The following is a 46,107-nucleotide window of genomic DNA, read 5'->3' as shown; positions in this document are numbered from 1 at the left end:
CAGTTCGCTTTCCGGCGTGAAGACCCAGTTCCCTTCGGCATCGGCGGTGGTTTCACCAAGCTTGTTGCCGTTGTCGTAGATCTCGACCTTCGCGCCCGCTTCCGCCTGGCCTTTCAGGGTCGGCGTGGTGTCGTCGGTGGTGTCCCCCTTAGCAAGCGGCCCCTGTACCGGCCCCTGATCGTCAATGATTTCGCCGATACCCGGCACCTTGTCATCAGTCTCCGGCTGGTTAGGCGAGAGAGTGTCGATCACCAGTTCCCAAGGCGGGGACATCGCGGAAGCATTACCCGCCGCGTCGGTCGCACGGGTAGTCAAGCTGTGCTCGCCTTTCGCCAGTTCGCTTTCCGGCGTGAATGACCAATCGCCATTGGCATTAGCGGTAGTTTCACCGATCTTGTTACCGTTATCGTAAATCTCGACCTTCGTACCTGCTTCAGCCTTACCCGTCAACGTCGGCCGTGTATCGTCGGTCACCGCACCGGGCTCCTGAGCGCCGGTTTCGCTGCCGACATCGTCATAGACGCCGGCAATGATGGGGGCTGCCGGCGGCACAGTATCAACGACTAATTCGAAGGCATCAGACGGAGAACTCACGTTACCGTCAGCATTCTGCTCAACCATGGCAATGCTGTGGGCGCCGTCATCCAAAGGATCACCTGGGGTGAATGACCAACGGCCATCGTTACCCACCTCGGCTTCACCGATTTTTTTGCCATTGTCGTAAAGGATGATGGTATTACCAGGCGTACCGTTGCTCCCCAAAAAAGTGGGGGTATTATCATCAGTCTCAGAACCCGCAGTAATAGCCCCCTGTAGAGACCCTTTATTATCAATAACCTGACTCAGTATTGGAGGGGTGACATCTGGTGCGGGCTGTTGCTCATCAGAAGGTTGGGACGCATCATTTTTGCCGCCGCCATGCTTGTTTGGCCTGCCCTGAGCAATCATCGCACCAATCGCTCCCAGACCTAATGCCAATACGCCGAGCGCCCCCAGCATGGAATAGCTTTCACCACTGAGTTGCTCCCCCCCTAAAACCAGAGGCGAACTTTCACCATCGAGCAGCATTGCTGCAACGGCGTTGTCATCGTCACCGTCGGAAGAGATATATGGATAATAAGCACCGCTTTCAGCCATACCGATAAGTTCCGCACTATGCAGGAAGAAATCCTCAATAATGACGGTTGGCTGATCGAGTGAATCCCCTTCAAGACTGACATGCAGGTCTTTACCTACTCGTTTAACCGTGATGTTTTCAGGGGCAAAACCCGTTTCTTGATCCACCAGGATAAATTTGCCATTTGCAATGGCTTTTATCTTTTGGGGGGCTCCTGTTTTTTTAGAGCGCAAAGAGACTTCTTGCCGTACTTCTTTGCCATCAACCAATACGAGTTTTGTTGGCTGCGTTACCATATATTCTTCCTAATTAATTTCAATTTTCTAACAGTACAACCGTTACATAAACGTCTTGCTTAAAGAGGAAATGTAACAATCTAGATGGTGTGCATAATGATGCTGAATATGGGGTTTGGGAGGTTGTTACAGTTTATCTGCAGCATACCCTTTCCCTTGAATACCCTATTGAACAGATTTCTGATGAAAGAGTCTTTCTGATTGGTATGAATTTTTAACGTTTGTGAACGGTCACGTACGAAAGCACAGAAAATCATTATAAAAAGCAAAATGATACACAGAGCAACCTGAAGATTCAGGTAAAAAACTGGCTGACTCAGTCAGCATAGGATTATAAATTATAGCATTATGATCACACACTTCTTTAGCTGCAATTATTCAAGCCGTGCTCACTTAACTCCCTCAGTCTGGCGGCTATTTCAAGTCACACGCCCGTAGGGTGCATCAACTTTTTGTAATCTTCAAGCGTAAGAGGATTTACGGACGCATTTTCGAACTGGTCAGGTATTTATTTCCTTTTCCTGCCTTTATTCTATCCATCGCATTAAATCGCGACGTTCTCTAAGCAACTGCAGCATGGACACATGTTTGGGAAAACCAAAGTCTTTACTTGGTATTAATGCTGGTTGTTGTGCTAATGCTGAAAATGGCTATAGAGCAACTCATCGTTTTTGCTTGTTTTCTTAGAACCTCCCCATTAATTACCTGATGATCTTAATTTAAATGAAAAATACTACTGATAGCTCAATCCGTTTCTCAGTCATCACTGAAGACTCATTAATACAGACCGGTTATCTAGACACATCGCTGAGCGAACCAACACAATATGTCCCATACATTCCAGGTAATATTTATCTGGTACAAGAGGTTGCAACCGCATCGCTTGAGGATATATTAGCCGCAGAACGTTCAGGTGAAGATCTGATTTTAACCCTACACAGCCAGGAAAATAGCCAGCCACATCTGGCTCTAAAAGATTTTTTCACCCACAGCGGTCAACTGTACCAAATTAAGCCGGACGGCGAGTTTATCCGCAGCCTATCTGCTCAAGATAACCCTCAGCAGGGGGCGGTCATATTTGACGCCCAGTCATTGGGCCATATTGAACAGCAGCCACAGAGCCCGATGCTGAGCATGCTTCACGAAGTTTCTATCGCTGAGGCTAATGACGCGTTATCCCCGGCAAGCGAAGCTGCACCAGCCATGGCCGCAATGGCGGCGTTGATGCAGGATGAGGCGCCGACAATCACACATGCCCTTGACCAATTGGGTTCACGCCAAGGGGCTCTGAAGTCAGGTAACGTCACTGATGATCAATGGGCAGTTTTAGAAGGCAGCGGTAATCCCAGTGCTTCTCTTGAGATTCTTGACAATGGTCAGGTGATCGGTGAAGTGATCGTTGATGCCAGCGGCTTTTGGCGCTTCACTCCCGAGGATAAATTCAGTGAAAGCGGGCACGTATTGGTGGCTCGCGACAAAACCAGCGGCCAATCATCCGAGAGCTTTGCGTTAATCGTCGACTCTATTGCTCCCTCGCGCGCCGTCATCGACAGTATCAGCAGCGATAACCACGGGAACGCTCTGATCGGGAAAAATGGCTACACCAACGACAATACGCCATTGATTAAAGGCCGTGCCGAAGCGTTCAGCGTGGTGGCTATCTATAGTGGCAAATCCATGATCGGGACCGCATTTGCCGACGTGACAGGCGCCTGGGAGTTCTCTTCCATTTTCGCCTTCCCGGATGGTGAGTACACAATCACTGCCAAAGCAGTCGACTTTGCCGGTAACTCCGGGCTGGGGTCATTAGCCTACACAATGACGATCGACACCATCCCCCCTGCATTGCCGACCATCCTGCAAGCGTTTGACGATGTTGGTGCACAGCAAGGTATCCTGAACTCAGGAGATTTGACTGATGACCGCACCCCAAGGCTGTCCGGCAAGGCCGAAGCGGGTGTGACGGTATTTATCAATGACAACGGTAAACTGCTGGGCACCGCCATGGCAGATGCCAGCGGCAACTGGTCTTTCACACCAGGGGCACCACTGACGGACGGTGAACACCATTTCACCACTTCTGCCCGCGATAAGGCAGGTAACACCAGTAACGCTGAGAGCGATGCCTTTACACTGGTACTGGGGGAAGACCGCACTTCTAGCCCGACTATCGACAGCGTAGCTGACAATGTGGGCAACCTTCAGGGACTGCTGAAGCACGGTGATTATACCGACGACGCTACCCCCACCCTGCGTGGCAAAGCACAGGCTGGCGACACGATCAAAATCTTTGATAATGGTATTGTGGTCGGTGAAACCCAGGCAGATGCCGCAGGCAACTGGCTTTTTACCCCGGCTGCCGCGTTGAACGAAGGCCAACACGCTTTCCAGGTACAGGCGCTCAATACCACGCATTCTCCCAGCGAGCTTTCTCCCGTATTCGAGGTCAACCTGGATCTGACGCCGCCTGACACGTCGAACCTGCGTATTAGCGGGATCTACGATGATATTGGCACCATTACCGGCAATGTCGTCCACGGTGGCCGTACTGACGACCAAAACCCGACCCTCAGCGGCACCGGGCCCGCGGGCGAAACCGTGATCGTCTTCGTCACCAATGCCAACGGGCAGCATGAAATCGGCCGCGTCCAGGTGAGCAGCAATGGCACCTGGCTCCTTGAGGTCAATGAAACCTTAAGCCTCGGTGCTCATACTTTTACCGCTGCTGCCATCGATATGGCAGGTAACGTTACGCCACATAGCCCTGGTTACAAAGTGACCGTCACCACCAACGATACGATCGGTGGGTTTGACCTTAATGGTCATCAGACATCGGGCGGAGCGATCAACACCACGGTAGTTGGAAACCAATCGAACCCACAGGTAACCAAGCTGGCTAACGGTAATCTGGTGGTTCTCTGGCAGGGGGATAACAATAAATTTTATGATGTCTATATGCAGTTGCTGGATCCGACTGGCACACAAAAAATTGGTCGGGAACAGTTTGTCAACCAGCGCACTGTCTCAAACCAAGACAGCCCTCAGGTAGTCGCGCTGGCCGATGGCGGGTTCCTGGTGGTGTTTGAATCATATCAGGCAAGTGCTCTGGACAATAACCAAGACAGCATCTTCGCCCGTAAATACGCTGCAGATGGCACTGCCCAGACTGATGAGTTCCTGGTCAACCAGACGACGGCTGGCGCCCAGCGCAGCCCGGCAGCGCTGGCTTTGCCAGACGGCGGTTATATCATCTCCTGGTACAGCGCGCAGAGTAATAACTCGATCATGCAGCGCACCTACAATGCCGATAACCAACCGGTAGGTAATGAAGTGGTCATCAGAAGTGGCGGTGCAGACTCGTCTGGTGGCTCGGAAATGGTGCTGTTAGGCGATACAGGCTGGTATCTCACCGTCTGGGAAGGTGTAGACAGTAATAAAACCGGTATTAATGGTAAGTTACGGAAAATTGATGGTTCTGCGACAGGCCCTGACCTGATCCTGAACACCACTCAGGATGGCGTTCAGCAGTATCCGGATGTACTGATGCTGAAAAATGGTAGCTTTGTCGTTATGTGGGACTCCAGCGACAAGCAGAGCGTAGGTGGCGATATCCGTGCAGCTCATTACAGTTTTGATCCTGTCACCGGTAGCGTTGCGTTACTCGGTAACGGTGACTTTATCGTCAACGAATACCAAGCAGGCAAGCAGTATAAGCCCGTGGGTGTGGCACTGAACGATGGCGGCTACATGCTGTTCTGGGGTTCTGAAGGCGGTGACGGCGATGGTTCAGCCATTTTTGCTCAGCGTTTTGATGCCAACAGTAACAAGGTCGGCCATGAATTTCTGGTCAACCCGACCACCTGGGGTAACCAGGGTGCCGGTTGGGATAATATCGATCTGACGCATATCCTTGACGCCACGCTGATGGAGGATGGCAATATTTTCGTCACGTGGAACAGTGAGGTGATCGACCGTCACGGATACGGTATCGAAGGCGTTGTCGTTGACATTGATGCCGGTTTTTACTCGGAATTCCAAGTCAACGGTGAGATTACTAGCAATCAGACCACCCCGGTGACGACTGCACTACCCAATGGCAATGTCATGGTTGTCTGGCATTCGCAAGATGCCGGTAATTCAGATATCAAGGGGCAATTGTTTAATGAGCAGGGAATGCCCATCGGACCGGAAATACTGCTTAGCCAAGAGATGAAAGCATATCATCAGTTTGACCCAGCGATTGCTACGCTGGCTGACGGTACCTTTGTCGTTGCATGGGCAAGCGCTGATTCGGCCAACCATATCCGTATGGCGCATTACGGCTATGAATACGATGAGCATGGGCAAGTGATTGGCACCGTGCAGATTGGCAGTGAGCTGGTGGTCAACCCGAATCCGAGTGCGATTTGGACCAATATGCCATCCATCACCGCGTTGGATGATGGTGGTTATCTGGTGACTTGGCGTAAGGGAAGCTCAATCACCACGATGGTATCACGCCAGTATGATGCCAATGACCAACCGGTCACTAATGAAGTGTTAGCGGGTTCCTCGGCGATAACCTCGGGTTCGGTATCAATCACGTTAGCCGATGGCCGTGTCGCGATCACTTATACTACTCTAGGGAAAGGAGGTGATGAAGACGTCATGGTACAGATCTACAATCCAGTGACGCATACCTACAGCCCTGGCTTTATTGCCAACCAGACTCTGCCGGGGGCGCAAAGTGCCCCAAGTATCACCACATTGGCCAATGGTAATTTTGTGGTTTCATGGGATAACGGCAATACCACGGGCCCAGATCAGGATGGCAGCGTTTATGCTCGCGTTTATTCTGCTGCCGGTGAACCCTTGGGCAACGAATTTATCGTCAATACCTTCACGCTATACGCTCAACAGAAACCAATAGTCCAGGCCAACCCAAACGGCGGCTTTGTGGTGGTTTATGAGTCACAGGCCGACATAACACCTGGAGCAGGGACATTCGGTATTTATATGCAATTCTTTGACGATAACGGTAACCGTGTTGGCCAGGAAATGCAGATTAACCAGATAGTAGCGGGAACTCAATCCGAGCCCGATATTACCTTCCTGGCCGATGGCCGTCTGTTCGTCACCTGGACCGACTACCAAGTAGGTGATGGCAACGGCTCATCCATCAAGGGCCGCATTATCGACCTGGATGGCACTCTGGGCAAAGAAGTTGCCATGAATGGCAGCAACCAAAGCGCCACGACGCTTCTGGCCTTGGCTGATGATGCCACACAGGGTAGCCTGTGGATGCTGTTTGACGATGGTTCAGCCTCTGGCCTGATGTTGACCGGCGAATCATTGTCGGCGGTACGCGGCGGTGCGGGTGATGATGTCATGGGTATTACTGATACATCATTCGTTTCTCTCAACGGTGGTGCCGGTATAGATACCCTGCTGTTGGACGGTAGAAACATGGCCCTGGATCTTGACGCACTGATAGGCCATATCACCGGGATCGAGAAGATCGATCTGGGTCAAGGCAGCGCCAACAGCCTGAGCCTGAGCGCTTCTGCACTGGATGGATTAGGACAGACCGATATGGTTATAGCCGACGGCAAGAACCAGTTCGTGATTAACGGTGACAGTTCGAACACCCTCCAGCTTCTGGATACGCAATCTGAGTCGTGGATGGATGCGGGTGAAGCTGAAATCGGTGGCGTGGTTTACCACTCCTATGTTGCAGGCGCAACGGAACTGCTGGTAGAACAAAATATCCTTGTAACCGTAAGCTAAGCCTACCCGACCTGCCTGATAGAGGTAACGCTCTATCAGTGACCTTGTCAATCAAGCTCAAGGGTTACCCTCAACAGGGGTAACCCTTTCACTTATCACAATCCCGGAACGTCGCTGCCCACTCACCTGCCCAGCTCTTTATTGGCGCTCAGATAAGATAGCCAGCAGCTCATTGCCTAAACGCACAATTTCTTCACCGTGGCTCTCATCGTGGCTGGACGCTGCCAGCGTCATGATGCGGGTAACCAAAGATTCAGCGCTGACTGGCGTTGCCAATACTATTTTCTCTAATGCTTCACAAAATGCGGCGAGTAACATCTGGGCAGGCTCGATCCCCGAAGTTTTGATCAGAACTTCCAGGGCGGTAGCCTGTTCAATCAGTTGCTGCATGTCAAAAACACCAAACGCACCATTGAGGAAATGCAGCTCATGCAAAATGGCAGGTATATCTTTTGTCTCGATCGCTTCTCTCAGCGCCGCGAGCGAATTGGCGCAGGTCTGCTCAAAAAGCTGCTGAATATCCACCGGCAGCGCATTACCATCCAGCACCCCGGATGGTTGAGTCTCAACCTCGGGCTTCATTTTTGCTTCGAGATAAATCGCTTCCAGGCCACACACGACCAGTAACATCTCTTTCAATTCTTTCAATAACAACGGCTTGGTGAGAACTCGTGCCATGCCGGCCGCCTTACAAGCGGTGTACTCCTGCTGGGTTGCACTGGCCGTTACCGCCACCACTGGCATCGTTGGCCATTCCTCTCGCACTCGCCGGGCCAGCGTATAGCCATCCATCCCCGGCATGGATAAATCCGTCAGAAGAATATCAAACCGTTCCTGCTGCAATTGGGCCAGTGCCTGTTCACCTTCTGCAACCAAGCACACCGTGCAACCCAACAGCCGCAGTTGTTCCGCAATCAGATGCCGGTTGACCGGGTTATCTTCTGCGACCAGCACATGCAACGCCTGCGGTAAAGCCTGTTCCCTTTGTTCACGTATCGGCAGATCCTGTCCCTGCAGGCTATGCCGCAAAGCGCAGGCCAACCCTTTTAGCCCATACACCGACGTACTCAACACTCGCCCGGTCGCAACAGGTATCTGCGGCCCTTCATGGCTGCAATCGATCACCCAGGCCGCCTCTTCAACCAGGCGATTTTCATCATCGTGGTGCCAAGTGCTCCTGTCTCCCCAAAGTATCAACGTTTCCAGGGTGCTTAGCGCAGCGTCATCAATCTGCGCAGGGTGTTGATAGCACCGCACTTCCAGCCCCCACGCCGTCAATACCCTGGTTAGATATGACCGACACTCTGGCATTATTGCCAATACGATGACTTGCTGCCCGCTAAATAATGGGCGATCGGGCTGCGTTTTGGCCTGTGATAAAGGCAACGACAGTTGGAACACGCTACCTTTACCCAGCTCACTGGTGACGGACAGCTTCCCGCCCATGGCCTCCGCCAGCCGCTTACACAGCGCCAACCCCAACCCGCTACCACCATAGCGCCGATTAATGGTCTCATCCGCCTGGTTGAAGGCATTGAACACCTGTTGTTGCTGTAACGCCGATATGCCAATACCGGTATCTTCAACCTCTACCAGAATGAGGGAGGTAGACATATCTACGTTTATCCGCAGTATGACTTGCCCCTGCTCGGTAAATTTCAGCGCATTCGATAACAGATTGTTGATCACCTGCCCCATATAGGTTGGATCGCCCAACAGCGGCAGCGTGGTGGTTTCCCCCAGCTCACCCCGCAGCGTAAGCCCCTTTGCCTGTGCGATCGGGGCAAAGATATCCAGAACCCGAGCTGCCACCTCAAGAATGTCAAACTCGATGTGCTCCAGGTGCATCTCACCAGCCTCGATCTTGGTAAAATCCAGTACATCATTGATGGTTGACAGCAGGCTGTCTGAAGCATGACGGATCACATCAAGGCGATCGCGCTGTTCGTCCAAGGGCAAATGGGATAACAGTTCAAGATTGCCGAGGATGGCATTAAGAGGAGTGCGGATCTCATGGCTCATCACCGCCAGGAAAGAAGACTTGGCGGCACTGGCTTTGTCGGCAGACTCCTTGGCGGCGATCAGATACTGTTCCAGCTGTTTTTTGTCGGTGATATCCACAAAGGCCACGACCAGAACATCTTCTCCGCGGTAACGAGCCAAAGCCATACTGACAGACAGGTTAACCTGTTGCCCATCACGCGTATCGAAGGTAATTTCCCGGCGCACAAGCCCCTCTTGATGGAGGTTCTGTTGTTGCTGGTAACACTCAACCAGAGCGGCTGGCAGGCTGCGGGAGCCGTTTTGAAACCGCTCCTGCATTTGCACCATAACCAGGCTGCGCAGCAAAAGGGTGCCATTTCCCAACGCCAGCAACCCCAATCCGACAGGTGCAGTTTCAATAAAGGTGCGACTGAGCTGTTCGCTTTCAAAAATGCGCTCAGACTGCTGCATTGCGGGCATCAAAACGCGTCGCTTCACCAACAGCAATAACACCCAGATCACCAGGATAGTAATGCTACCAAAGATAATAGGGATGAGGAGTTGCAGCCCGATATCAGCAATGATATGCCGTAACGAGAGAGAATAAATCAGTATCCAACCGTTCCGGCCAAGCACCCAGCTATAAATAAATTGCCCATCTTGATAATAACTTCGACGAGACTTACCCAACCCCTCTTTTTGCACTAGCTGGGCCAACTTAAGCAGTCGCCCCTCGGCAAGGTTGTTGTAGGGCAACATTAGCCGTCCGCTTTGGTCCAAGAGCAGGCTGTCGCCACCAAAACTGGACTGAGGCAGTGTATCTGCAAATCGCTCAATGGGCAGCTCAAACACCAATGTGCCAAACTTTTCAGTTTTGGATTTCCACATGGTAGAGACAACCCGGAATACGGGCCTATGGCTCAACAGGCTTTCAGAAGGAGGCAGCCAATGTAAAATGGGCTGTGGCGGGCGACTTGATTCGCCGTAGGACGCAAGGCCTTGATCTACTTCATGGCTTAACTGTTCCGTCAAAACGGAGCGCGGTTGGGACAATAAACGATGTGCGATAGTCGGTTCCCAAGGTACCGCGGTGAATAGCAAGAATTTTTTATCCGTGCTGTAAATATAACCATTGAGTTCCCCACTATTACGCCCTCTGGCTTCAGAGGCATAGTGGGAAATATTTTGCGCCAGAGAGAGGTAAAACCAGGGATCATCTGCACTGGTTAATGGCTGAGTCGCCATAACCAGAATCGGCTGATCTTCGAAAGCGTTATGAAAAAGCAAACTGTCGTCATTCGCCCTAAACTGCAACAAAGTGTCCTGGTTTACCGGCCTCACCATATTCAGCGATATGGCAACATCATGAGTATTAGCGTTGGCTCTCGCCGTTGAGCGTACGATTTGATTTGATAGTTTATTGATATTTATAGAGGTTTCAATCTGAACCCTAGCCAGATATCCACGTACACTCGCCCAGATCTCCAACCCGCTGGCAAATAAAATGAGCAAAGTAATCACTATGCCGCCACCGTTTATCAACAGATAGTGATGGCGACGTAAGCGCCCTAATACTTCATCTTTATGAAAATTGCTCATAGGCAGGAGACTCTCAAGATTTTTCCAATACCTCATCGCATTACATCAATGTGGCTGATTAAATCCCTTGTCCACACAAGGGGGCCACCTGAAGCATGAGGAATAAAATAACCAAATTGGTCTGAATGATTATGGTGCAGTATCAGAGAATTGTCAGTGACACCCCTTTGCTAATTTCTTTTCCTCCTTAAACGAGGTTTTTCAAAATACTTGAGAATGGGTTATAGGTAGACGCCTGAGGAATAACTCATGCTGAAGCCCACGCAGAAAGGGTTCTAGCAGCCTTTTGATGTCTCCTCCCCCTAATTTAAGATGTGCCCCAATCTCTGCCAGCCTTTTTTCAGCATCAGGGAAATGGTATACGCTCAACGCACCGCGAAGTTTGTGCAGCTCACGCAGAATACTGGCTGTATCACCTATTGTTTGCGCCTCGCGAATCAGGTCAAAAGATGACTGACATGTATCCTCAAAAATATTCCACATATCTTCTGGCCACATTTGCCTACCCACTTGTGCGCCAGCCGGTTCCTCAACTTGCGTTGGAAGCCCATTAAGGAGCTTCTCCTGGCCGCACACGTCCAGCAAGACCTCTTTCAGCTCTTTCAATAACAGCGGCTTAATCAGCACTCGCGCTATTCCGGCCAACGCACACTTTGTATACTCCTGCAGGCTAGCATCCGCAGTCACGGCCACCACGGGCATCCTTGGATGAACTGTCCGCGCCCAGCGCGCCAGGCTATACCCATCCATACCCTGCATTGACAAGTCTGTGAGCAAAATATCAAACCGTTCCTGCTGCAAACAGGCCGATGCCTGCTCCCCCCCTTCAGCCAAGCACACCGAACAGCCCAACAACCGAAGTTGATCTTCAAGCAGGCGGCGGTTGAATGGGTTATCCTCTGCCACCAATACCCGCAGCGCATAGGGTAAGCTCTGTTCATCCTGTTCACGCGCTGGCAAATGCTGGCCCTGCAAGCTATGGCGTAATGCCATAGCCAAGCCCTTGACCCCATACATTGAGGTGCTCAATATTCGCCCGGTAACAGCCGGGATCCCCGGACCTTGGTCCTTGCATTCAATCACCCACTGGGCCTCTTCAACCAGACGATTTTCATCATCAGGATGCCAGAGCGTTTTCTCCCCCCACAGCACCAGAGTCTGCAGCGAGCCTAAAGCCACATCATCAATTTGAGCCGGGTGTTGATAGGTTGCCACTTCCAGCCCCCACGCCGTTAATACCCTTGCCAGATACGCCTGAGACTCTGGCAGCGCTGCCAGTACACTGACTCGTTCACCATTGAATAATGGCCGATCCTCCTGCCGCACCTCTTGAAATAGCGGCAACGACAGTTGAAACACACTCCCCTTACCAGATTCGCTGATGACCGACAGTTCTGCGCCCATCGCCTCCGACAGACGCTTGCACAGCGCCAACCCCAGCCCGGTTCCACCATAGCGCCGATTGATAGTTTCATCGGCCTGGCTGAACGCGCGAAATATCTGTTGCTGCTGTAATGCTGATAGGCCAATGCCCGTATCTTCGATCTCAAAGCGGATTCGTGAAGCGGGAGCATCCAGGCAAATCCGTAGCACGACTTGCCCCTGTTCGGTAAATTTCAGCGCGTTCGACAGGAGATTGTTAAGCACCTGCGCCAGGCAGGTTGGATCGCCGCGCATCGTTTGGGTGGTGGTTTCCCCTAACTCCCCCAGCAGAACCAGCCCTTTCGCCCGGGCGATCGGGGCAAAAATTTCCAACACCCGGGCGGCAACCTCCAGTACATCAAACTCGATATGTTCTAAGTGAAGCTCCCCTGCCTCAATCTTGGAAAAATCCAGCACATCGCTGATGGTGGCCAACAAGCTGTCCGACACATGGCGAATAATAGCTAGGCGATCGCGCTGTTCGTCCAAAGCTGAATGGGCTAACAGTTCAAGATTGCCAAGAATGGCATTAAGCGGGGTACGGATCTCATGGCTCATCGCAGCCAGGAACGATGACTTGGCCGCGCTGGCTTTATCGGCAGATTCTTTGGCCGCGATCAGATATTGCTCCAACTGCTTTTTGTCGGTGGTATCAATAAAGGCCACTACCAGCGCATCTTCTCCTCGGTAACGAACTGGAGCCATACTGACGGCCAGGTTGACTAACAGACCTTCGAGTGTGCTGAACGTCAATTCCTGGCGCACAGGTCCACTTTCAGGTGTCTTTGTCTGCTGCCGATAACATTTGGCAAATTCCGCTGGCAGACTGGCTTCACCCATTTGCAACTGCGCCTGAGTTTGTATCATCGCCGGGCTACGCAACAGCGGCTCACCATTTTTCAGCCTCAACAACCCCAAACCTACAGGAGCGGTTTCAATCAGGGTAAGGCTGAGTTGCTCACTTTCCAAAGCCTGTTGAGCCTGCCTGATGAGAGGGCGGAAAAGATAAAATTTAAAATAAATCAGAAAACACCACACCAGCAGCACAGCACCCAAAGTAACCAGAGCATCACCGCTGGCTTGGCCAACAATAATTGAAGCGATCTGGTGCCATGAGCAGTGAAACACCAGAAACCAGCCGGTCTCCCCTATAGCGGCAACGAAGGTGATCTCATTTTCCTGCGGTTCTGGCTGGAGTTTTTCATTATCATATATAGCGAGGTGATCAATATACTGATTACCCCGCTTGCGGATGATATTCCCCTGTTTTGACAAAAGAGTATAAGTGCCCTGTTTATCTTCAGACACCGAAGTTGGCATCAACTCAGGAAGGGCAAACTCCACCACAAGAACGGCAAACGGTATACTATCGAGCAGGATCGGCGCAGCAATGCGCAGCACTGCTTCACCGGAGTAAGGATTTATATCAGGGGACAACCAGTATGTACGGTTTGCGCTATGAGTTATCTCTCTTCGATCAGCAAAAAGTACATTCCTGTCTACATTTTTGGCCAGCAAACTCAGATTATACTTAGAGTTTGATTTAAAGTGTTCACGTATCGCCAAAGGCGGGGCAGGAATAATGCCAGCGATCTCATGCGTTATGCTGTAAAAATAACTGGATAGAATATCTTTTGGCATCATCAGGCTATCTGCAGAAATCACTTCCCCAAGGTAACGACTCAAGCTCAAAAAATGCCTGACTGCCTTTTTATCCACAGCAACAGTCGCAGTGCTGTAAACCCATTGTGAAGCCAGTGCAGATGCAGGGTTTAAAACCAACTGGTTATCATTGAGGTAGAATTGGCGCACGTAGGTATTGCTGAGCTTAACATCCTCTTTTAATAAGACTTCGGCACCAACCAACATCGTCCTGAACGTATTTTCCCGCTTGACAATTTCTTTCTCCAATCGAGTATGTTCACCAGTAAAACCCTGGCGTAACATCTCTATCTGATTAAGCACAGCGCTTCTTACCCCAATAGTAAAAACTAAAAGGAGCATAAGGGTGCTAAATAAGCCGAAACCAAAAACCAATAGACGTTGATAGCGGCGCAAGCGAATAAGTGATTCTATATAGGAAGTTAACACGACAGTATAGACATAACCAAGATGGCGTTCGGCCTCAAAAAATCATTATCATGAGGTATAAAAAGAGTATGCGAAATACTACAATGGCAAAAACGAACTAATCTTATAGTTACCTGCAAGATAACAGACAAGAACGAAATTTATACGGCAAATAATTCGATTTACCTGTAGCGAGCATGGATATTTCAACAAAAATCACACGAATATTCTCAAAACAGCCTATGCTCATCTCATCATATGTGGCATAACATTAAACCAGAACAGTTATCGCATAAAGGACATGGCTAAAACATGAAAATTCGCCTTTTGTTAGCTGACGATCATCCTGCACTGCTGGCGGGGTTAGTACACGAACTGGCTCAGCTCCCTACCTTGGAAATTGTAGGTTCGGCGTTGGATTCCGATGCGTTAGTTGAGCTATTGCACAGCACAGAGTGTGATGTGCTAGTGACCGATTACATCATGCCCGGTGGCAAATATGGCGATGGTATCGGCCTGTTATCCCATATCAGGCGTATAAAGCCACAATTGAAAATCGTCGTTTTCACGACATTGGAAAACCAGGCCCTGGCGCAAGAACTCGCTAAGATTGGCGTCAACGGCGTGCTGGGGAAAACGCAGCATACCAGCCAACTGATCTCGGCAATCCATGCCGTTTATGCTGGATCGAACTATTTCCCCACCAATGACCTGATAACCGGCCAAAGTGGCATTAAGCAGAATCCCGCTTCACACCTTGCTCTGACCAAGCGCGAAATGGAAGTGGTTCGCCTTTACGTCTCAGGCTTGTCGGTCAACGAGATTGCCTCTCAGCTACACCGTACCAAACAAACGATCAGTTCCCAGAAAGCCAGTGCCATGCGTAAGTTAGGCATATCACGCGACGCCGATCTATTCCGCTTTGCATTTGAATCAGACATGATAAATAGGAAATAATTCTATTACATTCAAATAGATAAACTCTGCCCCCTCAAGCTGTACGAATGCTGTTTGCATTACTCGGCCATTCTGGGCCTTCCCCTGCAAACAGCGTTCGCATCACTCTTTGCTCGCTCTCTAAAACTCGAACTATTTAGGGTATATCTCTTCATTTCAGCCTGATATCAGTTAATTCAAGAAACCAGTAAATAACAAGAGTAGCATTGTTTTATATATGGTTAATTTCAAGGCTTAATTTTGACCTGCCGTTTCACAACCCCAGTAAGAAAAGCAAGAACATCAGTTTAGTACTGGTCCTACCCTCTTTCATTTCAATTCGAACATACCTGACAGACACAGAAGCCGCAGGAATTTAAAGTATGTTCCATAGCAAACGTGGAGGGGATATTTATTTTCCTGATTCTCTTTCCCCCTATTTTTACAGAGATAGCAATAAAGGCTATGTCTTTTTAATAAATCTTTGCAAAAACCTGGGTCAATTAAGACACCAAAGGATTATAAACATGCCGTCAGAAAATGATCATCTGAATCAGAATGAGAATTCGTTTATTCTTCCGCCCCCTGAGCGGATCATAGACACTCTGCTTGAGTGCACACTGTGGATGTGTGAATACCAGGGCTCACCACGGAGCGTTGAAAGCCTTTGTGCTGGGTTACCTAAAGGGAATCAGCTGAACACGTCACAGGCCCTGAGTGCATTAAGTAATGCGGGTCTTACTGCCGGAACGGTTCGTCGCCGGGCACACGAGTTCTCTGCGCATCTGATGCCTATCATATTGCTACGTAAAGATCGTGGGGCGGCTATTCTGCTGGCTTCCCGTCGTGATGACGAAGGCAAACTGCGTTTCCAAATAATTTTGCCTGAAATCGGCGTTGATTCACCCGTAGAAATAGGTCACGAAGAGCTCTCAACCTGGTATTCAGAGCATGCCATTTTGGTCAAACCCAGCGCGCAGGTTGATACCCGTGCTGGTGAAGAAACACCGCATTCATCTGGTCATTGGCTGTTCAGTACCCTGTGGCGCTATCGCAGTTATTACCGCAGCGCAGCGCTTGCCGCGATCATTGTGAATATCCTGGCGCTATCCAGCATATTCTTTACGATGAATGTCTATGACCGTGTGGTGCCAAACCAGGCTTATGTCACCCTTTGGTCCTTGGCAATCGGTGTAGCTCTTGCCATGTGTTTTGAAGCGGTAACGCGCTTTGTCCGCGCAAATTTGTTGGACATGGCGGCTAAAAAAGCCGACTTGATATTGGGTTCTCAGTTATTCCGCCAGGCATTGGGCGTGCGAATGGAGCACAAGCAGTCTTCGGCCGGGGCCTTTGCCAACCAGTTGCGCGAATTTGAATCGGTACGAGACTTTTTTACCTCGGCGACCTTGGCCGCGATATCTGATTTACCTTTTGTTCTGTTGTTTGTTGGCGTGATCTTCGTTATCGGTGGCTCGTTGGGGTGGATACCACTCATGATGATACCTTGCATCATCATTATCAGCGTGTTCATTCAATGGCCACTGGCGCGAACCATGCGTGAAAACCTGCGTGAATCCTCACTCAAACAGGGTGTTCTGCTGGAATCCATTGAGGGGATAGAAACACTCAAGTCTGTTGGCGGAGAAGGCCATATGACGCGTCGTTGGGAAGCGTTCAGCGCAGCGGCTGCCAGCACCTCAATGAAATCACGTCAGCTCACCAGTAGCGCATTGAATTTAGTGAGTTTCCTGCAGCAGCTGCAGACCGTAATTATCATCGTGTTCGGTGTTTATCTGATTGGTGATGGCTCGCTTTCTCAGGGAGCGTTAATAGGAACCGTGATGTTGGCAGGCCGTGCAACGGCACCGCTGACCCAGGTGGCAGGATTGGCCGTACGCTTTCAACAGGCTAAAGCGGCAATGACGTCATTGAATCGCCTTATGGATATGCCACTTGATCGTGAAGTTGATAAGAAATATTTACCCTTGCCTTCATCACAAGGGCAATTGGAACTGAAAGGGGTAAAGTTCGCTTATCCTGCACCGCCAGATAAACCTAATCAGCCCGTACTTGAAGGCATAAATGTGTCCATCGGGCCCCATGAGCGAGTCGCGATATTGGGGAAGATTGGCAGCGGTAAGTCGACGTTACTGCGCTTGATGGCGCGTCTGTATCAACCGACCGGGGGGCAGATGATGCTCGGGGGGATCGATGTAGCGCAGATTGACCCGGCAGACTGGCGTGCAACCGTAGGATATGTTGGCCAGGAAGCGCGTCTGTTTTACGGCACGCTGCGCGAAAATATCATGATTGGCCGCCCAAATGCTTCCACTGATGAGCTTCTGAGAGTGTTGCAACTGACAGGGCTGGATCAAATCGCACAGAAGCATCCAATGGGAATCAACATGCCTATCGGCGAAATGGGCGAAGGGTTATCTGGCGGACAACGCCAACTGGTTTCCTTAGCACGCAGTTTGTTAGCTCGTCCACAAATACTGTTACTGGACGAACCTACCAGCTCTATGGATACGCAAACTGAAGCTCTTTTTATGGCAAGACTGAATAACGCGACTAAAGATCAAACGCTGATACTGGTGACTCACCGGACCTCATTATTGAATTTGGTTGACAGGATCTTGATTGTTGATGAAGGACGTATTGTCGCTGATGGACCAAAAAATGAAATTATCGCTGCTTTGACCGCAACAGGCGATCGTGAGTCAGTGACTAAAACACCTTCTAACGCTAAATAACGAGTTCAGGTTAAACGCCTGCCAGTGAAATACACCAAGGAATTGAGATATGTTTAATAAAATTCAGAGCAGCTTTAAGCGTGCCCCGAAGCCTGCTGCGTTAAAAGCTGATGATGTCGCGTTTATGAGTGACCTACGTGAATCATTACTTATTCAGTCGGCCCCAGGCTCGCGTGCCATTTTATATATCATTTGTGTCATTTTAGCGACAGGAGTTATTTGGGCTCATTACGCCAAGGTTGAGGAAATAACCCAAGGTGAAGGAAAGATTATTTCAAAAAGCCGCGAACAAGTTATAGAAAGCCTGGAAGGTGGAATTATTGAAGAGATGTTGGTTCGTGAAGGGGATATTGTAGAGAAGGGGCAACCTTTGCTAAAAATAGATCCCACTCGAGCAAGCTCTACTTATCAGGAAATGAATGCCAAGCTGATGGGGTTAAAGGCAATGATAGCGCGACTAGAAGCCGAAGCTTATCAAAAGCCGCTGAAGTTTCCAGAAGAATTACAGAAGCATCCTTTGATGATTGAGCAAGAAACTAAAGCTTATGAATCACGGAAAAAATCTCTTGAGGACAGTCTGAGCGCATTGCAACGCAGCCGTGACCTTATTTTGAAAGAAGTTTCTATGACTGCACCATTAGCCTCACGGGGTTTGATCTCCGAAGTAGAGATTCTGCGCATGAAGCGTCAGGCTAATGATCTGGAGATCCAGATCGTAGAACGTCGTAACCGCTACCAGGGTGAGGCAAACGCAGAATTAACCAAAGCCGAGCTCGAAGTTGCACAGTTGATCGAGGGCCAGGTAGGCCGTAAAGACGTGCTGGCACGCACAACTATTTACGCTCCGGTTTACGGAACGGTAAAAAACGTCAGTATCAGCACGATCGGGGGAGTTATTCAACCAGGTGCGAACATTATGGAGATTGTGCCGTTGGAAGATCAACTGATTGTGGAAGGGCAAATAAAGCCACAGGACGTCGCCTTCCTGCGCCCAGGGCTGCCGGCAACGGTTAAGGTCTCTGCTTATGACTATGGTATTTACGGGGGGCTTAAAGGCACCGTAGTCCATATCAGCCCAGATACGTTACAAGATGAAAAAAAATTGGCAGCAGGCCGACCGGACGCAATTTATTATCGGGTACAAATACTCACCGATACCAGTTGGTTGGAGTCGGCTGGCAAGAAACTACCGATTATTCCAGGTATGACTGCGACCGTAGAAATACGTACTGGTACAAAAACGATTTTAGATTATTTACTGAAGCCCGTATTTAAAGCCAGAGAAGCATTCCGCGAGAGATAATTCAGTATGAAATTAAGTAGAAGAAAAAATCGTTTCCCAAAATCTCGCGCTTTAATGTTGAATGCTTCAATGCGGTTGCTACTGTGTGTGGGTATAACGACATCATCTCTGCCGCACGCCCTGGCTGATACACAGGATGTGGTTCCAATGGCCGCGGAGGATGATCCCCACCAGGCTTCATCCTGGAGTTTATTTTCATCTACAACAAAAACAAAAGAAACCGCGCTCCGTGGCACTTTTGGGGAATATCGCCTGATTTCCGAGCAGGCAAAAAAGTTATCACCGGCCAAAAAAGTAATAGATAAGGTCACAAATAAAGAAGGCCGCAAGCAGACGGCCACGGCCTATGCTGCGCATCAAAAACCGCACTCTCGCCAAGACCGTGAGCATGCTGAGGTGGGGAGTCAGGCATTTAAAGCCATTCTGGCTGGCACTTTAAAGCAGGCTATCGAACGCAGCCCTTCGCTTAAGCAAGCCAGTGCAGAACTCGGGGCGGCAAATGCTGACGTGCGTGAAGCAGAAGGACAGCGTTGGCCACAAATTGACGTCAGAGCTAATTCTCGTTCAACGTCGTTGGGACGCGGTTCTCATTCCAGCGCTCAGGCCATCAATGTGAACATGACAACCACGGTCTACGATTGGGGGCGCACAGGGAAATCGATCGATAGCCGTAAAGAGTTGAGTACGGCGGCGGTCCAGAAATATATGACCAATGTGGAAATATTGGCTCAAGACGTGGCAAGTACCCTATTGGAGAAAGAGAAAGCCTGCCGGGTAGTTACCATCAATCAGCAATATGCAGAACGGATGGAACAGTTGGTTGATATGCTGAGGGATATAGTGGCAACAGACAATGGGCGCGCCAGCGAATTGGTACAGGCACGTGCCAGGTTACTGGAAGCCGAATCGAACCGAGATACGTGGCAAGCACGGGAGAGAGATGCTGAAATAAAACTGCATAAGTTGATTGGCAAAAACAGTGTCAAATTTCCAAAGAATATTCAATTTACCTTACCCGATATTGAGCTGAACCAACTGCTGTCCGTTGCCCAGAATCATCCGGCTTTATTACAGGCAGAAGCTGAAGCAAAAGCGTCAAAACTTCATGCTGAATCGCTGCAGGCTGCAGAAAAACCCCAGGTCAATTGGGTGGTGACAAAATCAACGGGCAAGGATGATTTTGGCCGCGAAGATCCTTGGCAGACCATGGTTACCGTTAGTTGGCCGGTCTTCAGCGGGGGGTCCGCCACTGCGGCTCGGGAAGCCGCATTGCTGAGGGCTGAAGCCGAACTCGAAAATAAAGCCAGACAGCAAATGGATCTTGAGTTTGACGTTCGCGCCGCAGCCCAGGATGCCAAAACTTTGTTAACGAGGGCAAATCTTTATGTCAGCCTGATTGCAGAAACAGAAAAAGTGAAAACTGCATTTTTTGACCAATGGCATCATCTTGGCCGTCGAACGCTGCTGGATGTTCTGGTTGCTGAAAGTGATTACAACAATAATCGTATTAATGAGGTCTCATATCGTTTTGACAGTTATCTCGCTGTATTAAAAGCCTATGGAAGCACAGGAATATTAAGCCGCTGGCTACTTGATGACCTGAATAGCGTTGAACGCTAGGCTTTGCAAAATTTTCCCAAGCCACTTGGAATTTAGGGGAAGGTAACCCAACGCCAGCATTGTTAAAGGCAACGGGAACTGTCTTTTCCACCGTTGATGTTTTGTGATGCACGTTCTCTTACCAGGATGAATGAACGGAGTATGCTTTTTGGGCATGCTCCTTTGTTCTCTACCTGCTGTTCTCGGTATTTTCACCGAGATAGATGCAATAACAGTTTATTTAAAAAAATAAATTGTCAAGGATACAATTATTAATAATTGGATGATTTATGAATATTAATATCATTATTGCGGACGATCACCCGGCAATACTTTCAGGTATCTCATATGAGTTATCGACAATTCGTACGCTCAATATTGTCGGGAAAGCCAGGAACTCGACTGAGATTCTTGATGTATTAAACCAGACTAATAGCGATGTACTTATAACGGATTATGTCATGCCTGGTGGCATTGCTGGAGATGGTATGGCAATGCTTTCGTTCTTAAGGCGCCATTACCCGGAGTTAAAGATTATTGTTTTTACAATGTTAGACAACTCGGCAATTGTTGCTGAAATACTCAAGCTCGGGGTGGGTTCGGTGTTGAATAAGGTTGAAGATCTTGGTCACCTGATCTCTGCAATACACGCTGTCTATGCTGGAGCCACCTATATTTCGCCTCATTTCAAGTCAGTGGCACAATGCTTGGCGGGTAATATGGCTTCACGCACCACGAGTCCTAAACTGACAAAACGCGAGGCCGAGGTGATCAGGCTGTATGTTTCGGGTATGTCTGTAAACGACATTGCCAGCCAGTTAAAACGAACTAAGCAGACGGTGAGTTCCCAGAAAACCAGCGCGATGCGCAAACTCCAAATATCAAGGGATGCTGACCTGTTTCGTTTCGCCTTTGAAACCGGTTTAACCGGTGTTGGTTAGGTGACCGTAACGATCATAATGCCGGGTGTTATTTAATCAGCACGAGTCAATACGATATGTCTGTACTGCTTTTAATACCCATCATCGTGTTTTGGTAAGACAGTTTCACCACAGTGTCACAATATTACAGCATGGAGATTCCATCAGATAGGCCAAACGTTGGAACTGACAACAAACCGGTATTATCCCCAGGGAATAGGCAACGCGCGGTGATTCTTCGCACCGACGATAACGGAGCTACCTTTAGCATGATGTACCCTTAATCTCGGCCCGTAATATATGCCTGTGGTTGCGTGACAATATCGTTGCTCTGCCGCAGGCTTATTTACCGTAAAGCATGTCATAAGCCCATTGCCTCAAGATTTTCACTCCCCATATACCGAGGCTGGCTGGCATTTAACCTGCGGTGAAATCAGGCGAATTTACAGGTAAGCCATTATTGCTTTCACCGCATCATCACATTGCGCATCATTGCTCACCTCCACAACGGGGCAGGTTATTTTTTCAAGCCATTTTTTATGCTTGTAGGCATTTCTGCTCACGGTTGTCGACGTTTCATAGGCTGAGGCCCACGCAATAAAACGCTGAGATTGCTCGTAATACTCGCCCCCCGGAGCAATCGCCGCACCGTATCTGGCCCATTCCCTCTTCTTGATACGGTCGATCCTGACATCATTCTTCACGTACACATACACCACCAGATCGAAATAAGGGATAACTATATCCCCCCAACCACAAAGGGAGCCGCTCAGTATCCACTGTGGGCTTGCTGCTAATGTGGCCGATAACAGTTGCTGCCTTTCCACGTATTCACGGGCAACGCTGAAGGGAGGTGTGGTGGCATGCCAGTAAATATCATCCGTATCCACGTGCTGATAATGCGTGATTTTGCTCAACCGCGCAGCAATCGAAGTGGTCCCCGAACCAGAAGCTCCCATGATGTGGATCTTATTAATTTGAGACATGAATCAGTCCTCAAAAAGGAATGCTGCCCTCACTGATTGACCTTGGGCACCAACGCGCTTCAACCCGCAAATTAACACAGGGAAAGAGGGGGCTTTCAAGCGGATTCTGCTCGTGCCGTTAAGCATGCCTACGCTGCCATGTTAGACCAATAAGGTGACAGAACAGATAAAACGGTGGGTTAACAGCACGGCAGTTGCACCATATAACATGACACCGCACAAAGTTATCACACCATTTTTACAAAGTTATTCACCTTCAGCCCGACGATAAAAATGCTTAACACCACTAATAACTTAATATTATCAAATATATAAAATCAAAACGTCATTTTAATTTTACACTTTATTGATTAAAACAGACTGAGAAATCACTTTCCTCTTTTGTGATATCACTCAATTTACAAAGTTGTATAATAAGTTACTTTGTGTCGTATCTGATTAGCTTGTGACACAGTTGGCAACATATAAGAAACTCACTGATTTACCCGGACATTCGTTGTCTGACGGTCAGCTCATGCCTAAGAACAGGCTCATTGAAGATAGCGGAATAACGCCGAATCAATATCAGATTAGAAATGATACCTGGGCCACATCTCATCCGCACTTGACTCACCGAGTCCCCCCAGGTTCCTTTATTCACCTCTGGAGATTACCTAATGAAACTGTCCAAGACGCTACTCAGCCTGTGCCTTACGTCGGCAACGCTGTTTATGAGCCACTCTTCTCTTGCCGCACAGCAGATCAAAGCCGCAGACGTTCACCCGGTCGGCTATCCAAACGTCGTCGCCGTTGAGCACATGGGCGAGAAGTTGAAGCAGGCGACCAACGGCCGCTTGGAGATCAAAACCTTCCCCGGCGGTGTGTTAGGTGACGAAAAGCAGGAAATCGAACAGGCACAGATCGGTGCCATTGATATTATCCGCGTCTCTATGTCACCCGTAGCGGCCATTCTGCCAGAGGTCGATGTCTTTACCCTGCCCTATGTCTTCCGCGATGAAGACCATATGCACAAGGTGCTGGACGGTGAGATTGGCCAAGAGATCGGTCAGAAAATTACCGATAACGCCAAATCAAAAATGGTCTTCCTCGGCTGGATGGACGGCGGCACACGCAACATGATCACCAAGAACCCGATCGGTAAGCCGGAAGATCTGCAAGGCATGAAGATCCGCGTTCAGGGTAACCCGGTTGCTCTTGCCACGCTGAAAGCCATGGGGGCCAACGCAGTCAGCATGGGCGTCAGCGAAGTGTTCAGCGGCATGCAGACCGGCGTGATTGATGGCGCAGAGAACAACCCGCCAACCTATGTTGCCCATAACTACATGCCGGTGGCAAAAAACTACACCCTGACCGGCCATATGATCATTCCTGAAGTGTTCCTCTACTCCAAGGCGAAATGGAACAAGCTGTCTGCCGAAGATCAGCAGTTGATCCTCAAACTGGCGAAAGAAGCCCAGGCCGAACAGCGCGAACTGTGGGCCAAATATAACCAGGAGTCGCTGGATAAGATGAAGGCGGGCGGCGTCAATATTCAGGATATCGATCGCGCTTATTTCTACAAGGCCACCCAACCGGTGCGCGATCAGTTTGGTAAAAACTACCAAGAGTTAATCCAGCGTATCGAAGCCGTCAAGTAATGGCCAAGGGGCGGAATATTAACGATACCCACGCCACTTCAGGTTGCAGGTAGGCGGCAGTTGAGCCAGCTCCCAGGCGCTTGGTCAACCCAAGTGACTGAGGTAAATAATGGCAGCCTCTGCGGCTTGAAGGGTGATGGGGATATCCGCCCCATTTTTTCTGACCAGGATGTAAGGGATTATCATGTCTCAGTCTTATATATCGGTAATGGACTTCATTTACCGTGTGTCTATCTGGCTTTCCGGCCTTGCCCTGCTCGTTATGACCGCCGTGATCCCCGTCGGTATTTTTGCCCGCTACGTCATGAACGCCGGCCTATCGTGGCCGGAGCCGGTGGCAATCATCTGTATGGTGACCTTCACCTTTGTCGGTGCCGCCGTCAGCTACCGTTCCTGCTCGCATATCGCGGTCAGCATGATGACCGATCGCCTGTCAGAACCGCTGAAAAAGGTCTGCTCGGTACTTACCGATCTGATGATGCTGGCGATCAGCCTGTTTATTCTCTATTACGGCTACAACCTGTGCCTGGAACTGTGGGAACAGCCCGTGGCTGAATTCCCGGTGTTAACCGCAGGGGTCACTTATCTGCCGCTGCCTATCGGGTCATTTATCACGTTACTGTTCATTATTGAGCGCATCTTTTTTGGCCCGCAGAATCACCGCCCGGTGGTGATGCTGGGTAATTCCTAAGCGGTAACCAGGAGCCTGTAACTTATGGACGCATTGATTCTATTGCTAACCCTTGGCGTAATGCTCGCCATTGGTGTACCCGTGGCCTACGCCGTCGGCATCAGCGCCGTCGCCGGGGCGTTCTGGATCGACCTGCCGCTCGAAGCCGTAATGATTCAGATCACCAACGGCGTGAACAAGTTTTCGCTGCTGGCCATTCCATTCTTTATTCTGGCCGGAGCCATCATGGCAGAAGGCGGTATTGCCCGCCGCCTGGTTAACTTCGCCTATATCTTCGTGGGCTTTATTCGCGGTGGTCTGTCGCTGGTTAACATCGTGGCTTCGACCTTCTTTGGGGCCATTTCCGGTTCGTCAGTGGCGGATACCGCCTCGATCGGTTCGGTGATGATCCCGGAAATGGATAAAAAAGGTTACCCGCGCGATTTCGCCGCCGCCGTCACCGCCAGCGGATCGGTGCAGGCCATTTTGACACCGCCAAGCCATAACTCGGTGATCTACTCGCTGGCGACCGGCGGCACCGTCTCCATCGCTTCGCTGTTTATCGCCGGGATCCTGCCGGGCCTGCTGTTAAGCCTGACGCTGATGGTGATGTGCGTCTGCTTCGCACACAAACGTGGCTACCCGAAAGGCGAACGCGTGCCGTTCCGCCAGGCGCTGAAGATCTTCGTTGATACCCTGTGGGGGTTGATGACGGTGGTCATCATCATGGGCGGGATCCTGTCTGGTATCTTTACCGCTACCGAATCTGCGGCTATTGCCTGCCTATGGTCATTCTTCGTCACCATGTTCATTTACCGTGACTACAAATGGTCTGAGCTGCCCAAGCTGATGTTCCGCACGGTGAAAACCGTCACCATCGTGATGATCCTGATTGGCTTTGCCGCCAGCTTCGGTGCCATCATGACCTACATGCAGTTGCCGACGCGGATCACTGAGTTCTTTACCTCCATCTCCGACAACAAATATGTGATCCTGATGTGGATCAACATCATGCTGCTGCTGATCGGCACCCTGATGGATATGGCTCCGCTGATCCTGATCCTGACGCCGGTGCTGCTGCCGGTGGCGATCAACCTGGGTATCGATCCGGTGCACTTCGGGATGATCATGCTGGTCAACCTGGGGATCGGCCTGATTACGCCGCCGGTGGGTTCAGTGCTGTTCGTCGCCAGCGCGGTCAGTAAACAAAAAATAGAACAGGTGGTGAAAGCCATGATCCCGTTCTATATCGCCCTGCTCAGCGTGCTGATGCTGGTCACTTACGTTCCGGCGATCTCACTGTTCCTGCCCAAGCTGTTTGGCGTCCATACCGGATAACGATTTTCCTTTAAGCTGTTGCATGTTGCCCGTTTTACCGAGAACGGGCTTTTTTGTTATCGGGCCGCATTCACCAGAAAAACCACTTCTCCGCGATAATAGGGCGAGGTTGCCAACCGCTGCTGCCACTGAGTATTCCACACTCCCTGCTGCACCAGCCCGATCTTAAACGGCACCCGCAGCTTTAATAAGGCGGGTAAATAGTGCTCATACTGCGTGACCGTTTGCTTGCCCTGATAGGTTTGAATCACCAACTCGTCTATCGGTAACCCATTCAATTGGCTGACGTTACCGGTTTTCGCCCAATCGAGTAGCCCCGTTACCCCCAATGCAAACTCGGCGGGCAGTTGGCTACGCAGATGGCTGAGAAACGCCGCATACTTGTCTAACTGATAGGTCGCTGCGTCAAAATCAATCTGCAACCCCACCACCCGGTTACCCGCTGCCGTCCAGCGTGCAGGCAGGCGCAAAACCGCAGCCAATACCTCATCGGGGATATCCAGCGTGGTGACTCGCACGGTAATCCAAAGGGCGGGCGCCTGAAGCTTCGCCAGCGGTTGCCCCAACTTCAAAAAGCGCGCCCCCTGGCGGCCCGTAACCACTTCAGCCTGATGAAGATACAGCGTGTCAGCCTGCTTTAGCACCGGCTGCGACCAGACGCCAGACCATAGCCAGAACGCGCGATAATCGCGCGTATCCACATAGCCTGCGTCCTTTTTACCCGCCGCCGATGCGGTAACCAGCACCGGTATCAGCAATAACGCCTGCCACCAACGCCTCACCAGTAGTATTTGAGCTGTTTTTCCCATTGGTTACCTTTGTAGTTCTTTTTCAACTGATTAAACCAATTGCGGCGCGTCTCAATCGGGATGTCCTGTCCATCGCAATCGTTATAGCCAGAAGGAGAAAAACACATCACGGCGCGGTAAAGGGCATAGCTTTTATCTTCCGGTTCCGCTTTGGCATCGGCGATCACCTGTTGGTAATAGGCCAGCCGTCCTTGTTTGCTGTCCTTGTCCATCACCGCGCGCATCTGGCTCTCTAACCCGCCGCCGCCGTCCATCTCAACGTCTGCGCTGATACGAGCTAACGAAGTGCGGAAAAACTCCCCCAGGCAGTTCAAGGCGTGCGCATCGGTTTTATTCTTTGCCAGAGCCGTGGCGGTCTGCTCCAGCGGGGCACAATAATACCCCTGCTCGGTATCACTGCCGTCCCAGTCAAAGATCGCCAGATTCACATCGCCAAACGCTTCAGGATCAAGGGGTGAATGGAGATGCTTTTTCAGCAATCTGTCATCCAGGTAGCCCTGATAGTCGCCAACCATCAGATCGCGGGTTAATAACGTATGAAGGGCAATGGTTTTCTCTTCATCCGTAGGCCCAGAGGCCGCCTGCTGTTGCAACAACGCCTTGTTTGCCAAGGTCTTGAGCACCAATGAACGATAGCGCAGATTATTAATCGGGCTTTGCGCGGCAAAAATCGCCGCCGCGTTGTAGCTTTGCACCAGACTGTTGGTCAGCATCAATTGTAAATACTGTTGCTGGTGGGGTGAGAGCTTCAACGTCAGCAAGTGGCGCCAATGGGCCTCGGCTTCTGGCAATTTGTTAAGCTTAATCATAGCTTTACCATAAATCACCTGCTGGCTGAACGCCACAATGTCATCCGGCGCGAGTTGCTCGGCAGGTTTTATCGCCGCCAGCACGGCTGGGTAATCCCCTTGCTGATAGAACAACCAGGCATTCTGCATATATTGCCAAACCGGCAACATATTGGCTTTTTCAAACATCGGCTTATAGCTTTGCACTATCTCGGCCGTAACCTTGGGCGTCTCCTTATTCTCAAGGCTATATTTCCGCAACCATTTCATGGTTTGAGTAAAGGTCTGCAGCGGCGTGTCGGCCACGCTGGTAAACGGCTGTTCAGCGCTTCTGTAAGGAATGATGCGGCTTAACAAGATCTGATCGTTCTCATCAATCAGCGCACTGAGCGAGTCGATATCTTTCGCACTCACAATCTGGCTTTCATAGAGCTGTGCCAGGCTCGGCCAATCCGCAAGATACCAATACACCCTGCGATACAAACCGCGCACGGAATCCACATAGGCACCGCCCGGATGGGCCGTCACGTAGGTTTCCGCCCGCTGCAGTGCTAAATCGGCAGCCTGTTTGTTGACCTTGTCGATCTCGAACATGCCATATTCATCCACCGCATGTTCGGTGGCCTGGTTTAAGGCAACGCGGAACAGCATATAGGTTGCCGTTTCCGCCACCCACGGCTGATCGGACTCTTTCAGATCCAGGAAGCCGGTTTCGGCTTCGGGGAATTTCCCCTTATAAAACAGCTCTGCGTTGCTGAGATAATCACGAAAGGCAGCCGCGTGGGAACCGGCAACAAAATGCTGCATCAGCGGTAAAAAGCGATCGGTATCCTGCTCACCGCGGTAGATAGCTACCCGCCGCAAAGCCAATAAGTCACGGTCAGGTTTATCCAACTGTTGATCTGCCAGCAATGCGCTAAAGAATTGGCGCAGTGAATCTTTATTGTTGGATACCCAGCGGCCTTCATTTTCCTCGCTCACCTCAGAAAACGCGCTGGGAGAAATGCCTAATTTCGCCGCCATGGCATCTAGTTCGCTGTCAACCGGCAACGGCGCCGGGCTGGGCGCATCCCCTGGCTGGCTTTCAGGCAGGGCCGTGCCCTTGAAAACGCCAAAAGCATACCCTCGGCTGCGGCTCACATCCTGCGGCAGCGCGGATAGCGCGATGGGAAAGCCACGCCGTTGCGCCTGCAGCATCAGCAGATTGGCGCGGGTATCGTTATCAGGATCCAGATAGGGCGTGCCACCCAGGGCACAATCGCTGGCCCAGCGGCAGCTCATATCATCAAAAGAGGCCATCGCCAGCGGGCTGGCACTATAAATAACCGCCGCTGTTAACGCTTGCACAAGCTTTTTCGTTTTTATCCATTTTCCCTGCAAAATAGCCTCCGTTTCCCGTATTTTGGTCATGAAAACGCCTCCGTAGAGGCGTTTTCATTATCGAGCCTTGGTTCAGCGATGTCGAGGTTAATCCAGCAGGTCGGAGTAATCACCTCGTTGATAATCCGCGAGTTGTTGCCAAGGCAGCACGGGCGGAGCCACAAACGGCGTCGCCGTCATGCTTTGGATCGATGTGCCGTGGCTATCGCGCTGCTCAATACTGCGAGCATACTGACCGGCCACGTCCCAGGCCACCTTGATGGTGCGCTCCCCCTGCTGTAACTGATAGTGCTGGATCCCCCGTTGCTCCGGGCCCCGCTTTTCCATACGGCTCAACGCGGCAGGCTCGATCAGCCAGTAGGCCGCCGCCCAGGAACCGCCATATCCCACGTTGCCGTAATGCGCCAGCTCCACATCGATAACCCGGCGCAGATTATGCAAGACCGCCTGCACGCTCACCTGCCCGGTTTGCGCATCGCGGCGTATCAGCAGTGGTGCCCATTGCGCTTCGCTGTGCGCATGGCCGGCATGGGGTGAAACGCTATCGTCATGCCCATGCGCCGCACTTGCGCGCACGCTTTGCGGCAGCTCACGCTCGATCCAGACCAGCCCTGCGCGGCGGTACATCAGATCGGTGTAGCGGCTATCACGTTGAATGCCATCATGCCCTATTGAACGGTTTTCATAGCTCAAGCGCAGATTCACCGCCGGTGCCTCGGCGGGCTGTGCCGTGTTCTGAGCCTGCACGGGCAGCGCCACCATCACCAGCAACGCCAGGCTGAATATTTTCCGCAGGGGGATCATAAACCGGCCGCCTCTTTCACCTTGAAGAAGACGTTGGTGTTATCCAGCGTGCCTTTGAAGATCTGCGAACCGGCACCGTCGGCGTACAGCATCACATCGCCACCCGCATGGGTTTCCGCCCCCGGAGCCCCCAGATTGATGCCGACCTCCTGCAAGAAGTTATCCTGCGTGGTATCTACGTCGGTCAAATCCTCACGTTCTGCGCCACGCGCCGGCGCCACCCAAGGCGCGTTGCCATCTTCTACGTTGGTCTGGCTGCTGGCGCTGGCATTGGGGCGGCCACCGTTGCCGAACACCAATGTGGTGTAAGGTTTGCCATCGGCGGCTTTGGCCAGTTCACCGTTCTGGTAGTCGTACACCTTGCCCAGAATCGGGTTACCAATCTTGCCATAGCCGTTAAAGGCGATGGAGTGGTCATGGTCAGCCGTCACCACAATCAGCGTGTTCTTCAGCCCAGGATCCTTGGCTTGCATAAACGCCAGCACGCTCTTGATCGCCTCGTCCAGCGCCAGGGTATCTTCCAGCGCGCGTTTAGCATTGCTGCCGTGCAGGGCATGATCGATGCGCCCGCCTTCCACCATCAGGAAAAATCCTTTGTCGTTACGGCTGAGCACTTCAAGCGCCTTCTCGGCCATTTCCGCCAAGCTCGGCTGATCCAGGTTCTGATTCACCCTATCCAGCTCATAAGCCATTTCACTTTGAGCAAACAGCCCAAGCAGTTTATTGACCGAGCCGGTATCTAGGCCGCGTAACTGCGAGCCGCTGTTAATATAGGTGTAACCTGCGCTCTGCATGGCGCTCACCAGGTTCTGATTATCGCTGCGCTTGCTGCTGGGGTTGATTGATTTCGGCAGGTAGTTGCGTTGCCCGCCGCCCATCAAAACGTCTACGCCATCGCCCAACCACGTATTGTAATTAGGGTTCCCCGGCACCGATTGCTCCGCGATGGTGTTGTAGCCATTACGGTTGCAGATATGGGCATAGGTGGCCGCTGGCGTGGCGTGGCCAACGCGCGTGGTCGACACCGCCCCCACCGAACGCCCTGCCGCCTTGGAGAGCTCCAACAGCGTTTTCGCCCGCTGGCCATTATCAGGTTGGCAGGTGCTGTCTTCCCCCGAGATATATTGCTCACCCGAAGCCGCATAGGCCTGGGTATCGGCAGACATCGAGATCACCTCGTTGTTAGCCTTCACGCCGGTCATGTAAGCCGCCATCGACGGTGCGCTGTCGGTGGTCTGCGCATCATTAGAGAAGGTTTTGATGCGTGCCGCATTGCGCAGCGACTGCATGGTCAGCTCTGCGCGCTCACTGCTGCTCAGCGCTCCCGGCTCCATCGCCAGCTGTTTCTCGCCTTTATAGATACGGGCAGCCGTCACGGTTACCGGCCCCATGCCGTCGCCGAGGAAAAAGATCACGTTCTTGGCTTCGTTTGCCGCATGGGCATGGCCACCAGCCAGGGATAACAGGCCCAACAGGAACAGCGTAACGCTCTGGAACTTACCCACAGATTGTCTTGTTTTCATGATTTTGCTCATTCTGGAAAGAGGAAATTATGCTTAGCCTGCTGGCGCTCACGGCAAGTCAATCGCCTGTTTAATCAGGCTGAATACCCGATCGTTATTCAGCGTGCCGCTGAACTGTTCCGCACCCAATCCTTGCGCCGCCAGGAACACATCGCCGCCGCCGTGAGTTTCGCTCTTCAGCGGGATCACCGACTCCTGCAAGAAATCAGCACTTTCCAGAGCACTTTCGTCGATCGGCCCGCGAGTCGCCTGATGCGCCGGGCCATTGCCGAAGCCGATGATGGTATAAGGGTTACCGTCCACGTCCGTTGAGTTGGCCCCGTTGACATAGTTCTTCACAACCCCCAGCACGCCAGGGTTGCCCTCTTGGGTTTTACCGGTACGCTGCGCATAGCCGTTCATCTGCAGCGTGTGATCGTGATCGGCCGTGACCACGATCAGGGTATTTTGCAAGCCGGGATCAATCTGTTGCATCTTGTCCAATGCCATTTTGATCGCCTCATCGAACGCCACCGTGTCCTGCAACGCTCGGCGGGCGTTGGTTGCGTGCAGGGCGTGATCGATGCGCCCCCCTTCCACCATCAGGAAGAAGCCCTTCTGTTTAGCGGCCAGGGCGTCAATCGCCTTTTCAGTCATTTCTGCCAGGCTCGGCTCCTGCGCCGGATCGCGATCCAGGTCATAAGACATATGATTCGGGGTAAACAACGCCACCAGCTTGCTGCCATCAACCGGCAGTTGCTCAAACTGCTGCTTGTTGGCCGCATAGCGGTAGTTGGCCGCCTGTAACTCGGCAATCAGGTTGCGCTGATCGCCACGGGTGCCACCTGCGGTCGCTGGCGTGAAGTAGCTGGTCCCACCACCGAGGATCACGTCAATACCGTCCCCCAGTTTGGTGTTGAACCCTTGGCCGCCTGGTACCAGCGCGGCGGCAATGGTGTTTTCCGCATCGCGATGGCAGACATGGGCGTAGGTCGCCGCCGGTGTGGCATGGGTGACTCGGGTGGTCGTCACTATCCCGGTGCCATAGTTGGCCGCTTTCATCTGTTCCAACAAGGTTTCAACCGCCTGGCCGTTACCCGGCGGGCAGGTGCTGTCGAAGTTGACCTGATAAGGCTTGCCCTGCGGATTGGTCGCCTTGGTATCAGGTGACATCGAGATCACTTCGTTATTGGTTTTGAGCCCCGTCATATAGGCCGACATGGAAGGTGCGCTGTCGGTAACCTGTGCATCATTCGAATAGGTATGAACAAACGCCGTTTGCGGCAGGGTATCGATCGTTAAGTCGCCCTCTTCCCCAACGCTGTAAATACGTGCCGCAGTCAAGGTGGCAATCCCCATACCATCCCCCAGAAAGAACAGCACGTTCTTGGTAGGCACCGCTAGCGGTGCAGGCGCAGGTGTTGGCGTTTCGCTCTGGGCGCTGCTAACAGAATCACTGTCATTACAGCCCGTTACGGCAAAAACCGCGCCAAGAATCATCCGGCAGAGCATATTGCGTTTCATCTAACCTCCCTATTAAAGCTTCAGGTAAACAGCGTTTTTGTATTAATTGGCAACATGTGAACATGTCTAGACATACAAACTAGAGAGGATGTGTGACAAAAAGATGGCAACGGGAAGACGATGAGAAGAGTACAGCTGGAGCGCGGCGCAACCCGGATCAGTGGCCGTTGACGATCATTAGCACTTCAACTGTAGCGGCGCTGAAGATCGCCTCTTCCTCCATGGCCTGCTGCATTGATTTATGGCGTTTATTGCGTTCCCTGCAGCCCCTGCGCCTCTTTCTTCAACATGAAATACATTAATTTCGTGGATGAGTTCAAATCGTTAGCGGTGCACAGAGGTTAAAATGGTGTTTCAATTTCGCCACATAGCGCATTCATGCATAAGGACATTCACGTCATGAAAAACCCACCTACGCCTTGGCGTAAAAAGATCGTCTCTCCGCTGCTCGCCGCGCTGGTCTGCACCCTACTGGCTGGCTGCAACCCGACGTCGGAAGCAGATACGCAGTCTGCCGCGAACAATGCGGGCGATCCGGCGGAACCAACAACGCCAGCCCCCTCACCGGAACCGGTGACGCCAGAGACCCCCGTTGAACCCGTGAGCCCCGAGCTTACTGCACAGCAGGCCTGCGATCGGCTCAATGACGTCACGCTACCAGCCTCAGCCATCACCCTGCCCAGCGGAGGGGCACGGGTAGAGAAAGCGACGCTGATCCTCGCGGACGCCAGCGGAAATAGCTTGGGGGAATATTGTCAGGTGCGCGGCAAGATTTTCCCCTCCAACAGCAGCGCGCCAGAAATCAATTTTGCCGTTAACCTCCCCACGCAATGGAACAATAAGGCCATTCACTTTGGCGGCGGCGGTTTTAATGGCAGGCTGATTGATGGCACGGAAACGGTGCGTTTTGCGCTGCCGAATAACCCCGCTCCGCTGGCACAAGGGTATGCCACCTGGGGCGATGACTCCGGCCACCAGAGCGGCAGTATTACCGATGGCAGCTTTGCCATGGATGATGAGGCACTGGCCAACTACGGCGGTGACACCCTCAAAAAAACCCATGACGTCGCGTTACTGCTGCTGCAACAGCGTTATCAGAAAATGCCACAACATAGTTATTTTCTCGGCACCTCAACCGGCGGGCGCGATGCGCTGGGCTATATCCAGCGCTGGCCGCTCGACTATGATGGCGTGATTGCCAATGAACCGGCGCTGAATTACACCGGCACTCGCCTGTCGAACGTGGCGGTGGGCCGGGCTCTGTACCTCAATGGGGGCGCGGGCTGGCTGAACATCAACAAAACCCTGCTGGTACAGCAGGCGGCAATGGAGGCCTGCGATCGGCTGGACGGCGCCGCAGACAATGTGATCAGCAATGTGGAAGGGTGCCGCGCGACGAACACCCAGGTGCTGGCCAATCTGCGTTGCCCAGGAGGAGGTGACAGCGGTGATACCTGTCTCTCCGATGCCCAGATCGCCACCGTTAAGGTGATCGAGTCCCCTTTAAAGCTGAACTATCCGTTGGCCAACGGCGTAAGCGTTGCCGGAGGGTATAATCTGTTGGAGGGCGCGCTGGTTGCCGGCCCCTTTACCACCCGCAATCTGGGGACGCGCCCGGTTCCCGCCAACCCCGCCGCCAAAGCGGATGCCAATATGTATGTGACCGGCGATCAGTGGGTCAAATATTTCGTTACCCGCGAGCCCACGTTCGATGCTCTGACCTTTAACCCGGCCAATCCGGGTGCCTATACGCAGCGGGTACAGCAGGTTTCTGCAATCACCGATGCCACCAACCCCGACATTTCCGAGTTTCTGGGCCATCAGCATCGCCTGATTCTGCTGCATGGGCTGGCTGACGAAGTGATTAGCCCAAACTCCACCATTGCCTGGTATCAGGCAATGACGGATAACGTCGGGCAAGACGCCGTCAACCAGGGAGTGCGCTTTTATACCGTGCCCGGTATGGGGCACGGCACCGGCAGCTTTCTGCCCGCCTGGAATTCATTAACGGCACTGGAAAACTGGGTCGAGCGCGGCGTGGCACCGGGTAACCGTTGGGTGATGGATACCAATGCACAAACCTATGGGCGGACCCGGCCGCTGTGCCAATATCCTTCCTGGCCGAAATACCAGGGAACCGGTAGCCTGGATGCCGCCATCAACTACAGCTGTACCGACAGCGGTAACGTCGTTCCACAGGCTTGCGCCCATCTGCCTACCACCACCACAACCTATAAAGGCGGGGATACCTTTGGTGAAGAGCTGACCGTGCAGTTCGATCCTGCCACCATGAACTACAGCATCACCGTTGATGCCAGCCTGCAACGCCCGGCGGGTACGCTGCGCAGCGGGACTCTGCAGGCCCATAGTGGCTGTACCTTCAGCAGTGACGAGAACGGTGCCCAGTTTACCTTCACTGGCGGGGGCGTATTGGCAGGGGGGATAGCAAAAGTATCAGGAGCAGAATTTTTACCGCTGGTCGCCTTCCAGAACATCAGCAGCGATTACAAGGCGGTGGCGGATATTTACAATGCCAGCGGTATTCAGCACAGCGTCAGCAACGACAGCGCCACACCGTTGAGCGGGTCAGCACGGCTGCGTTCATCCGCTGCCACCTGGCAAACCTGCCAAGACCCCAACACACAGGGTTTTATCACTTATGATGCAAACTGTACGCTCAGCAGCAAAGGCTACATCGCCTGGAACAGCGATCGTAATGCCTTTGACTATTTTGTCGGCGGTACTCCCGATAAAAACAATGGCACGCTAAGCGGTTCGCTGATTAGCGGTATGGTCAACGGCAAACCGGTTCCGTTGGTTCTGACCCGTTCGGCCACGGCCTACGGTATGGTTTTTTATGCGCCACAGCCTTCCGCTTTGCCGTTGGCGGCCGGTGCGGCGGATGGCAACTATCATGTCAGCAGCAGCGATGGCAGCCAGTTTGATACCGAATTAAGCGGCACCACGGTTTTTCAGGCTAACAGCTATGGCGTGCTGACCTACAACCAGCCGGTGTTGGGCGTGATAACGGCAGCGGGAGCCATCAGCGGCAGCTACACCACCAACGGCGGCATTCTGTCGATAGTGACAGACGATAGCTTTGGTTTTGGGCTGTTGTATTAACAGACGAACGTGAAGCGACGGTCAGGTAACATGCTGGTTTATGATGTTACCTGCCTTGTTAGCGTGCTGCGCCTTCCATCCCCACCAGCCCCACTTTCAGATAGCCGGATTTACGCAGCATATCCATCACGCTCATCAGCGTTTCATAATCGACGGTCTTATCCGCCTGGAAGAAAATGGGGGTTTCTTTGTTCGCTTGCGTGCGTTGATCCAGCACAGATGTCAGTTGCTCGGCCGTTACCGGATCATCGCCAACATACAGTTGTTTGTCGGCCTTTACCGACAGAAACACCGGCTTTTCCGGGCGCGGCTGCGGCTTGGCGGTCGACGCGGGCAGATCGACACGAATATCCACCGTGGCCAACGGCGCAGCCACCATAAAGATGATCAACAGCACCAGCATGACATCGATAAACGGCGTCACGTTGATGTCATGCAGTTCACCGCTGTCGTCCAGATCTTCATTTAAGCGCATCGCCATACGTCACCCCACCCGCAGTTGGTGCTGGTGCTGCGCGCGTTTAGCCTCGATCGTGGCCGCCAGATCCAGATCGCGCCCCAGCAGCAATAACACCTGCGCGGCCATATCCCCCACTTCGGCACGATGGCCGCCGATCACCCGGGCAAAAATGTTGTAAATCACCACCGCTGGAATTGCCGCCACCAGGCCGAGTGCGGTTGCCAGCAGCGCTTCGGCGATCCCCGGAGCCACCACCGCCAGATTGGTGGTTTGCGATTGGGCGATACCGATAAAGCTGTTCATGATGCCCCAGACGGTGCCAAACAGGCCGACGAAGGGTGAAATCGCGCCGATGGTGGCCAGAAAGCCGTTGCCACGCCCCAGTTGGCGTCCGTAAGCCGCTACGCGGCGTTCCAGGCGAAAACCGGTGCGTTCTTTAATGCCGTTGTTGTCGTTGGACGCTGCCGACAGATCCAATTCGTTCTGCGCATCATTCAACAGCTGCGCACTGATGCTTTCTGCAGAGAAGTTTTGCGCCAGCTCGGTGGCGTCGTCCAACGAGCGCACGTCGGCCAGCGCCTGTTGTTCACGGCGCAGACGGCGTTTGGAACGCATCAGTTCGCTGCCTTTGGCAAACAGAATGGTCCAGGTAACAACCGAAGCCAGCACCAGGCCGATCATCACGGCTTTGACTACCACGTCCGCATGCTGGTACATCCCCCAAACGGAAAGATCCATGCCGCGGGTTTCTGGCGGTTGGATCGCCGGTGCCGGGTTCAGCGGCATCAGCCCAGTTTCAGCTGGCATCGCTGCTGCCGCCACGCTTTCACTGATTGCCGGTGCATTGGCCGGAGCCGCCTGCGCTGCACCAGCCAGCCCCGCCAGCAATACCAGTGACACGATCGCCCTGCGCCCCAGCGCACACCATTGCCCACAGGCTTCTCGATTCATCATTCTGACAGCCGTTTTCACGCTGTGCCTCCACCCATCTCAACAGTTACGGAAGAATTCAGCCTGCGATCATATCAAATCAAGCCGTAATTGATAGTGGTTATCATTACTATTTGATTGCGAGACTTGCCATATATCAAACAGCCTGTGTGTTAGCTGCACACACAGCGATCGTCACCATTTCTTTTCATGGCGGTTAAAACGTCTGGATGGCTATTAAGCACCATGCTAACGTAAGTGCTATCGCAGGGGAGCAAGGCAAAGGGAAACCCAACATGACGTCAAAAAATATCGAAACCGCGCTGATCGCGGCCGGGCGCAGCAAGCGTTACACGCAAGGCTCGGTCAATCCGGTCACCCAACGCGCATCTTCACTGGTGTTTGAATCGGTGGCGGCCAAAAAGCACGCCACCGCCAAACGCGCACAGGGTGAGCTGTTTTACGGGCGCCGTGGCACGCTCACCCACTTTGCCTTTCAGGACGCCATGACCGAACTGGAAGGCGGCGCAGGCTGTGTGCTCTACCCCTGTGGCGCTGCAGCGGTAGCCAATGCCATTCTGTCTTTCGTTGGCGCGAGCGATCATCTGCTGGTGACCGGTTCCGCCTATGAACCGACGCAGGACTTCTGCACCCATATCCTTGGCCGTATGAATGTGGCCACCACCTATTTCGATCCGCTGATCGGTAGCGGGATCGCCGATCTGATCCAGAGCAACACCAAGGTGGTGTTCCTCGAGTCTCCCGGTTCCATCACCATGGAGGTGCAGGATATACCGGCCATCGTCAACGCCATTCGCGTTGTGAACCCGGAGATCGTCATTATGATCGACAATACCTGGGCGGCCGGCGTGCTGTTCAAGGCGCTGGAGTTTGATATCGATATTTCGATTCAGGCCGGTACCAAATACATCATCGGTCATTCCGACTACATGCTCGGCACCGCGGTGGCCAATGCCCGCTGCTGGGATCGGTTGCGTGAATACTCTTACCTGATGGGCCAAATGGTCGACGCCGACACCGCCTATATGGCCAGCCGCGGTTTGCGCACTCTAGGCGTGCGCTTGAAACAGCATGAGCAGAGCAGCATCGCGGTGGCACAGTGGCTGGCGCAGCGGCCCGAAGTGGCGGTGGTCAATCACCCGGCGTTGCCAAGCTGTAAAGGCCATGAGTTCTATCGCCGTGACTTCAGCGGCTGCAACGGCCTGTTCTCCTTTGTGCTGAAGCAGCGGCTGAGCGATCGGCAACTGGCCGATTATCTCGACAACTTCAGCCACTTCAGCATGGCCTATTCCTGGGGCGGTTATGAGTCGTTGATCCTAGCCAATCAGCCAGAAGAGCTGGCCGCCATTCGCCCTGCGGGTGGCGTTGATTTCTCCGGTACGCTGGTGCGCGTACACATCGGGCTGGAAAACGTGCAGGATCTGATCGACGATCTGGCCGCCGGTTTTAGGCGTATCGCCTAAAAAAATGACCGAGCGGCAAATCTGCCGCTCTTTTTTTACACGTTTTATCCTTCGTAGCACATTTCTACACTCTGTTTAATGTCCACTTAAGCTAATAGCGTTACACTCAGCACACAATTGAGCATGATTAAAAGCACGGTAGCCCGCAAAGAATTAGATTAGGCTCCGCAGGACAAAAAATGGATGTATTAAGAGAGATTGTTCACGCGCTTTGGACGCACGATTTTGCTGCCCTTGCCGAACCCGGCGTGATTTGGGTAGTTTACCTGGTACTTTTCACCACCCTGTTTCTGGAAAACGGCTTACTGCCCGCGTCTTTCCTGCCGGGGGACAGCCTGTTGCTCTTGGCCGGAGCACTGATCGCCAAAGGGGTAATGGGGTTTCTCCCCGCGTTGATTATCCTGACCGTCGCCGCCAGCCTGGGTTGCTGGCTGAGTTATCTGCAAGGGCGATGGCTGGGGCATACCTCGCTGGTGAAAGGCTGGCTGCTCCAGCTCCCGGTCCAATACCACCAGCGCGCGCACATGCTGTTTAACCGCCACGGCCTGATGGCGCTGCTGATTGGCCGTTTTCTGGCGTTTGTCCGCACGCTGCTGCCCACCATGGCAGGGATCTCAGGCCTCAGCAGTACGCGCTTTCAGATCTTTAACTGGCTAAGCGGCGTGCTCTGGGTGGGATCGGTGATCAGCCTAGGTTACGCTTTCAGTCAGATCCCACTGGTGAAACGCCATGAGGATCAGGTAATGGCCGGGTTGATGATCCTCCCCATCGTGCTGCTGGTGTTTGGTTTCCTCGGGGCCATGTTGGTGATCTGGCGCAAGAAGCGCGCCAGCCGCGCTAGCGTTTAACCCTGCATCATCACGTTGCTGTCCCGCAGCCGGGCGAGCTCATCGCTCGGCGTAATACCGAACAGGCGTTTAAACTCGCGGCTGAATTGCGAGGCGCTTTCATAACCCACACGGATGGCCGCCGTACTGGCCTTCAGCCCATCATGCACCATCAGCAGCCGCGCTTTGTGCAGGCGATAGGATTTCACATACTGCAGCGGCGAGGTGTTGGTCACCGCTTTAAAGTTATGGTGGAACGCTGAAACGCTCATGTTGACCTCGTTGGCCAACTGCTCGACGTTAAGGTTATCGGCATACTGGCTTTCAATCCGCCGCAGCGCTTTGGCGATCTGGCTGAAGTGGGTATGGCGGTTAACCAACTCCTGTAGCGAGGCACCACAACTGCCGCGCAGCACGTAATACAGCAGTTCACGCACAATCTGCGGCCCTAACACGCGGGCATCGAGCGGTTTCTCCATCACGTCCAGCAGGCGTTCGGTGGCGCACAGCATTTCATCCGTCAGCGGTGCAAGATTGACGCCGCTGCTTTCAACGCGCGGCTTCATCAGATAATCGTCATCACCGATGTCGATCAGCAGATCCTGCAGCACTTGGGTATCGATATTCACCGCTAGCCCCACCAGCGGCTGCTGCGGGCTGGCAAAGGTTTCGCATTCAAATGGCAACGGCACCGTCATCAGCAGATAATTGCGCGGATCGTACTGGAACACCTTGTTGCCACAGTAGCCCACCTTGTGCCCCTGAAAGATGATCACAATGCCGGGTTCGTACATCACCGGCTGGCGCGGGCAATATTCGTTAACGTACAGGATATTCACCTTGGGCACCGGCGAAGGGCTGTAACCTTTCACACTGGCAAAACGCATTGCCTGACGCGCCATGCGGCCACGCAGCTGATCAATTTCGGTCACGGAAACGCCCTCTTACATCCAGAATAATCCAGCACAGATAATAGTAAAAAAACGGTATTTTCTACAATACTAAGTAGAAATAGGCAAGACACCGATAGGAATGTGCATTGTCTAACAGCGCTAAGTTACTGACAATACACTCCAGTTATTCTTTGCGCCGCTGGCGCCCCCCTGACACGCAAGAGAAATCGAACATGCAAAACTTTACTCTCCATACCCCGACCAAAATCCTGTTTGGCAAAAACCAGATCGCCGAATTGGCAAAACAGATCCCGGCAGAGGCTCGTATCCTGATCACCTACGGCGGTGGCAGCGTGAAGAAAAACGGCGTGCTGGATCAGGTTTATTCTGCGCTGGCAGGCCGCAACGTGCAGGAGTTCGCTGGCATTGAACCGAACCCGACCTACGAAACGCTGATGAAAGCGGTGGAGATAGTTCGTGCGGAAAACATCGACTTCCTGCTGGCCGTTGGTGGCGGTTCGGTGGTTGATGGCACCAAATTTATCGCTGCAGCAGCCAACTACACCGCCGATCGCGATCCTTGGCATATCCTGAAAACCGTCGGCAGCGATATCACCAGCGCCGTACCGATGGGCTGCGTGCTGACCCTGCCCGCCACGGGTTCTGAATCCAATAGCGGCGCGGTGATCACCCGCCAAAGCAGCGGCGATAAGCAGCACTTCTTCTCGCCACACGTGCAACCACTGTTTGCCGTGTTGGATCCGCTAGTGACCTATTCGCTGCCGCCGCGCCAGATCGCCAATGGCGTAGTAGATGCGTTTGTGCACATCCTCGAGCAGTACCTGACTTACCCGGTTGATGCCAAAGTGCAGGATCGCTTCGCCGAAGGCCTGCTGCTGACGCTGCTGGAAGACGGCCCGCGCGCGCTGGCAGAGCCGGAAAACTACGCGGTGCGTGCCAATGTGATGTGGAGTGCCACCATGGCGCTGAACGGGCTGATCGGTGCCGGTGTGCCGCAGGACTGGGCAACCCATATGCTCGGCCACGAACTCACCGCCATGCACGGGCTGGATCACGCACAAACCTTGGCTATCGTGCTGCCAGCGCTGCTGGTGGAGAAGAAAGCACAGAAACGCGCCAAACTGCTGCAATACGCCGAGCACGTCTGGGGCCTGCGCGACGGCTCTGAAGACAGCCGTATTGATGCCGCCATCGCTGCTACCCGCACCTTCTTTGAAAAAATGGGCGTGCCGACCCGTCTGTCTGATTACCAGCTCGATGGCAGTTCGATCCCTGCGCTGATCGACAAGCTGCATCAGCACGGTATGACCGCGCTGGGTGAGCACCAGGACATCACGCTGGAAGTCAGCCAGCGGATTTATCAGACAGCACGCTAAACGCAACATCACAGTTTCCTGCTAGGCTTTAGTTTCTAACCGCCCTCTGTACCCGGCCACTTGCCGGGTACAGTTTTGCGTTTCATCTGCGCTTTCGATCGTATCGCATGACATCGTCTCGTTAATCAATGGGAGAGTATTATGGCGAACCAATCCAACCCTTTTTCTGACAATACCATTCACGCCTGGGTATCCCCTGGCAAAGGTAAGCCTCTCGAACCCTTCAGTTTTGACGCCGGAGAGTTGAGCGAGGACGATATCGAGGTGGCGATCGACTATTGCGGTGTCTGCCACTCCGATTTATCGATGCTGAACAACGAATGGGGTATCACCCGCTATCCGTTCGTTCCGGGCCATGAAGTGGTCGGCAAAGTGGTCAGACTCGGGGCCCACGCACAACACAAAGGGCTGAAAGTCGGCCAAGTGGTGGGCGTCGGCTGGAACCGCGGCAGCTGTATGCACTGCCACCCCTGCATGTCTGGCGATCAGCATTTGTGTCACAAAGTACAACCCACCATCATTGGCCGGCATGGCGGCTTTGCCGATCGCATCCGCAGCCACTGGGCCTGGGCGATTCCACTGCCGGAAGGGGTTGACGTCACCAGCGCCGGGCCGCTGTTCTGCGGTGGGATCACCGTTTTCAACCCGCTGCTGCAGTACGATGTGCGCCCCACACAGCGCGTCGGCGTGGTGGGGATTGGTGGCTTGGGGCATATGGCAATCCGCTTTATGCACGCCTGGGGCTGTGAAGTCACCGCCTTTACCTCGTCTGACAGCAAGCGTGACGAAGCGCTGGCGCTGGGGGCGCATCGCGTGGTCGCCAGCAACGACAGTGCGGCCCTGAAAGCGATTGCCAACCAGCTCGATTTTATTCTGGTCACCGCCAGCGCGTCGCTGGACTGGAATGCGTTCCTCGGCACGCTGGCCCCGAAAGGCCGCCTGCATTTCGTCGGCGCAGTGCCCGATCCGGTACCCGTTCAGGTGTTCGCCTTTATCAGCAAACAGGCGGAGCTTTCTGCTTCACCCACCGGTGCCCCTTCGCGGCTGGCGGATATGCTGGCGTTCTGCGCCCGGCACGGTATTGAGCCACAGGTGGAGCATTTCCCACTCAGCAAAGTCAACGATGCCATGGCGCATCTGGCAGCGGGCAAGGCGCGTTATCGTATCGTATTGGATATGCACGCTTAGCAGACAACCTCAGCAGTGCCTGGAGTTGCCAACTAAAATTAACCCTGTCTTGGAAGTTATTATTAAGGAGACAACGCATGCAACCCGTCATCAAACTCCACGATGGTAATCTGATGCCGCAGTTGGGTCTCGGTGTTTGGCAAGCGAGTATTGCAGAAGCCACTCACGCGGTCAGCAAAGCGCTGGAAGTGGGTTATCGCTCTATTGATACCGCGGCGATCTACAACAACGAGGAAGGGGTTGGCAGTGCGCTGCAATCCACCTCGATCCCGCGCAGCGAACTGTTTATCACCACCAAACTGTGGAACGACGATCAGGGCAACCCGCAAGCGGCGCTGGAAAAAAGCCTGAAAAAGCTGAAGCTGGATTATGTCGATCTGTATCTGATCCACTGGCCAAAACCGGCACAGGATCGGTATGTCGACGCCTGGCGCGGCCTGATCACGCTGCGTGAGCAAGGGCTGGCAAAAAGCATTGGGGTGTGTAATTTCCACGTGCCGCACCTGCAGCGCCTGCTCGACGAAACCGGTACTGCGCCGGTGATCAACCAGATCGAACTGCACCCAATGCTGCAACAGCGCCAACTGCGCGCCTGGAACGCCACGCATCATATCACCACCGAGTCTTGGAGCCCGCTGGCGCAGGGCGGTGAAGGCGTTTTCGATCAACCCATCATCAAGCGATTGGCCGAGAAATACGGCAAGACTCCGGCACAGATCGTGGTGCGTTGGCACTTGGACAGCGGCCTGGTGGTGATCCCGAAATCAGTCACGCCAGCGCGTATTCGCGAAAACTTTGAGGTATTTGATTTCAAACTGGATAAAGAAGAGTTGAGCGAGATCGCTACACTGGATATCGGCAACCGCCTAGGGCCGGATCCCGAGTCGCTGTAATTTCAGTCTGAGGTGTATCTCTGTAAGGGCCGATAGGGAATCGGCCCTTACAGTTCAGTGCAGGTTTGTATCAACCCACAGCGAGGAGAGTGCTAATGGGTGGATAGCGGTGAAGAGCGATCAGATTGTGGGCTTCCCAACGATCGTGTGCAGCCTGTAGGTTAATCCAGAAATCATCATCAAGTTCAAACAGGGCGGCCAATTTGCTCGCCTCTTCTACGCTGAGGCGACGTGAATTGTTGATAATTTGCCCAATGACCTTACGTGATAATTTCATCGCATCAGCTAATTGTTGCTGGGTAATATTTAATGGCTTCAGGAACTCTTCGTTCAACATTTCACCTACAGTAGTAGGCTCGGCAGTAATCGTGTCCATATTATCCCCCCATTAGTATTTGTGTGGATCCAGATAGACATCATAGGCCGCACCGTCTCGCCAGCGGAATATAAGCCGCCACTGAATGTTCACCCGTATACTTGACCAGCCCTCCAAGTTGCCCGAAAGTCGCTCATAATTATTACTACGCGGCTGAAACAATGACCGTTCAGTGCTTGCTGCCGCCAACATACTGAGCTTTCGTCGTAATTGGCTTTCAATACTTGCAGGAATCACCCCACTGCGCTCATTGTATTGGTAAAACCTGCATAATATGCCGGGTTCCCCATCCTTGAAACTTCCTATCATTGGCACACCTGACAGTATCCGTTGATAAGCGTCATTGTATCCTAAAAGGCACTTTATGCTTCCATTTTGGCACATAATGAGTCATAAATGGAACATTTAATAAAGAAATAGGTCTATTAAAAGAATATTGGCCACTCTAGCGAATCGCTAATTTCTGCCTTTTGGCATCACGGGTTACACTGGCAAACATGTTTACCCGTTTTTATTGCACTACACTGACGTTATCATGCTGTCTCAACGCCCCGACTGAAACAACCGCATGGAGCATCATGAAACGCTTTCTTCTGACTTGGCCTCGTCCGATCATCATCGTCCTCATGCTGCTTCTGGCTGGCTGTGCGGGCGAGAAACCCCGTAACAGCAGCGGTAACTACCAGCCACGCTCCTATCAAAGCGCGATTGAACAGGCTGCGGCGCAGTACGGCGTTGATGAAAAACTTATCACCGCGATGATTCAGGTGGAATCGAGCTTTAACCCTAGCGCGGTGAGCAAATCCAACGCTATCGGCCTGATGCAGCTCAAAGCCAGCACCGCGGGCTGTGATGCATACCGTTTCAAAGGCAAAAGCGGTTGCCCGGATGATGAAGAGCTGCGCGATCCGCAGATCAATATCGATCTCGGCACCGCTTATCTGGCCTCGCTGCAGCGCCAACTCGGCGGCATCGATAATCCCGTTACCTTGCGCTATGCCACCGAAGTGGCCTACGTCAACGGCGCGGGTGCCCTGCTGCGTACCTTCTCCAGCGATCGCCAAAAGGCGGTTAACATGATCAATAGCCTGTCCCCGGAAGCCTTCAACTGGCACGTGCGCAAACATCATCCTTCACCACAGGCTCCGCGCTATATGGCTAAGGTCGAAGCAGCGTATAACCAACTGTAAAATAAAGGCGAAAAAAGGGAGCCGCTGGCTCCCTCAGACTGCTGACTAACCCCACTTTTTCAGGTGGGGTTCTTCTTTTCTAGCGACCGCAGGTCGCGATCGCGATATTTTTCCATAATACCGTCAGTTGAGCTTTCTGACCGC

At 52.6% G+C, this 46,107-nt stretch carries 30 protein-coding genes; 16 read left to right on the top strand and 14 right to left on the bottom strand.

Annotation, left to right across the window (positions count from 1 at the left end):
* On the bottom strand, nt 1-1,284 hold a 1,284-nt coding region (locus WG891_RS24610; RefSeq protein WP_337264872.1), incomplete at its 3' end, for an Ig-like domain-containing protein.
* 852 nt (nt 1,285-2,136) lie between these two features.
* Between WG891_RS24610 and WG891_RS24605 the strand changes: the two genes are divergently transcribed.
* The gene (locus WG891_RS24605) at nt 2,137-7,179 is read left to right on the top strand and encodes an Ig-like domain-containing protein (protein ID WP_337264871.1); all 5,043 of its coding nucleotides are present in this window, start codon (nt 2,137-2,139) and stop codon (nt 7,177-7,179) included.
* 138 nt (nt 7,180-7,317) lie between these two features.
* Here WG891_RS24605 and WG891_RS24600 read toward each other — a convergent pair whose 3' ends face one another.
* Entirely contained in the window at nt 7,318-10,050 is a 2,733-nt protein-coding gene (locus WG891_RS24600) for a hybrid sensor histidine kinase/response regulator (protein ID WP_337264870.1), read from the bottom strand.
* Between the two features lie 912 nt (nt 10,051-10,962).
* Nucleotides 10,963-14,274, bottom strand: a complete 3,312-nt coding sequence (locus WG891_RS24595) for an ATP-binding protein (protein WP_337264869.1) — start codon at nt 14,272-14,274, stop codon at nt 10,963-10,965.
* 291 nt (nt 14,275-14,565) lie between these two features.
* Here WG891_RS24595 and WG891_RS24590 point away from each other — a divergent pair, with 291 nt between their 5' ends.
* The 5 genes from WG891_RS24590 to WG891_RS24570 all read left to right on the top strand — a co-directional run bounded on the left by WG891_RS24590 (nt 14,566) and on the right by WG891_RS24570 (nt 21,785).
* A complete protein-coding gene (locus WG891_RS24590) occupies nt 14,566-15,210 on the top strand; it encodes a response regulator transcription factor (RefSeq protein ID WP_337264868.1) in 645 nt (214 codons plus the stop codon).
* Between the two features lie 362 nt (nt 15,211-15,572).
* Complete coding sequence (locus tag WG891_RS24585) at nt 15,573-17,942, top strand: type I secretion system permease/ATPase (RefSeq protein ID WP_337264867.1); 2,370 nt, start codon at nt 15,573-15,575, stop codon at nt 17,940-17,942.
* A gap of 49 nt (nt 17,943-17,991) precedes the next feature.
* Complete coding sequence (locus WG891_RS24580; RefSeq protein ID WP_337264866.1) at nt 17,992-19,245, top strand: HlyD family type I secretion periplasmic adaptor subunit; 1,254 nt, start codon at nt 17,992-17,994, stop codon at nt 19,243-19,245.
* A gap of 147 nt (nt 19,246-19,392) precedes the next feature.
* Nucleotides 19,393-20,865 (top strand): TolC family protein, encoded by a 1,473-nt coding sequence (locus tag WG891_RS24575; RefSeq protein ID WP_337264865.1) that lies wholly within the window; start codon nt 19,393-19,395, stop codon nt 20,863-20,865.
* A 269-nt stretch (nt 20,866-21,134) separates the two neighbouring features.
* Nucleotides 21,135-21,785, top strand: a complete 651-nt coding sequence (locus WG891_RS24570) for a response regulator transcription factor (protein ID WP_337264864.1) — start codon at nt 21,135-21,137, stop codon at nt 21,783-21,785.
* A gap of 422 nt (nt 21,786-22,207) precedes the next feature.
* On the opposite strand, the gene WG891_RS24565 is transcribed toward WG891_RS24570, so the two are convergent.
* Entirely contained in the window at nt 22,208-22,750 is a 543-nt protein-coding gene (locus WG891_RS24565; protein WP_337264863.1) for an AAA family ATPase, read from the bottom strand.
* Between the two features lie 656 nt (nt 22,751-23,406).
* Here WG891_RS24565 and WG891_RS24560 point away from each other — a divergent pair.
* The 3 genes from WG891_RS24560 (at nt 23,407) to WG891_RS24550 (ending at nt 26,395) form a co-directional block, all read left to right on the top strand.
* The gene (locus WG891_RS24560) at nt 23,407-24,387 is read left to right on the top strand and encodes a TRAP transporter substrate-binding protein (RefSeq protein WP_337264862.1); all 981 of its coding nucleotides are present in this window, start codon (nt 23,407-23,409) and stop codon (nt 24,385-24,387) included.
* Nucleotides 24,388-24,571: 184 nt separating this feature from the next.
* Nucleotides 24,572-25,078 (top strand): TRAP transporter small permease, encoded by a 507-nt coding sequence (locus WG891_RS24555; protein WP_337264861.1) that lies wholly within the window; start codon nt 24,572-24,574, stop codon nt 25,076-25,078.
* A 24-nt stretch (nt 25,079-25,102) separates the two neighbouring features.
* Nucleotides 25,103-26,395, top strand: coding sequence for a TRAP transporter large permease (locus tag WG891_RS24550; protein ID WP_076941989.1), 1,293 nt, complete (start codon nt 25,103-25,105; stop codon nt 26,393-26,395).
* A gap of 56 nt (nt 26,396-26,451) precedes the next feature.
* Here the strand turns inward: WG891_RS24550 and WG891_RS24545 are convergent, their stop codons facing one another.
* The 5 genes from WG891_RS24545 to WG891_RS24525 form a co-directional block, all read right to left on the bottom strand.
* Nucleotides 26,452-27,204: a DUF3142 domain-containing protein gene (locus tag WG891_RS24545; protein ID WP_337264860.1), complete on the bottom strand. Its 753-nt coding sequence runs from the start codon at nt 27,202-27,204 to the stop codon at nt 26,452-26,454.
* Nucleotides 27,174-29,339, bottom strand: a complete 2,166-nt coding sequence (locus tag WG891_RS24540) for a hypothetical protein (protein WP_337264859.1) — start codon at nt 29,337-29,339, stop codon at nt 27,174-27,176. Before WG891_RS24540 ends, WG891_RS24545 begins: the two co-directional genes overlap by 31 nt.
* A gap of 120 nt (nt 29,340-29,459) precedes the next feature.
* Nucleotides 29,460-30,176 (bottom strand): hypothetical protein, encoded by a 717-nt coding sequence (locus tag WG891_RS24535; protein ID WP_337264858.1) that lies wholly within the window; start codon nt 30,174-30,176, stop codon nt 29,460-29,462.
* Nucleotides 30,173-31,699 (bottom strand): alkaline phosphatase, encoded by a 1,527-nt coding sequence (locus tag WG891_RS24530; RefSeq protein ID WP_337264857.1) that lies wholly within the window; start codon nt 31,697-31,699, stop codon nt 30,173-30,175. Before WG891_RS24530 ends, WG891_RS24535 begins: the two co-directional genes overlap by 4 nt.
* A 48-nt stretch (nt 31,700-31,747) precedes the next feature.
* Complete coding sequence (locus WG891_RS24525; protein WP_337264856.1) at nt 31,748-33,202, bottom strand: alkaline phosphatase; 1,455 nt, start codon at nt 33,200-33,202, stop codon at nt 31,748-31,750.
* 399 nt (nt 33,203-33,601) lie between these two features.
* Between WG891_RS24525 and WG891_RS24520 the strand changes: the two genes are divergently transcribed.
* Complete coding sequence (locus WG891_RS24520; RefSeq protein WP_337264855.1) at nt 33,602-36,325, top strand: tannase/feruloyl esterase family alpha/beta hydrolase; 2,724 nt, start codon at nt 33,602-33,604, stop codon at nt 36,323-36,325.
* A 58-nt stretch (nt 36,326-36,383) separates the two neighbouring features.
* Here WG891_RS24520 and exbD read toward each other — a convergent pair whose 3' ends face one another.
* Together exbD and exbB are read right to left on the bottom strand one after the other, a co-directional pair.
* Nucleotides 36,384-36,806 (bottom strand): TonB system transport protein ExbD, encoded by a 423-nt coding sequence (gene exbD / locus WG891_RS24515; RefSeq protein ID WP_337264854.1) that lies wholly within the window; start codon nt 36,804-36,806, stop codon nt 36,384-36,386.
* A gap of 3 nt (nt 36,807-36,809) precedes the next feature.
* A complete protein-coding gene (exbB, locus tag WG891_RS24510; protein ID WP_443006330.1) occupies nt 36,810-37,739 on the bottom strand; it encodes a tol-pal system-associated acyl-CoA thioesterase in 930 nt (309 codons plus the stop codon).
* Nucleotides 37,740-38,011: 272 nt separating this feature from the next.
* On the opposite strand from exbB, the gene metC reads away from it, so the two are divergent.
* Together metC and WG891_RS24500 are read left to right on the top strand one after the other, a co-directional pair.
* Complete coding sequence (metC, locus tag WG891_RS24505; protein WP_337264852.1) at nt 38,012-39,199, top strand: cystathionine beta-lyase; 1,188 nt, start codon at nt 38,012-38,014, stop codon at nt 39,197-39,199.
* 179 nt (nt 39,200-39,378) lie between these two features.
* Nucleotides 39,379-40,047 carry a DedA family protein gene (locus tag WG891_RS24500; RefSeq protein WP_337264851.1) on the top strand — a complete coding sequence of 223 codons (669 nt, stop codon included), beginning with the start codon at nt 39,379-39,381 and terminating at the stop codon, nt 40,045-40,047.
* Here the strand turns inward: WG891_RS24500 and WG891_RS24495 are convergent.
* Nucleotides 40,044-40,928: an AraC family transcriptional regulator gene (locus WG891_RS24495; protein WP_443006333.1), complete on the bottom strand. Its 885-nt coding sequence runs from the start codon at nt 40,926-40,928 to the stop codon at nt 40,044-40,046. The genes WG891_RS24500 and WG891_RS24495 overlap by 4 nt on opposite strands.
* A gap of 224 nt (nt 40,929-41,152) precedes the next feature.
* Here WG891_RS24495 and yqhD point away from each other — a divergent pair, with 224 nt between their 5' ends.
* The 3 genes from yqhD (at nt 41,153) to dkgA (ending at nt 44,397) form a co-directional block, all read left to right on the top strand.
* On the top strand, nt 41,153-42,316 hold the full coding sequence (yqhD, locus tag WG891_RS24490) for an alcohol dehydrogenase (protein ID WP_337264849.1): 1,164 nt from the start codon (nt 41,153-41,155) through the stop codon (nt 42,314-42,316).
* Between the two features lie 141 nt (nt 42,317-42,457).
* A complete protein-coding gene (ahr, locus tag WG891_RS24485) occupies nt 42,458-43,504 on the top strand; it encodes an NADPH-dependent aldehyde reductase Ahr (protein ID WP_337264848.1) in 1,047 nt (348 codons plus the stop codon).
* Nucleotides 43,505-43,581: 77 nt separating this feature from the next.
* Nucleotides 43,582-44,397 (top strand): 2,5-didehydrogluconate reductase DkgA, encoded by an 816-nt coding sequence (gene dkgA, locus WG891_RS24480; RefSeq protein WP_337264847.1) that lies wholly within the window; start codon nt 43,582-43,584, stop codon nt 44,395-44,397.
* 70 nt (nt 44,398-44,467) lie between these two features.
* On the opposite strand, the gene WG891_RS24475 is transcribed toward dkgA, so the two are convergent.
* Complete coding sequence (locus WG891_RS24475; RefSeq protein WP_337264846.1) at nt 44,468-44,773, bottom strand: HigA family addiction module antitoxin; 306 nt, start codon at nt 44,771-44,773, stop codon at nt 44,468-44,470.
* A gap of 12 nt (nt 44,774-44,785) precedes the next feature.
* The gene (locus WG891_RS24470; RefSeq protein WP_337264845.1) at nt 44,786-45,082 is read right to left on the bottom strand and encodes a type II toxin-antitoxin system RelE/ParE family toxin; all 297 of its coding nucleotides are present in this window, start codon (nt 45,080-45,082) and stop codon (nt 44,786-44,788) included.
* A gap of 269 nt (nt 45,083-45,351) precedes the next feature.
* Here WG891_RS24470 and WG891_RS24465 point away from each other — a divergent pair, with 269 nt between their 5' ends.
* Entirely contained in the window at nt 45,352-45,963 is a 612-nt protein-coding gene (locus WG891_RS24465) for a transglycosylase SLT domain-containing protein (RefSeq protein ID WP_337264844.1), read from the top strand.
* Nucleotides 45,964-46,107 lie beyond the last annotated feature (144 nt).

The sequence above is a fragment of the Serratia sp. MMO-28 genome (assembly GCF_037199905.1).
Classification (GTDB): Bacteria; Pseudomonadota; Gammaproteobacteria; order Enterobacterales; family Enterobacteriaceae; genus Chania; species Chania oryzae.
Note: the sequence above shows the minus strand (reverse complement) of the source record. Positions and strands in the feature narration are given on the sequence as shown.

Excerpts from the sequence above, each read along its gene's own strand:
- WG891_RS24580 (WP_337264866.1), top strand. The coding sequence starts at position 17,992 with ATGTTTAATAAAATTCAGAGCAGCTTTAAGCGTGCCCCGAAGCCTGCT.
- exbB (WP_443006330.1), bottom strand. The coding sequence starts at position 37,739 with ATGATGAATCGAGAAGCCTGTGGGCAATGGTGTGCGCTGGGGCGCAGG.
- WG891_RS24585 (WP_337264867.1), top strand. The coding sequence starts at position 15,573 with ATGTTCCATAGCAAACGTGGAGGGGATATTTATTTTCCTGATTCTCTT.
- WG891_RS24575 (WP_337264865.1), top strand. The coding sequence starts at position 19,393 with ATGGCCGCGGAGGATGATCCCCACCAGGCTTCATCCTGGAGTTTATTT.
- exbD (WP_337264854.1), bottom strand. The coding sequence starts at position 36,806 with ATGGCGATGCGCTTAAATGAAGATCTGGACGACAGCGGTGAACTGCAT.
- yqhD (WP_337264849.1), top strand. The coding sequence starts at position 41,153 with ATGCAAAACTTTACTCTCCATACCCCGACCAAAATCCTGTTTGGCAAA.
- WG891_RS24475 (WP_337264846.1), bottom strand. The coding sequence starts at position 44,773 with ATGGACACGATTACTGCCGAGCCTACTACTGTAGGTGAAATGTTGAAC.
- WG891_RS24600 (WP_337264870.1), bottom strand. The coding sequence starts at position 10,050 with ATGTGGAAATCCAAAACTGAAAAGTTTGGCACATTGGTGTTTGAGCTG.
- WG891_RS24525 (WP_337264856.1), bottom strand. The coding sequence starts at position 33,202 with ATGAAACGCAATATGCTCTGCCGGATGATTCTTGGCGCGGTTTTTGCC.
- WG891_RS24560 (WP_337264862.1), top strand. The coding sequence starts at position 23,407 with ATGAAACTGTCCAAGACGCTACTCAGCCTGTGCCTTACGTCGGCAACG.
- WG891_RS24550 (WP_076941989.1), top strand. The coding sequence starts at position 25,103 with ATGGACGCATTGATTCTATTGCTAACCCTTGGCGTAATGCTCGCCATT.
- WG891_RS24500 (WP_337264851.1), top strand. The coding sequence starts at position 39,379 with ATGGATGTATTAAGAGAGATTGTTCACGCGCTTTGGACGCACGATTTT.
- WG891_RS24605 (WP_337264871.1), top strand. The coding sequence starts at position 2,137 with ATGAAAAATACTACTGATAGCTCAATCCGTTTCTCAGTCATCACTGAA.
- ahr (WP_337264848.1), top strand. The coding sequence starts at position 42,458 with ATGGCGAACCAATCCAACCCTTTTTCTGACAATACCATTCACGCCTGG.
- WG891_RS24555 (WP_337264861.1), top strand. The coding sequence starts at position 24,572 with ATGTCTCAGTCTTATATATCGGTAATGGACTTCATTTACCGTGTGTCT.
- WG891_RS24465 (WP_337264844.1), top strand. The coding sequence starts at position 45,352 with ATGAAACGCTTTCTTCTGACTTGGCCTCGTCCGATCATCATCGTCCTC.
- WG891_RS24590 (WP_337264868.1), top strand. The coding sequence starts at position 14,566 with ATGAAAATTCGCCTTTTGTTAGCTGACGATCATCCTGCACTGCTGGCG.
- WG891_RS24535 (WP_337264858.1), bottom strand. The coding sequence starts at position 30,176 with ATGATCCCCCTGCGGAAAATATTCAGCCTGGCGTTGCTGGTGATGGTG.
- WG891_RS24565 (WP_337264863.1), bottom strand. The coding sequence starts at position 22,750 with ATGTCTCAAATTAATAAGATCCACATCATGGGAGCTTCTGGTTCGGGG.
- WG891_RS24545 (WP_337264860.1), bottom strand. The coding sequence starts at position 27,204 with ATGGGAAAAACAGCTCAAATACTACTGGTGAGGCGTTGGTGGCAGGCG.
- WG891_RS24520 (WP_337264855.1), top strand. The coding sequence starts at position 33,602 with ATGAAAAACCCACCTACGCCTTGGCGTAAAAAGATCGTCTCTCCGCTG.
- WG891_RS24570 (WP_337264864.1), top strand. The coding sequence starts at position 21,135 with ATGAATATTAATATCATTATTGCGGACGATCACCCGGCAATACTTTCA.
- dkgA (WP_337264847.1), top strand. The coding sequence starts at position 43,582 with ATGCAACCCGTCATCAAACTCCACGATGGTAATCTGATGCCGCAGTTG.
- WG891_RS24495 (WP_443006333.1), bottom strand. The coding sequence starts at position 40,928 with ATGGCGCGTCAGGCAATGCGTTTTGCCAGTGTGAAAGGTTACAGCCCT.
- WG891_RS24530 (WP_337264857.1), bottom strand. The coding sequence starts at position 31,699 with ATGAAAACAAGACAATCTGTGGGTAAGTTCCAGAGCGTTACGCTGTTC.
- WG891_RS24470 (WP_337264845.1), bottom strand. The coding sequence starts at position 45,082 with ATGATAGGAAGTTTCAAGGATGGGGAACCCGGCATATTATGCAGGTTT.
- metC (WP_337264852.1), top strand. The coding sequence starts at position 38,012 with ATGACGTCAAAAAATATCGAAACCGCGCTGATCGCGGCCGGGCGCAGC.